Source organism: Streptomyces sp. NPDC026500 (genome assembly GCF_055567635.1).
The window spans coordinates 1-55587 of sequence record NZ_JBVHQB010000010.1; the positions used below are offsets into that span (position 1 = coordinate 1).

At 68.3% G+C, this 55587-nt stretch carries 53 protein-coding genes, 1 tRNA gene and 7 pseudogenes (1 of these 61 only partly in view); 21 read left to right on the forward strand and 40 right to left on the reverse strand.

Annotated features, from left to right (window positions below):
• Positions 1-458: 458 nt before the first annotated feature.
• The 3 genes and pseudogenes from ACZ4N5_RS19400 to ACZ4N5_RS19410 form a co-directional block, all read left to right on the forward strand.
• A pseudogene (locus ACZ4N5_RS19400) lies at positions 459-671 on the forward strand (transposase); the annotation flags it as partial.
• Positions 672-764: 93 nt separating this feature from the next.
• Positions 765-959 (forward strand): hypothetical protein, encoded by a 195-nt coding sequence (locus tag ACZ4N5_RS19405; RefSeq protein ID WP_467758286.1) that lies wholly within the window; start codon positions 765-767, stop codon positions 957-959.
• A 149-nt stretch (positions 960-1108) separates the two neighbouring features.
• Positions 1109-1343, forward strand: a pseudogene (locus tag ACZ4N5_RS19410) (IS5/IS1182 family transposase); the annotation flags it as partial.
• A gap of 73 nt (positions 1344-1416) precedes the next feature.
• On the opposite strand, the gene ACZ4N5_RS19415 reads toward ACZ4N5_RS19410, so the two are convergent.
• Both ACZ4N5_RS19415 and ACZ4N5_RS19420 read right to left on the reverse strand, forming a co-directional pair.
• Entirely contained in the window at positions 1417-1890 is a 474-nt protein-coding gene (locus ACZ4N5_RS19415) for an RICIN domain-containing protein (RefSeq protein WP_467758287.1), read from the reverse strand.
• Positions 1891-2286: 396 nt separating this feature from the next.
• On the reverse strand, positions 2287-2790 hold the full coding sequence (locus ACZ4N5_RS19420; protein WP_467758288.1) for an IS5 family transposase: 504 nt from the start codon (positions 2788-2790) through the stop codon (positions 2287-2289).
• A 1648-nt stretch (positions 2791-4438) separates the two neighbouring features.
• Here ACZ4N5_RS19420 and ACZ4N5_RS19425 point away from each other — a divergent pair.
• A tRNA-OTHER gene (locus tag ACZ4N5_RS19425) sits at positions 4439-4516 on the forward strand.
• A gap of 451 nt (positions 4517-4967) precedes the next feature.
• Here the strand turns inward: ACZ4N5_RS19425 and ACZ4N5_RS19430 are convergent.
• From ACZ4N5_RS19430 to ACZ4N5_RS19445, 4 genes are all read right to left on the reverse strand, one after another.
• Positions 4968-5123, reverse strand: a complete 156-nt coding sequence (locus ACZ4N5_RS19430; protein WP_467758289.1) for a hypothetical protein — start codon at positions 5121-5123, stop codon at positions 4968-4970.
• A 675-nt stretch (positions 5124-5798) separates the two neighbouring features.
• Positions 5799-6626, reverse strand: a complete 828-nt coding sequence (locus ACZ4N5_RS19435) for an MBL fold metallo-hydrolase (protein ID WP_467758290.1) — start codon at positions 6624-6626, stop codon at positions 5799-5801.
• Positions 6627-7901: 1275 nt separating this feature from the next.
• Entirely contained in the window at positions 7902-8324 is a 423-nt protein-coding gene (locus tag ACZ4N5_RS19440; protein WP_467758291.1) for a hypothetical protein, read from the reverse strand.
• Positions 8325-8422: 98 nt separating this feature from the next.
• Entirely contained in the window at positions 8423-10096 is a 1674-nt protein-coding gene (locus tag ACZ4N5_RS19445; protein ID WP_467758292.1) for an alpha-amylase family glycosyl hydrolase, read from the reverse strand.
• 196 nt (positions 10097-10292) lie between these two features.
• Between ACZ4N5_RS19445 and ACZ4N5_RS19450 the strand changes: the two genes are divergently transcribed.
• Entirely contained in the window at positions 10293-11312 is a 1020-nt protein-coding gene (locus ACZ4N5_RS19450) for a class I SAM-dependent methyltransferase (RefSeq protein ID WP_467758293.1), read from the forward strand.
• Between the two features lie 165 nt (positions 11313-11477).
• On the opposite strand, the gene ACZ4N5_RS19455 is transcribed toward ACZ4N5_RS19450, so the two are convergent.
• The gene (locus ACZ4N5_RS19455) at positions 11478-12203 is read right to left on the reverse strand and encodes a GntR family transcriptional regulator (protein WP_467758294.1); all 726 of its coding nucleotides are present in this window, start codon (positions 12201-12203) and stop codon (positions 11478-11480) included.
• An 880-nt stretch (positions 12204-13083) separates the two neighbouring features.
• Between ACZ4N5_RS19455 and ACZ4N5_RS19460 the strand changes: the two genes are divergently transcribed.
• The 5 genes and pseudogenes from ACZ4N5_RS19460 (at position 13084) to ACZ4N5_RS19480 (ending at position 16679) form a co-directional block, all read left to right on the forward strand.
• Positions 13084-13554 (forward strand): VOC family protein, encoded by a 471-nt coding sequence (locus tag ACZ4N5_RS19460; RefSeq protein ID WP_467758295.1) that lies wholly within the window; start codon positions 13084-13086, stop codon positions 13552-13554.
• A gap of 211 nt (positions 13555-13765) precedes the next feature.
• Positions 13766-13974 (forward strand): annotated as a pseudogene (locus tag ACZ4N5_RS19465) (IS5/IS1182 family transposase); the annotation flags it as partial.
• 131 nt (positions 13975-14105) lie between these two features.
• Positions 14106-14816: a VanZ family protein gene (locus ACZ4N5_RS19470; RefSeq protein ID WP_467758296.1), complete on the forward strand. Its 711-nt coding sequence runs from the start codon at positions 14106-14108 to the stop codon at positions 14814-14816.
• Between the two features lie 68 nt (positions 14817-14884).
• Complete coding sequence (locus tag ACZ4N5_RS19475) at positions 14885-15607, forward strand: response regulator transcription factor (RefSeq protein WP_467758297.1); 723 nt, start codon at positions 14885-14887, stop codon at positions 15605-15607.
• Positions 15600-16679, forward strand: a complete 1080-nt coding sequence (locus tag ACZ4N5_RS19480) for a sensor histidine kinase (RefSeq protein ID WP_467758298.1) — start codon at positions 15600-15602, stop codon at positions 16677-16679. Before ACZ4N5_RS19475 ends, ACZ4N5_RS19480 begins: the two co-directional genes overlap by 8 nt.
• Before the next feature lie 268 nt (positions 16680-16947).
• On the opposite strand, the gene ACZ4N5_RS19485 is transcribed toward ACZ4N5_RS19480, so the two are convergent.
• The 11 genes from ACZ4N5_RS19485 to ACZ4N5_RS19535 form a co-directional block, all read right to left on the reverse strand.
• Complete coding sequence (locus ACZ4N5_RS19485; RefSeq protein ID WP_467758299.1) at positions 16948-17730, reverse strand: isocitrate lyase/PEP mutase family protein; 783 nt, start codon at positions 17728-17730, stop codon at positions 16948-16950.
• Positions 17731-17737: 7 nt separating this feature from the next.
• The gene (locus ACZ4N5_RS19490; RefSeq protein ID WP_467758300.1) at positions 17738-18550 is read right to left on the reverse strand and encodes an SDR family NAD(P)-dependent oxidoreductase; all 813 of its coding nucleotides are present in this window, start codon (positions 18548-18550) and stop codon (positions 17738-17740) included.
• A gap of 54 nt (positions 18551-18604) precedes the next feature.
• Positions 18605-18943 (reverse strand): ArsR/SmtB family transcription factor, encoded by a 339-nt coding sequence (locus ACZ4N5_RS19495; protein WP_467758301.1) that lies wholly within the window; start codon positions 18941-18943, stop codon positions 18605-18607.
• Positions 18940-19389 carry an SRPBCC domain-containing protein gene (locus ACZ4N5_RS19500; RefSeq protein ID WP_467758302.1) on the reverse strand — a complete coding sequence of 150 codons (450 nt, stop codon included), beginning with the start codon at positions 19387-19389 and terminating at the stop codon, positions 18940-18942. Before ACZ4N5_RS19500 ends, ACZ4N5_RS19495 begins: the two co-directional genes overlap by 4 nt.
• Positions 19390-19841: 452 nt before the next feature.
• Positions 19842-20147, reverse strand: a complete 306-nt coding sequence (locus ACZ4N5_RS19505) for a DUF1905 domain-containing protein (RefSeq protein ID WP_467758303.1) — start codon at positions 20145-20147, stop codon at positions 19842-19844.
• Between the two features lie 65 nt (positions 20148-20212).
• Positions 20213-20665 carry a hypothetical protein gene (locus ACZ4N5_RS19510; RefSeq protein ID WP_467758304.1) on the reverse strand — a complete coding sequence of 151 codons (453 nt, stop codon included), beginning with the start codon at positions 20663-20665 and terminating at the stop codon, positions 20213-20215.
• A 143-nt stretch (positions 20666-20808) separates the two neighbouring features.
• The gene (locus tag ACZ4N5_RS19515) at positions 20809-21369 is read right to left on the reverse strand and encodes a DUF6817 domain-containing protein (protein ID WP_467758305.1); all 561 of its coding nucleotides are present in this window, start codon (positions 21367-21369) and stop codon (positions 20809-20811) included.
• Between the two features lie 239 nt (positions 21370-21608).
• Positions 21609-22013, reverse strand: a complete 405-nt coding sequence (locus ACZ4N5_RS19520; RefSeq protein WP_467758306.1) for an Imm50 family immunity protein — start codon at positions 22011-22013, stop codon at positions 21609-21611.
• Positions 22003-22545 (reverse strand): Imm50 family immunity protein, encoded by a 543-nt coding sequence (locus ACZ4N5_RS19525; RefSeq protein WP_467758307.1) that lies wholly within the window; start codon positions 22543-22545, stop codon positions 22003-22005. The genes ACZ4N5_RS19520 and ACZ4N5_RS19525 overlap by 11 nt, the downstream gene beginning before the upstream one ends.
• A 3-nt stretch (positions 22546-22548) precedes the next feature.
• Positions 22549-22950, reverse strand: a complete 402-nt coding sequence (locus ACZ4N5_RS19530) for a nuclear transport factor 2 family protein (RefSeq protein WP_467758308.1) — start codon at positions 22948-22950, stop codon at positions 22549-22551.
• A gap of 8 nt (positions 22951-22958) precedes the next feature.
• A complete protein-coding gene (locus tag ACZ4N5_RS19535) occupies positions 22959-23924 on the reverse strand; it encodes an acetylxylan esterase (protein ID WP_467758309.1) in 966 nt (321 codons plus the stop codon).
• A gap of 488 nt (positions 23925-24412) precedes the next feature.
• Here ACZ4N5_RS19535 and ACZ4N5_RS19540 point away from each other — a divergent pair.
• Positions 24413-24532 (forward strand): annotated as a pseudogene (locus ACZ4N5_RS19540) (IS5 family transposase); the annotation flags it as partial.
• Between the two features lie 43 nt (positions 24533-24575).
• Here ACZ4N5_RS19540 and ACZ4N5_RS19545 read toward each other — a convergent pair.
• The 12 genes and pseudogenes from ACZ4N5_RS19545 to ACZ4N5_RS19600 all read right to left on the reverse strand — a co-directional run bounded on the left by ACZ4N5_RS19545 (position 24576) and on the right by ACZ4N5_RS19600 (position 37760).
• Complete coding sequence (locus ACZ4N5_RS19545; protein ID WP_467758310.1) at positions 24576-24941, reverse strand: hypothetical protein; 366 nt, start codon at positions 24939-24941, stop codon at positions 24576-24578.
• Between the two features lie 9 nt (positions 24942-24950).
• A complete protein-coding gene (locus ACZ4N5_RS19550; RefSeq protein ID WP_467758311.1) occupies positions 24951-25424 on the reverse strand; it encodes a hypothetical protein in 474 nt (157 codons plus the stop codon).
• 352 nt (positions 25425-25776) lie between these two features.
• Positions 25777-26166 carry a hypothetical protein gene (locus ACZ4N5_RS19555; protein ID WP_467758312.1) on the reverse strand — a complete coding sequence of 130 codons (390 nt, stop codon included), beginning with the start codon at positions 26164-26166 and terminating at the stop codon, positions 25777-25779.
• 201 nt (positions 26167-26367) lie between these two features.
• Positions 26368-27825 (reverse strand): MFS transporter, encoded by a 1458-nt coding sequence (locus ACZ4N5_RS19560; protein WP_467758313.1) that lies wholly within the window; start codon positions 27823-27825, stop codon positions 26368-26370.
• A gap of 235 nt (positions 27826-28060) precedes the next feature.
• Positions 28061-29197, reverse strand: coding sequence for an alpha/beta fold hydrolase (locus ACZ4N5_RS19565; protein WP_467758314.1), 1137 nt, complete (start codon positions 29195-29197; stop codon positions 28061-28063).
• A 209-nt stretch (positions 29198-29406) separates the two neighbouring features.
• A complete protein-coding gene (locus ACZ4N5_RS19570; RefSeq protein WP_467758315.1) occupies positions 29407-29979 on the reverse strand; it encodes a DUF6529 family protein in 573 nt (190 codons plus the stop codon).
• 37 nt (positions 29980-30016) lie between these two features.
• Entirely contained in the window at positions 30017-30574 is a 558-nt protein-coding gene (locus ACZ4N5_RS19575; RefSeq protein WP_467758316.1) for a COG4315 family predicted lipoprotein, read from the reverse strand.
• A gap of 484 nt (positions 30575-31058) precedes the next feature.
• A complete protein-coding gene (locus ACZ4N5_RS19580; RefSeq protein ID WP_467758317.1) occupies positions 31059-31604 on the reverse strand; it encodes a hypothetical protein in 546 nt (181 codons plus the stop codon).
• Positions 31601-33499: an amidase domain-containing protein gene (locus ACZ4N5_RS19585; RefSeq protein ID WP_467758537.1), complete on the reverse strand. Its 1899-nt coding sequence runs from the start codon at positions 33497-33499 to the stop codon at positions 31601-31603. The genes ACZ4N5_RS19580 and ACZ4N5_RS19585 overlap by 4 nt, the downstream gene beginning before the upstream one ends.
• 297 nt (positions 33500-33796) lie before the next feature.
• Positions 33797-35566 (reverse strand): annotated as a pseudogene (locus ACZ4N5_RS19590) (DNRLRE domain-containing protein); the annotation flags it as partial.
• A gap of 830 nt (positions 35567-36396) precedes the next feature.
• A complete protein-coding gene (locus tag ACZ4N5_RS19595) occupies positions 36397-36846 on the reverse strand; it encodes a spore-associated protein (protein ID WP_467758318.1) in 450 nt (149 codons plus the stop codon).
• Between the two features lie 356 nt (positions 36847-37202).
• Positions 37203-37760: a hypothetical protein gene (locus ACZ4N5_RS19600; protein ID WP_467758319.1), complete on the reverse strand. Its 558-nt coding sequence runs from the start codon at positions 37758-37760 to the stop codon at positions 37203-37205.
• A 482-nt stretch (positions 37761-38242) separates the two neighbouring features.
• Between ACZ4N5_RS19600 and ACZ4N5_RS19605 the strand changes: the two genes are divergently transcribed.
• Together ACZ4N5_RS19605 and dacB are read left to right on the forward strand one after the other, a co-directional pair.
• Complete coding sequence (locus tag ACZ4N5_RS19605) at positions 38243-39094, forward strand: alpha/beta fold hydrolase (protein WP_467758320.1); 852 nt, start codon at positions 38243-38245, stop codon at positions 39092-39094.
• 773 nt (positions 39095-39867) lie between these two features.
• On the forward strand, positions 39868-41397 hold the full coding sequence (gene dacB / locus ACZ4N5_RS19610; RefSeq protein ID WP_467758321.1) for a D-alanyl-D-alanine carboxypeptidase/D-alanyl-D-alanine endopeptidase: 1530 nt from the start codon (positions 39868-39870) through the stop codon (positions 41395-41397).
• A gap of 100 nt (positions 41398-41497) precedes the next feature.
• Here the strand turns inward: dacB and ACZ4N5_RS19615 are convergent.
• The 4 genes and pseudogenes from ACZ4N5_RS19615 to ACZ4N5_RS19630 form a co-directional block, all read right to left on the reverse strand.
• Positions 41498-41596, reverse strand: a pseudogene (locus tag ACZ4N5_RS19615) (transposase); the annotation flags it as partial.
• 111 nt (positions 41597-41707) lie between these two features.
• The gene (locus ACZ4N5_RS19620; protein WP_467758322.1) at positions 41708-42307 is read right to left on the reverse strand and encodes a cation efflux transmembrane domain-containing protein; all 600 of its coding nucleotides are present in this window, start codon (positions 42305-42307) and stop codon (positions 41708-41710) included.
• A 395-nt stretch (positions 42308-42702) separates the two neighbouring features.
• Entirely contained in the window at positions 42703-43083 is a 381-nt protein-coding gene (locus ACZ4N5_RS19625; protein WP_467758323.1) for a hypothetical protein, read from the reverse strand.
• Positions 43084-43254: 171 nt separating this feature from the next.
• Positions 43255-44922: a beta-1,3-glucanase family protein gene (locus tag ACZ4N5_RS19630; RefSeq protein ID WP_467758324.1), complete on the reverse strand. Its 1668-nt coding sequence runs from the start codon at positions 44920-44922 to the stop codon at positions 43255-43257.
• Between the two features lie 339 nt (positions 44923-45261).
• Here ACZ4N5_RS19630 and ACZ4N5_RS19635 point away from each other — a divergent pair, with 339 nt between their 5' ends.
• Positions 45262-45771: a DUF2867 domain-containing protein gene (locus ACZ4N5_RS19635; RefSeq protein ID WP_467758325.1), complete on the forward strand. Its 510-nt coding sequence runs from the start codon at positions 45262-45264 to the stop codon at positions 45769-45771.
• A gap of 279 nt (positions 45772-46050) precedes the next feature.
• A complete protein-coding gene (locus tag ACZ4N5_RS19640; RefSeq protein WP_467758326.1) occupies positions 46051-46485 on the forward strand; it encodes a hypothetical protein in 435 nt (144 codons plus the stop codon).
• A 234-nt stretch (positions 46486-46719) separates the two neighbouring features.
• Here ACZ4N5_RS19640 and ACZ4N5_RS19645 read toward each other — a convergent pair whose 3' ends face one another.
• Complete coding sequence (locus ACZ4N5_RS19645) at positions 46720-47394, reverse strand: Type 1 glutamine amidotransferase-like domain-containing protein (protein WP_467758327.1); 675 nt, start codon at positions 47392-47394, stop codon at positions 46720-46722.
• 603 nt (positions 47395-47997) lie between these two features.
• On the opposite strand from ACZ4N5_RS19645, the pseudogene ACZ4N5_RS19650 reads away from it, so the two are divergent.
• From ACZ4N5_RS19650 to ACZ4N5_RS19660, 3 genes and pseudogenes are all read left to right on the forward strand, one after another.
• Positions 47998-48513 (forward strand): annotated as a pseudogene (locus ACZ4N5_RS19650) (DUF7639 domain-containing protein); the annotation flags it as partial.
• A 254-nt stretch (positions 48514-48767) separates the two neighbouring features.
• Positions 48768-49019, forward strand: coding sequence for a hypothetical protein (locus ACZ4N5_RS19655; RefSeq protein WP_467758538.1), 252 nt, complete (start codon positions 48768-48770; stop codon positions 49017-49019).
• Positions 49020-49063: 44 nt separating this feature from the next.
• Positions 49064-49264, forward strand: coding sequence for a hypothetical protein (locus ACZ4N5_RS19660; protein WP_467758328.1), 201 nt, complete (start codon positions 49064-49066; stop codon positions 49262-49264).
• Positions 49265-49405: 141 nt separating this feature from the next.
• Here ACZ4N5_RS19660 and ACZ4N5_RS19665 read toward each other — a convergent pair whose 3' ends face one another.
• From ACZ4N5_RS19665 to ACZ4N5_RS19680, 4 genes are all read right to left on the reverse strand, one after another.
• Positions 49406-49699 carry a DUF1330 domain-containing protein gene (locus ACZ4N5_RS19665; RefSeq protein ID WP_467758329.1) on the reverse strand — a complete coding sequence of 98 codons (294 nt, stop codon included), beginning with the start codon at positions 49697-49699 and terminating at the stop codon, positions 49406-49408.
• Between the two features lie 112 nt (positions 49700-49811).
• Positions 49812-51266, reverse strand: a complete 1455-nt coding sequence (locus tag ACZ4N5_RS19670) for an MFS transporter (RefSeq protein WP_467758330.1) — start codon at positions 51264-51266, stop codon at positions 49812-49814.
• A gap of 26 nt (positions 51267-51292) precedes the next feature.
• A complete protein-coding gene (locus ACZ4N5_RS19675) occupies positions 51293-51751 on the reverse strand; it encodes a MarR family winged helix-turn-helix transcriptional regulator (RefSeq protein WP_467758331.1) in 459 nt (152 codons plus the stop codon).
• 66 nt (positions 51752-51817) lie between these two features.
• Entirely contained in the window at positions 51818-52126 is a 309-nt protein-coding gene (locus ACZ4N5_RS19680; protein ID WP_467758332.1) for a transposase, read from the reverse strand.
• A gap of 544 nt (positions 52127-52670) precedes the next feature.
• Between ACZ4N5_RS19680 and ACZ4N5_RS19685 the strand changes: the two genes are divergently transcribed.
• The 3 genes from ACZ4N5_RS19685 to ACZ4N5_RS19695 all read left to right on the forward strand — a co-directional run bounded on the left by ACZ4N5_RS19685 (position 52671) and on the right by ACZ4N5_RS19695 (position 55014).
• Positions 52671-53288, forward strand: a complete 618-nt coding sequence (locus ACZ4N5_RS19685) for an RNA polymerase sigma factor (RefSeq protein ID WP_467758333.1) — start codon at positions 52671-52673, stop codon at positions 53286-53288.
• Positions 53285-54337: a CU044_5270 family protein gene (locus ACZ4N5_RS19690; protein WP_467758334.1), complete on the forward strand. Its 1053-nt coding sequence runs from the start codon at positions 53285-53287 to the stop codon at positions 54335-54337. Before ACZ4N5_RS19685 ends, ACZ4N5_RS19690 begins: the two co-directional genes overlap by 4 nt.
• Positions 54338-54591: 254 nt before the next feature.
• Positions 54592-55014 (forward strand): hypothetical protein, encoded by a 423-nt coding sequence (locus ACZ4N5_RS19695; RefSeq protein ID WP_467758335.1) that lies wholly within the window; start codon positions 54592-54594, stop codon positions 55012-55014.
• 300 nt (positions 55015-55314) lie between these two features.
• Here ACZ4N5_RS19695 and ACZ4N5_RS19700 read toward each other — a convergent pair whose 3' ends face one another.
• Positions 55315-55587, reverse strand: partial view of a pullulanase X25 domain-containing protein gene (locus tag ACZ4N5_RS19700; protein ID WP_467758336.1) — the final stretch only. It continues 2286 nt past the right edge of the window; 273 of the gene's 2559 nt are visible here — the last part of the coding sequence; the start codon falls outside the window, past its right edge — the gene reads right to left on this strand; its stop codon occupies positions 55315-55317.

Below are 55587 nucleotides of genomic sequence, written 5' to 3' on the forward strand. Positions count from 1 at the left end.
CGGGTACTTCCTCGGGGCAGGCATCTTCTGGGCTCCTCTCATGAGACCCATCTGACCTGCTGTCACCTTTCCCCGCATCTCGGGGGAACCTCACCCCGTTGTTCCCCACCCGATCTGGTGCGCTTGTGGTGCGGCCGTGATCACCCGTACTCCGGAGCCTGTGCTGTGCCCCGCCAAAACCTGCCATCTCCCCCGGTGTGCGTCGACGATGCCCGTGCCGGACTCAGCACGGAGGGAACCAGGAGGCTCGATCTGACTGAGCTCAATCTGTTCCCAACGCGCTGGCACCGTGCCCTACAACTGCGGAACGGACTGCATACCGCCTGAGTCACGATTTCAAGCGTGTTCCGGCTTGCTGGCGAAGATCAGTCCTTCATTTCCGTAGAACTCGTAACACGATCTTGTGGATGGGTGCTGGTCGGGCGTGACCGGTACGACGATTCCGCCGTTCGTGAGGTGTGGGGAATCGGCCGTGGATCGTGGAGGATGAACTGTGGGAGCTGATCGAGCCGTTGCTGCCGCCGTGGCCGCGGAAGGCTCCCGACCCGAGGCCGGTGGATGACCGGCGGTGCCTGCAGGGCATCCTGTACGTGCTCTGCAACGACGTCAGTTGGCAACTGCTGCCGCTGGAGCTGGGGTTCGGCTCCGGACAGACGTGCTGGCGTCGGCTAGTGCTGTGACCACCAAGGTTCGCCGGGTTGGGTCATTTCGATGGCTCCCAGCGGCAGTACAGTCGGCGTACTACAAGGAGCAGAGGAGCCCCGGTGCGCAAAAGAGCCATCAGGTGGATACAGGCCGTGCTGTTCGGAGTCGTTGTCCTGGCGGTCGGATTCCGTGTCTGGGAGCGGGACCACGGCGGCGCTTCGAGCTCGATCGTGTTCGGACTGATGGCCGCATCGGCACTGTCCATCGGCGTGCTGGAACGCTATCGGGCAAACGCCGCCAAACAGTCTCGGTGACTCACCTCCCAGCCGGATCGGGCCGCCGCTGACAGGGGTCGACCACCCCAGCGGATGCCCCTCTCGCCGCGGCTGCGGGCGCGTCACCGCCCATCCAACCGCCACGACCACAAACCCGGCGAACCTTCGCGGTCACAGCACTAGGTCGGTGGCATGAGGCTGGCGTCTTCGAGACGCTGCACGGCATCCGGCTCGCCGAGTTGCACGCGGCCGACGCCCTGGACTGGACCCGGGCCTGCGTGGATGCCTCCCGCATCCGGGCGAAAGAAAGGGGGCGAGGCGACCGGCCCGTCACCGGTCGACCGCGGGAAGACGGGCAGTAAACACCATCTGATCTGCGACGGGAAGGGCACCCCGTTCAAGGTCATCACCACCGCGGCCAACGGACCGCCTTCCGGCCTCGCGTAAAAGAAGAGCTGCTCGCCCGGCGGCATCTTGAAGCGGTCGGGAGATCCGTTCAGCCGATGGTGAAGCGCTGGTTCTGGGCGCCTCGGTCGCAGCGGGCAGTGCGGTAGTAGCCGTTGTCCTGCTGGTAGAGGCAGCGGCCCGTGCCGACGCTTTGGAGCATGATGGCGCTGCGGGCGGCGGGCTGGACGGTGCGCCACTTCTGGTACGAGCCGCCGTTACAGCGCAGGGGGTAGACGTCGCCCCGGTCATTGCTGTCGAGGCAGCGGCCCCAGAAGTTGTTCTTAAGAGTCGTGCTGGTGTTGAGGCGGCCGTTCCACCGCCACAGGAGGCTGCCGCGTCCGGTGGTGCAGCGGTCGCCCTTGAGGCCGGTTTCGGAGGTCTCGCGCAGGCAGTCACCGTAGCGGTAGTTCGCGAAGCGGCTGGTGGCGGTGGCAGCCGAGGCGGGTGTGGGGGTGAGGAGGGGGAGGGCGAGGCCGGCTGCGGCGATGAGGGCGGCGAAGGCTTTCCGGGTCGGGCGGCGCACTGGGGGTCTCCTTACAGTGGCTTTCAGAGGTACCTCAACAGGATCCCCGAACACCACCGCCTACGCCTGAAGAATGGGGAAGACCCGCTGACGACTCCTGAAGGTCCGAGAGGGGCGGGTCATCGTTCTACGAGCCCGGGAGCTTCTCGACCACGTCCTCGGAGCGGCCCAGTCGGCCCCCACTCCTTCCGCCTTTGTCTCTGCTCGTAGGAGACGACACCGTGCCCTCGGGTGCCGTCGTGGAAGTCCCGATCATGGACGACCTCGCCGCGTTCACGGGCGACTTTGTCCTGGATATCGATCGGGCGTGAGACCTTGTGCACGACGTCACCCAGACGTGGGCGGCCGGCCCTCTGGGTGAGTGGTGTGAGTTGTAGCCAAAAGCTCGTGACACGGTCATGATCGGTGCTTCCTCAGTCGTCTCCAGCAGATGAGGCCGCAGGCCAATGAGACGAAGGCATCGTGGAGTTCGGTTCGGCGTTCCCAGCGGACGGCGAGGCGTTTGAACTGGTGGAGCAGGGCGAAGGTCTGCTCCACGACGTAACGGAGCTTGCCCAGGCCCTTGATGTTCGGGGCGCCCTTGCGGGAGATCACCGGCAGGATCCGGCGCTTGCGCAGCTCCTCGCGGTGAGGGTTGGAGTCGTAGCCCTTGTCCCCGAGCAGCGAATCGGGGCGGCGTCGTGGTCGGCCGGGACGCCCGGCCACCGGCGGGACGCCGTCGAGCAGGGCGAGGGTCTGAGTGACGTCGTTGACGTTCGCCGCGGTGGTGATGACCTTGAGCGGGGTGCCGCGTCCGTCGCAGATCAAGTGATGCTTGCTGCCTGTCTTCCGGCGGTCGACCGGTGACGGACCGGTGTCGGCTCCCCCTTTTTCGCACGGATGTGGGAGCCGTCCACACACGCCCTCGACCAGTCGCGCTGAGGTTTGCTCGGCCTAGCCTGGCGGCCGTGAGCGGCTACTGCCGGTCGGCCACGTGCGGGCCTTAGGTATGCCTGCCCCGATACCTGCGAGTGCCTGGCGAAGTCCCGGGTGCTTCTGGTGCGAGCCGTCCCGCCTGACCTCTGACGACACACACCATTACGTGTCCAGTCTGCAGAAGACTAAGGAAGCAGCCGACGGTCAACCACCAATAGAAGACCGAAAGCAAATGGGCGGAGATCGCATAGTACATGAAAAGCGCGGCAAAAAGGGCGGAAGTGGAAAAATTGAGCGCCAATAGTGGCCAGCCGGAGTCCGTTTTGGCTCTATTGAATTTCTGCCAAGTTGTTCGCGGCATTTCGGTGGGATGTGGGCTAAAGCGCCGCTTAAGTTCACCTATGGAAGATCGCTGCGTCATGGGGGTCATGGAACAGTTGAAGTTAACGTCTGGGCAAGCCTCTGGGTACGGCCGGTCGAGTCTCAATGCCCGAGTCAAGGCAGCCGTGCATCGTGGGCCGATTGAAGCACCGAGTTGCCGACTGGGTGCGGGTTTTACCTCGCTGCCTCATCCTTATCAGGTCAATCGCGGGGTGTTGGCGACGTCGGTTGACGGCCGGTGATCCCTGAGCGGGGGTTCATCGAGGTACGGCGCCAACCGGCGATGTTCGCGCTTGTTGGTGTCAGCCGCTGATGTCAGAAGGCGTCCATGTCCCCTGGGCCTGCGACGCATTTCCCAGTTTCATCCACTACGTAGATGACGTCACGGGCGCTTATGCCCTCTGGGTCCTCCGTCTTGCCGGGTTTGGGGTCAATGAATGGGCAAACCGTCTCCGCTCCTCGGACGACAATCTTGTACGTCACAGGCCACGGACGTTTTTCGACCCACCCATAGTATTGACCGCCACTCTCGCCCGGCGTTCGTTCAGGATCCCCCTGAAGCAGAACACCGCGCTTTCCGCACAGCGGACAACCGACTATGTGTGCATCCCATGCCGACTCATTAACGACCCGCACCGGCAGTCCTTCGTCGTCTGAACTGCCGCACCCCGTAACGGAGATGGCGGTGATGGCCAGCGTGGCCAGAAGTGAAGTGTGCGATCGTTTCGTGCTCCGACAGGACGCAGTATTGGGACTGCCTGGCCTCATGAGGCGCATGCCTCGACTCCCGCGTGATCATGGTTCTGCCTGGATCATCGCAGGTCATAGGCGTGATCAGCAATGGTGCAAGTCCGCTGACCGTCGCTCCGCCCAGTCGGCGCACCTCGATGCGAACCATGGGCGGGACGGTCGCTGAGGTCTGCTCGCCTGGTCAGACGGTCATGCAGGACCGCTGACGGTTTGCTCCGGTCGCGATGGTTGCTGTACCTCGCGGCTCTACGGCAGTGAGGTGCGCGATGTACAACAACGCCATGACGACTCGACCGACACAGGCGATGCAGTGGGCTGAAATGGCGATCGGCCTTGCCGTGGCAGCCACGACTTTCGCTGTGATCGCCTTTCTGACGTCATCGGTAGCCCGGGGCCGCCACGTAGTCCTGGAAGGCGGGGCTTCGGGTTTGCTGATCGCACTGTCCCTCGGCGTCGGCGTCTTCGTGAGCGGCCGGTTCCGGGCGTGGGGACTACGTCGACAGGCGGTGTCTGGTACGCGGTCTTGAAAACCGTCGTGGCAGCGATGCCACCGTGGGTTCAAATCCCACACCCACCGCCAGCAGAAACGGACCCTGACCAGGTAAATCGGTCAGGGTCCGTTTTCGTGCCCAGTGCCCGTGCCCGTGACTCCCCGCTGTTTCCCGACCGAACGGGCACGAGAGGGGCACGTCGGCTGGCGCCCTCTAGGCCTTGGCGGTCAAAAGGACGGCGAGTAGCCCAGCCGCCGCCGCAGCGAAGACTCGCGGCTTCCTCCAGCCCGGTCCCGAAGCCTGGCGGTTCAGCTCCCACAAGAACACCAGACTGGAACCAAGGCCCAGCGTGCTCCGCAGAAGGAAGACGCTGGTGCACAGGGAACCTTCCAGAGACCTTCGAACAGACGGGAAGCTACCCCAGTGGGGTCGCGTGGATGGCACGGGGATCGCATGCAAGCAGGTGAGGCCACTCGCCATCGATCCGTAGCTCTGGCGCTGCGGCTCGGCGTCGGTCGCCGAGATTTGCGTTCGTTGGTGTCAGTCGCTGATGTCACGCCCGCGCTGGGCCTGTCGACGCCGGGTTATCCAGATGCCGTTCAGACTCAGCACTGTTGTTCCTGCGATGGGCCAGCCTATGGAGCCGCCGTCGTGGTGCATCTTGACGCCCACGGCCACCAGAAATGCCCCGCTCATCAAGCCCATCTGGTCGCGGAGTGCGTCCATCCTTCCCGCAGCCTTTGAAAAGTTGACCATGGGCGGATCGTGGCAGGTGAGCGCGCCTCTGACAAGGCTGGTTGGTTTCCTTGGCACTCTTGTGAACCCGGCGGTCGAGTTCCACGATTCCTCAAACCGCCACCCTCCCCGGCTCCCATCCCGTCTGCCGTCGACCCACACACCGTGGAGCGGGCGTGGTTCAGGGCGTCAAGGTGGAGCGCCCTGCTGGACGAACGACCTTGACGCCCTGGGCCCCGTCTGCCCGGCTCTGCCTGGGTCGACGGCAGACGGGATGGGAGCACCCCGCGCACGCCACACTCGGCCGGCACTCGCGAACGGCGCCCCCGCCATCTCGGAGCCTGAGCGCCCCCGCCGGAGGCTCGTTCTGACCGGGGCCGCTCTCTGTGGTGCTCGACTCATAGCCTCCGGGCCCTATCCACACGTGGGCGCGCGTCGGCGTAGCGCGGGCGGAGCGGGCCGAAGGCAGGAGCGGCGCCCGGCGCGGAGCCGGGAGCGCGCCCGGCGGAGCGGAGCGCAGCCGGGGCTTGACGGATGTATGTCAGTTGATGCTTGTCGGTTCCCAGTGGCTCGTCTCGCAGCGTTGGCCGGGTAATCGACGTGCTACGCCGATTCCAGGGGCTTACGCAGCCGAGTTCACGCAAGACCGGTGAGGGGGGCACTGGGCTGCCAGGAGACGGGCAGCACAACGTCGATGCCGTCACGGCGCGCCAGGGGCAGCAGTCGGCTCATGGTGGTGTCGAGGTCGTCGAGCAGGTAGGGCATGGGGCGCAGTGGCTGGTCCAGGCCCAAGAAGAAGTCGTCCCAGTGCACCAGGATGACCCGCCTGGCCCCGGTCGCGGCCACCACCTCGTCCCAGTAGGTCTGAAGGAACTCGGCGGGCTGCTTGCCCAGCATGCCGACGCCCAGGTATACGACGTCGGCGTGATGACCGCGCAGCGCACCGAGCCGGTAGTTGGCGCTGGCGTGCAACAGCACGCGGCCGTAGGGGTGGGTGACGAGCACCGAGTAGGCGGTGCCGGTCTTCCAGGCACCGGCGCGAGCCGGCGGGACCAAGGGCTGGTCAACGGTACCGGGGTAGTGGTCGCCCGGGCTGTGCACGGAGTCCAGGAAGGTCAGCGTGAAGCTGCCGTAGGTCACGGTGCCGCCATCGCCGACCACCCGCAAGGACGACTCGGGGACCCCCAGGCCGCGCCCGATGTTGGCGGTGGACTCCGACCCGACCAGGTCGGCGCCGGTCTCCAGCGCCCAGACCGGTGCGTCGAGGGCGTGGTCGTAGTGGGAATGCGCGCACACCACAGCGGCGAGGTTGTCCACCCGTAGCCGCTCGATGGCGGCACGGACCAGCGCGCGGTTAGGGGCGATCTTGCCCATGCCCACGCGTATCATCCCCGGGCGGGTGACGAACCCGTCGCTGAGCACCGAGGTCTGCCCGTCCGACAGCAGTACTGAACTGGTGCCCAAGAAGTGAGCGCTCAGCCCCTCACGGTGCGCTGCAGTGCGCTGCTGGTAAGGCAGGTAGGGCCGCAAACTCGGGCGGCCGATCGGCACCTTCATACGAGCATCCTCGGACCCCCGGTACAGGAGTGCCAGCTCTGGACCTCGTGTGCCCTCTCACAAACGATCACACAGCCAAGCCGAGCAAGCGGTGTCAAGCATCAAGTGAAGCCACAACGTCAAGCATCAACCGAGACAAGACACGGTCGCGCAAGGCGGGTCTGATGCACGATCGGTGACATCTGAACTGGCTTGCCTTGTAGGGCGGGCGGGAAGGATGTTGCTCTGCCCAAGCCTCATCCCGAAGAGTTCCGCGAGGACGTCGTGCGGGTCGCGAGGAACCGTGGCCCAGCGTGACGCTCGAGCAGGTGGCCACCGGCTTCGACGTCATGCGATGACGCTGTCGAAGTGGATGCGCCGCGCGGACATCGACGACGGGGTGAAACCCCGAACGACTACGCAAGAGAACGCGGAACTGCGGGCCGCGCGTCGGCGGATCAAGCTGCTGGAGCAGGAGAACGAGGCCTGCGTCGTACCGCGGCCTACTTGTCTCCGGCGAATCTGCCGGGAAAAGGGTCTACGCGCTCGTGAAGGAGCCGGACGGGGACGCGGTTCGCGTCACCGTCACGTGCCGGGTGCTCAAGCTCGCCGGACAGCCTTCCTACCGCTGGCTCGACCGGCAAGTGAACCATGAGGAGGCTCACCGCGCGAACGCGTTGTTCGACGCCCATCGGGAGGATCCGGAGTTCGGCTACCGCTTGCTGGCCGATGAGGCACTGGGCGTGGGGTCGGCCATGGCCGACCGGACCTCATCACCGAACATCCCACGACCGAAGGGAAGTTGTACCTGTGCGCGATCAAGGATGTCTTCAGCAAGAGGATCGTGGGCTACTCCATCGACACGCGGACGAAGTCCCGCCTCGCCATCGCAGGCCCTGGACAATGCCGCTGCCCGTCGTGACGGCGTTGCCGGGTGTGTCCTGCACAGCGATCACGGGTCGCGGTTTCGGTCACGGAAGTCCGTCCGGGCGATCGAGCGGCACCGGATGGCCGGATCGATAGGAGGTCGCTCGGCCGGCTGACCCTCGTCGAATGCGAGACCGTCATGACCACACCGGTCCTCCAGGCCGCGTGACCGATCCCGTCACCCAAACCTGCATCAGCCCCGGGTGACCGCTGTTCCCCGTGGCTCCCCGCAGTATCTGGCACGGGTCTGGCACGGGGCACGTTCAGGCGGGTTAGTCAGTCGTGCCGCGAACCTGGCACGCCGATACGGGATCCGAGGTCGGTGGCGGCGGTCAACGAGTGGGCCGCGGTCCTGAGATCGTTCTCCCATGCCGGGAGCTCGTCGAAGCTGATCCATTCGCGGTAGTCCGCTGCGGCGGAGAGGAAATGTGTCTCCTCCGGGGTGCGGGCTGCGACCGTCATCGACAGCCGGTCGGCCACGTCCTTGGGGCTCAGTTCGCCTTTCACGAGACCGAACGCGAGGTTCACGAGGAGGCAGCGGCCGGCTGTCTCCTCATCGGGAAGGGGTATGCCGAGTTCGTGCAGGGCTTGGACGTACAGTTCACGGATCTCGGCGTTGTCGCTCCTGCGTGGCAGGCCGGCCAGTTCGCGCAGGGCAAGGGAGTCACGCCCGTCGACGAGTGCATGAGCAGCGAGCATCGGGAGCTCCGCGGATGGGAGTACTTCCGCCGCATACTGCCAGGCGCTGTGCTGCAACCTGTCCATGCGTCCATCGTGGGAGCAACGAGACGTCCTCGCTAGCCGATTGCTGTTCTGGCCTCGGCTTCTTCTTGCCCTGGGTCTTGCCGGAGATCTTGGTGACCTGTGTTTTCACTGCTCAGAAGCTGTGGGAGTTCGAAGATGCCGTAGCCGAATCCCTGCGCGCTGATGGTGCCTGCGTCGATCCGGATGCCGGTGGCTTCCACCGAGCGGGCGCCCGAGGCGTCGTCGTTGCGGCAACTCACGGGCTCCCGCCGGGGATTGATCACGACCAGATACCGGCCGCCCCGCACGTACACGAACGGATACCCGGCGTGCACCACCTCGACCGAGCCGCCCGGCCCCAGCTCCGGCGTGCTGGTGCGCAACGCGACCAGGCGGCGTACGAGATGCAGGAGCGAGATGTCGTCGGCCAGTTGGGCGGCGACCGTCGGGCGGTCCGGGGAGGGGTCGAGGGGGAGGTAGAGGCGGTCGGCGGGGGCCGTGGAGAAGCCGGCGTTTGGGCTGTCGTCCCACTGCATCGGCGTACGGGAACCCGCGCGGTTGTAGCGCGGTCCCAGCACGCTGCCTTCCTTCTCGGGCAGTCCCGGAACGTAGCGCATGCCGATCTCGTCGCCGTAGTAGATCGCCGGAAGGGTCGGCCAGGTCAGCTGGAAGGCGAAGGCGACGGGCAGTTGACCGGCAGTGCGGGGGCCGCAGTTGAGGCGGGAGAAGTCGTGGTTGGCGGTCGGGAGAGCGACGAACCCGTCCTCGCCGAGCACGGAGACCGCACTGTGCCAGGCTTCCACGAAGGGGCGCGGGGACCCGCGGCCCTCGGCGTCGAAGAAGCAGTCGAGCGGGTCCCAGGCCTCGTTGACGGTGCCCTCGCCGTTGCTCCAGAGCGAGCGCAGGGCGAGCCCGTCGGTGGGGCCGCCGAACTGGAGGAAGAAGTCCGCGTGGAACCCCGCGGGGACGGACACCTCGGGTTCGCCCCACTCCGAGAGCAGTACGGCGTCCGGATGCGCGCGGTCCAGCCAATGGCGCAACTCCGTCCAGATCGCGGCCGTTTCCTTCTTGCCCGGGTCGTCCTTCACGAGCGAGGCGGCCATGTCCACGCGGAAGCCGGACAGGCCGAGGCCCAGCCAGTGGTCCATGACCGTGCGCAGCGCGGCACGGTTGGCGCGCGGGCCCTGCGCGTCGACCGGCCGGCGCCAGGGCTCGGCCGGATGGGCGCGCCCGTAACCGAAGTTGAGGGCGGGCTGGAACGCGAAGAAGTTCGGCAGGTACGCCCCCGGGCGCGTCCCGGGGGAGGGGACGAACCCGACCGGCGAGCCCTCGGGCGCCCAGATGTACCGGTCGTCGGCCGGATCGTCCATCGCGGCCCGGAACCAGGGGTGTTGGTCGGATGTGTGACCCGCCACCAGGTCGAGGAGTACACGGATGCCGCGTCGGCCCGCCTCCTCGACGAGGCGGGCGAGGTCGTCGGACGAGCCGTAACGGGGTGCGACGTCCAGGTAGTCGGCGACGTCGTATCCGGCGTCGCCGAACGGGGACACGAAACACGGGTTGAGCCAGACGGTGTTGACGCCCAGCCATGCGAGGTGGCCGAGACGCTCGGCGATTCCGTCGAAGTCGCCGATGCCGTCGCCGTTCGAGTCGGCGAACGACTGCGGGTAGATCTGGTAGAAGACGGCGTCGGCCAGCCAGGCGGGGGCGGGGCGGAACGAGGTCATGCTCGGGACGATAGATCAGCACACCCGGCATTCGCTGCCCCCACGGGCTGTCGTTCGGCTGCCGTTCGACTCATGGCGTGAACACGGGGTCACCCCGGCCGAGCAGTCACCCTCCTCACCCTCCTCACCCTCCTCACCCTCCTCACCCTCCGCATCCTGCGACCCGATCCGGACAGCAGCCCTTAAGCTCGGCGGGATGTTCTCCCCGCAAGGTCCCACCCTCCGCGAACTGGCCGTGCAGGCCTTCTCGTCGATCGAGCACGGCTACGACTTGCTCGCGCCCAAGTTCGACCACACGCCGTTTCGGACCCCGGACGCGATCCTCGAAGCGGTGGGGCGGGCCCTGGCGCCGATGGGCCCGTTCGACGCGGGGCTCGACCTCTGCTGCGGCACCGGCGCGGGCATGGAGGTCCTGCGGGAGCTGTGCCGGGAGAGCGTCACCGGCGTCGACATCAGCGCGGGCATGCTGACGGTCGGACGCTCGCGGCTCGGCGCCGGCGGGTCACCGTCCTCGGCCGGGACGCGCGATGGTGGGTCGCCGTCCTCGGCCGGGACATGCGACGACGGTTCACCGTCTCGGGCCGGGACGCGCGACGGCGGGTCGCTGTCCTCGGCCGGGACGCGCGACGGCGGGTCGCTGTCCTCGGCCGGGACGTGCGACGAGGGTTCACGGTGCCCGGCCGGCACTTGCGATGGCGGGTCACCGTCCTCGGCGGCGGGGCGCGACGGCGGGTCATCCTCGCCGGTGGCGGGGCCATACGAAGGGGCACCGTCGGTCGCCTGGGTGCGCGGAGATGCCCGCGCCCTCCCCTTCGGGCCCGCGTTCGACCTGGTCGTGAGCTTCGGTGCCTTCGGGCACTTCCTGCCTCGCGAGCTGCCCGGCCTGTTCGCCGGGGTCCACGCCACCCTGCGCCCCGGCGGACGCTTCGCGTTCCCGGTCATGGCTCCGCCGCGGCCCAGCTCGCCCTGGTACTGGGCCCTGCTGGGCTTCGACACGGTGATGCGGGTGCGCAACGCCGTCCGGCGTCCGACTTTCGTCATGTACTACCGCGCGTTCCGGCTCGGAGACGTACAGCGGGAGCTGGCGCGGGCCGGATTCCGGACGGAGCTTCACGCGCTGACCGAGTTCGGCCGTCGACGGGACGGCAGCCCGCGGGCCCGGATGGTCGTGGCCACGCGCGAGGACACCTCGGGAAGGTCCGCCGGCGTCGTATGACGACCGGGTTCCCGGGACCCTCGGCCTGGGCGGACGCCGGTCCACGCCCCCTCGGCGGACGTGCCGGGGGGCGCAGGACCGATGTCCGCGGAGCCCGTCGCCCATCGGGCCCGGATGGACTCCAGCAGACCGGCGTCGAAGGCCCTTGTTCACCGTCCCCGGAGCTCACTTGGCCGCCGGGAGCGTGAACTCATAGACAAGGGCGTCTTGTTGGGCATCGACGGTCAGGTCGGTGATCTCCAGTGGCCGGTCGTACTGGTCGTGTACGCGCCGCGTGACCCGCACCGACTGTGGGAGCCGGGTGATCGCGTCCCGGTGATGCAGGGTCAGACCCGCCTTGCGCATCCAGTCGTAGGCCCGTGACAGCTGCGCCGAGGCATGGCCGTCCGCGCGGTCGCGGTAGCGGGCGAGCTCCTCCACCTCGGTCACCGCGATCGCGGAGAAGGACGTCACGGCCGAGCGCAGCCCGCTGCCGTCGGCGGCGGCCGACTCGTAGCGGTGGACCAACGTCGCCCGCAGCGGGGCGAGTCCGAGGGCCTGGGCGTGTTCCGGTGGGGGAGCCTCCCAGGTCACGGTGGTCCGACGGCACCCGTCGGGTTCGCCGGTGTGCGCTCCGACGGGGAAGTCGAGCGACGGGACGTGCTCGGCGCCGGTGCCGGACAGCGTCGCATGGCTGCCCCGCCGATCGGTGGAGACCAGGCCGTCGCGCCGCAGCATCTGCAACGCCTGCCGTACGGTCTCCCGGCTGACGCCGAACCGGGTGGCCAACTCGCGTTCTCCCGGCAGGCGTTCGCCGGGCGGGATGGTCCCGTCGCGCAGCTCGCCGAGCAGTTGTGCGGCGATCCGCGCGTAGAGCGGTTCGTGGTCGGACGGATGGGTGGTGCGGGCCATGTCCGCGCCTCCTGCGTGGTGACAAAACGTAGCCGTGTGGGCTCAGTGCGCCACCACATCTAGCATTGGTCTAAACCAGCAGGAAAGGGCATCCGGGTACTTCGGCCGATTTCAGCCCGCGCCCCTGGTCAGCACGGGCCGCACCCGGAGCGTGCCGCACAGGGCGTCGACGAGCGCCGACTCCCTTGGGTCGACTGCGATGTGCGGGCCCGCGCGGCTCGTCACACCCCCGGCAAGACCCCGCGTCCGGGTCCACAAGATCGGGAGAGCCGCCGAACCCGCCGTGTCCGAAAGTCCTCGGACCAAGTTTGTACGGGCCGTTGACCCGTCAACCCGGGCTGGAAGGGGCCGTGAGAAAGGCAACGCGCCGCGGCCTCGCCCGCCACCGGGAAACTGCGGGCGAACACCACGCGGCGAGCGGTGTCTGCCGCGCCACCGGCCGAGGAACGGCGAACCGCGAAGCGGTGGACCTTTGACGCCCGACGATCGGCTGTGCAACATCTCCGCGAACGCGGCCCCTTGCGGCCGCCGAACTCGTCCTTGCCCCCGTGATCGGCAGGGCCTGGATTCGTTGGGCGACGAGCTGAAGCGACTGAGCAACCCGCACAGGCCGCATCGCACCGCCCGCTGCGTCCCGCCGGAACGGGCGCGCAACGGGCAAGGTCCCGGCCTGGGAAGAGCACGCGCAGGCACGGCACGTGTGTCGACGGGCGGGCCACCTCCACCGGGAGCCGAAGAAGTGAAGGGCCGGTCTCTCAGCTGTGGCTGTCGACTTCATCAACGCTGCGACTGCGATCCAGCCGAGATCCACCGATGAGTTCCGCCGACTGCGCCGGTCTACCAGGACGTACGCCATCGAGCCACCGACTGGAGACCCACCATGACCATCCCCGCACACCCCGGCCGCATGCTGTTCGTGAACATGCCCGTAGCGGACCTCGAGCGCAGCAAGGCGTTCTTCGCTGGGCTCGGGTTCAGCTTCAACCCGAAGTTCACCGACGAGACCGCCGCCTGCATGCTGGTCGGCGAGCACGCCTTCGTCATGCTGCTCAGCCGCGAGAAGTTCGCGGAGTTCGCGAAACTGCCGCTGGCCGATCCCACCACGCACACACTGGCGCTGTACTGCTTCAGCGTGTCGTCCCGCGATGAGGTCGACACCGTCAGCGCCGCTGCGCTCGCGGCGGGCGGCACCGAGGCGGATGGCGCCGAGGACTACGGCTTCATGTACTCACGCAGCTTCTTCGACCTCGACGGCCACGGCTGGCAGGTCATGTGGATGGACCCGGCGGCGGTGGAGCAGGGCCCCGAGGCGTTCGCAGCCTCCGTGCAGGACGCCGACGCCCCGGCCTGACCCACCGCGTTCCGCACGTGCGCCGTCGCCGTGCGGCCGACTGCCCCAGCGACGACGGCCCTGACCTCATGCACTGTGGATCGTCGGCATCGAGGGCGTGACGCCACTCGCCAGGAAGGTGCGCTCCCTGGCCCGGGCCGGTGAACTCGACCGGACCGCCGTGCTGTTGGCTGTATGCGCTGACCGAGGACGTGCTGGGCCCTTGCGGGCCCGGTATTCGACGAACCTGCAGGTCTTCGTCGAAGCCGACAGCCGCCTTGTGGCGGCCATCGGCCGTCCGCTGCCCGGCACGCGCCACGACTGCCGGGCGTTCATTGAATCCGGCGTTGACCGGGCCTGTCGCGGAGCTCTCCGAGCAGCGCCGAGGGCGGCTGCCGGGGCACCGGTGCGCTCCTTCAGCACCTGCAGAAGCCGGGCCGGCGCGATCAACTGCGGCGGGGCAATCTCACTGCCGGCTTGCGCCAGTTCCTTGATGCCGGGGATTCCATGTATCGCGGGCGTATGGAAAATCGCATACGCCGCCGCAACGGTCTTCCGTCTCCAATGGGGGCATGAACCGCAACGCATCCCCGTCAGCACCTCCCCGCCGCACGCGCGGGACCGTGCTTCTCGGCCTGGCGATCCTCGGCGTGGCGAGCGCCGCGTTCGTCGTGCGGCGGCCGCTCATGATGTCCGCTCCCATGTGCATGGCCGGGCGGTGGCATGGCTGCTTCGACACGTTCAACGGTGTGGTGCTCATGACGTTGGTCGCGCTGCCGTTGGCCGCGCTGGTGGTGTGGGCTCTGGCGCGCGTTCGGCGTGCCGCCGGCGCGACACCGGAGTGGGCGTCGCGCAAGTCGCTGGCCGAGGTGGGCATGGTCCTCGGGACGGTGCCGTTCCTGTGGCTGACCATGATGCCGGGCGCCGGGCCGGGCACCGCTCCGCGTCGGGTGAGCCTGGTACCGCTGCGGGACCTGGTCACGATGGGGCCGCTCGGGATCGTCGGCAACCTGCTGGTCTTCGCGTCGCTGGGGTTCTTCGCCCCGATGCGGTTCGCGGCGCTGGCGTCCGTACCGCGGATCCTGGCGCTCGGGGCGGGCTGCTCGGTCCTGGTCGAAACCGCACAGTACGTCCTGTGGCTGGACAGGGTGTCCTCCGTGGACGACGTACTGGTCAACGCAGCCGGTGCCGTGCTGGCCGCGCTGGCGTCGCGCCGCTGGTGGCGTACTGCGGCGCAAGGGCCGTCGGACCAGCCTCGCCCCACTCTGGCACCGGCAGGCTGAGTCGCGTGTCCGTCGTACACACGTCCTTGCATACGTCGGCGATATGTTGTGCTGCTTAGGCTTCGGACATGCGCGTACTGATCGTGGAGGACGAGCCCTACCTGGCGGAAGCCGTCCGTGACGGTCTGCGGCTGGAGGCGATCGCCGCCGACATCGCCGGCGACGGCGACTCGGCCCTGGAACTGCTCAGCGTCAACTCCTACGATCTCGCGGTCCTCGACCGTGACATCCCGGGCCCCTCCGGCGACGAGGTCGCCCGGCGCATCGTCGCCTCCGGCAGCGGCATCCCCATCCCCATCCTCATGCTCACCGCTGCCGACCGGATCGACGACAAGGCCTCAGGGTTCGAGCTCGGCGCCGACGACTACCTCACCAAACCGTTCGAGCTGCGGGAACTCGTCATGCGGCTGCGGGCGCTCGACCGCAGGCGCGCGCACGCCCGTCCCCCGGTCAGGGAGATCGCGGGCATCCGACTGGACCCCTTCCGTCGGGAGGTCTTCCGCGACGGACGCTACGTCGCGCTCACCCGGAAGCAGTTCGCCGTGCTGGAAGTCCTCGTCGCCGCCGAGGGCGGGGTCGTCAGCGCCGAAGAGCTGCTGGAACGGGCCTGGGACGAGAACGCCGACCCTCTCACCAACGCCGTGCGCATCACCGTCTCCGCACTGCGCAAACGGCTCGGCGAACCTTGGATCATCGCCACGCTGCCCGGCGTCGGCTACCGGATCGACACCGGCATGGACACCATCGCCCCCGGTACGGACACCACCGACCCCGGTAGTACGCATGCGTAGACGCCCTGGGCTCAGTGCCCGACTGAAACTCACCCTCAGCTATGCCGGATTCCTCGCCGTCGCCGGCGCTCTCCTGCTGGCCGTGGTGTGGGTCTTCCTGCTGCGCTACGTACCTGACAACTCCCGGGGCCTCCTCGGGATCTCGCCCAACCGCTACCTCCTTGTGCACACCTTCGCCCCGCCCGCGGCCGTGGCGATGGTCTGCCTGCTCGTGTTCGGTCTCCTGGGGGGATGGGTTCTCGCGGGCCGGATGCTCGCACCGCTCACCCAGATCACGGACGCGGCCCGGATGGCCGGGAACGGGTCCCTGTCCCACCGGATCCGTATGAAGGGCCGCCAGGACGAATTCCGTGAACTCTCCGACGTGTTCGACTCGATGCTCGAACAACTCGAGTCCCACGTGGAGGAGCAGCAGAGGTTCGCCGCGAACGCCTCCCACGAACTGCGCACCCCGCTGGCGATCCCGAGGACGCTCCTCGACGTCGCCCGCAAGGACCCCACGCGGGACCGGGGTGAACTCATCGAACGCCTGTACGCGGTCAACGCGCGGGCGATCGACCTCACCGAGGCCCTGCTGCTGCTCAGCCGCGGCGACCGCAGGAACTTCACCCGTGAGCCCGTCGACCTCTCCCTCATCGCCGAAGAAGCCGCCGAAACGCTGCTTCCCCTCGCCGAACAGCGCGGGATCGCACTCGACGTCACCGGCGGGGCGGCCCGGACCAGCGGCTCCGCGGAGCTCCTGCTGCGGATGGTGACGAACCTCGTCCAGAACGCCGTCGTCCACAACCTCCCCGCCGGCGGCACCGTGACGGTTCACACCGAGACGCACGGCGACACGAGCGTGCTGCGGGTCGAGAACACGGGCCGCCGGCTCCCACCGGAACTGGTACCGACCCTCACCGAACCCTTCCAGCGCGGAACGGAACGCGTACGCACCGACGAGCACGTCGGCGTCGGCCTCGGGCTGGCCATCGTGCACAGCATCGTCCGCGCTCACGACGGGACCCTCGACCTCGTTCCCCGACTCGACGGCGGTCTCCTCGTCACTGTCCGGCTTCCCGGCATGCCGTAGGCGTCGGCCCCGAGCGGGGCCCCTTGACGACCTCGTGCATGGTCGGCGGGCGGGCGTCGCCTCTCATATGGCCCAGGCCCAGGGCCAGGTTCAGGCCCAGGTTCAGGTCCGGGTCAGGCCCAGGTTCAGGCTCCGACCGCGATGTTCCGCGCGCCGATCGACATGCCCGAGCGGACCGTGCGCCGCCGTCGGCAAGCGCGCCCGGTTCGGTCGGCAAGTGAACGGGTTGTGGTCCGCCGCCCCGGACCGTGACTGTCGAGCCGGTCCGTCACTTCCGTGCCCCGAAGAGAGGCTGGAGATCGGTGAGCAGGTGGTCGAGTGCGCTGCGGTACAGCTGGGGCCCCACGGAGACCCGTGCCACACCGAGTGCCCGAAGCTCGTCCAGCGACCCGCGTTTCAGCGAAAGACCAGCGTTCACAGGCGCGCCGACCTCGGTGACGATGGCCCGGAGGTCGTCCGGCCCGGCTCCGGGAGGGAACACACAATCGGCGCCGGCGGACCAGTACGCCTCAGCCCTGCGGATCGCATCGGCACGCTTCTGCTGCTCGGCCAGAGGCGAGGTGGGGAAGAAGGAATCGATCCGGGCATTGATGACCAGTGGCACCCCGATACGGTCGGCGGTCGCGCGCATCCGCGCGATGTAGGCGGCGCGGACATCGACGTCGGTCAGGCCGCCGTTGGCGTGATCACTGTCCTCGATGTTGCAGCCGACGACTCCGATCCCGCTCAGCAGTTCGACCAGCTCCTCCGGCGCCATCCCGTAGCCGGCCTCGGCGTCGACGGTGACCGGCACATCGACCGAGGCCGCGATGCGCCTGGCGACGAACATCATTTCCTCGCTCGGGGCACCCTCGCCGTCGTCGTAGCCCAGAGCGGCGGCGATGGCGTTGCTCGCGGTCGCGACCACCGGGAAGCCTGCGTCGACGACGGCGCGGGCGCTGCCGACGTCCCAGGTGTTCGGCAGCACCAGCGGATCGCCCGGAACGTGCAGGGAACGGAGCAGCTTGGCCCTCTCGGCCTGATCTGACAAAGCGTCGGCCTGATCTGACATTGCGGCCTCAGTCGACAAGTGCGCCGGCGGACAGGTTGGCGATGGTTCCGGTCATGGCTCCAGCTCGATCTGAAGCCAGGAACGCCGCCGTCTCCGCGATTTCGGAGAGCGTAGGCAGCCTCTTCAGCAGCGTCCCCTGCACCATCCCTCCGCCTTCGAGCATTTCCTGGACCGACTGCCCGCCCGCTGCCGCCATTTGCTTGAAGAGGTCCTTGGTGTAGGAACCCGCCGCCGGCGCATCGACGACAGCGTGTGGACGGATGCAGATCACCCGGATGTTGCTGGGTGCCAGTTCCGCGGCCAGAACCCGCGAGAAGGCCTCCTTGCCGGCCGCGCTCACGCTGTGCCCCAAGATGCCGCCTACAGCCAGTTTGGAACCCGGCTCGGACAACGTCAGGATGACGCCGGGACGTTCGCCACCCATGTGCTGTGCCACAGCCTTGCTCGTGATGAACAGCGTCCGCAGAAAGCCGTCGATCGGCCGCATGAACTCCTCCAGCGAGAGGTCCGCCAGCACAGTCCCCTGGTCGTGCATGACACTCACGGCGTTGAGGGCGATGTCGATGCTGCCGGCCGTCGCCGCGACGGCTTCGGCGTGCTTTTCGACCGCGGGTTGATCGAGGACGTCGACTTGAGCCGTCTCGACCGTTCCGCCCGTGGCGGCGATGTCACGCGCCACGGCGTCGAGCTTCGCCTGCGTGCGCCCGGCGATGAAGACCCTCGCGCCTTCCCGGGCGAATACCCGTGCGATCGCGCCGCCGATGGCGCCCCCGCCTCCATAGATCACGGCGTTCTTGCCGCCAAGCAGCAATGCACTCATGTGAGTCCTCCGAAGGTGATGGGTCGCCAGAGATCTCTTCCGGCGGCCTGTTGGTCAGTCGTGTTTCTCGCGCTGGATCTGTTCTGCGATGCGCTTGATGCGGTTCAGTCGCGCATCCCAGCGATTGCCCACTTCATTCAGCTGCCGGACGGCGCGGGTGAGCTGCGCCTCGTCGACTTCGTAGCGCCGCTCGCGGCCCATCGGTATCGCGTGCACGAGGCCGGCGCGATCGAGGACGCCCAGGTGCTTGGTGACCGCCTGGCGTGAGATCGGGAGACGATCGCTCAGGCTGGTCGGCGTACCGACGCCTTCCGTGAGCAGCAGGTCGAGCAGGCGGCGCCTGGTCGGGTCGCCGATCGCCGACCAGAGTTCGTCGTCGAAGGCGACGGTCATCGCGCCACCACGGAAGGGGCGTAGTTCCGCAGTCTGGGCAGGAACATGTCCCAGCCGCGCTCGTGGTCGTGGAAGGCCTCCTCGAGCACTGCGGCTTCCCAGCCCTTCTCCCGCCAGCCGCTCTCGGTCAGGCGCAGAATCGTGCCGTCACCGGAGGGCTCGAGCTCGAAGGTGACCATGAGGGAGTTGTCCGCGTCGGGCAGCTGACCTTCAGGGGCGACCCAGCGGAACGTGAACCTGTGGGGCGGATCCACGTCGACCACCGTGATCGCTTCGACCGCGGCGCGGTCGCCCCACACCAGTTCCCCGACCGCTCCCGGCGTGGACTCGAACGACGCGTCGTCGGACCACCACATCCTGATGTGCTCGGGACGACTCACCACATCGAACACGATCTCCGGTGTCGCGTCGATGCGGATCTCGCGTTCCAGCTTTCCGAACTCCACCAGGACCTCCAATAAGCAACCATCGGTTGCGTATGACTCTAGTGGTCGCGTCGGCGATCCGCAACCTTGTGTTGCGTAATGGCCGTGAGGGCGGCGCAGACGAGATTCGGCCACGTCTGCCGCGAGCGGGTGCGGGTGACGGGGCGGCGGCCGTGCCGCGGTGCGGATCGCTCGGGCGCGACGCCAGTACGTGCTCAGCGGTTCGGTCCGCCTTCGAGAGGGTCAAGTGCCGGGGGACGCGGGCGGACCGTACTCACGGCTGTCAGCGGGCACCGCGGACATGGACATGTCTCCACGCCATGGCAATGAAGGACGGTGAACACGCCATGGCATGGGTCATCAAGCCGCGTTCAGCGACTCCACCCGGTCATTGGTGCGTGACACCTCGATCGCGACCCGGTCGTCCTGGCCGCCGGACCGTGGACCCTGGTGATCCGAACTCAGCACACGCCCTAGCGGGGTTGGGGTTCGTGGAGACGGACGGTCATGCTCACCGTCACGTCGTCCCCTGCCGAGAGGCCGCTCGGCTTGCGCACCGCGACCTTGAGCGGCAGCAGGTAACCGCTGTCCTTGGGGAAGAGCGACGTCTGGAAGGCGACCTCGCCGATCCGGGCCTCGACCGGGATCACGCCCCAGCCGTACGTGGCCATCGCGGCCACCTCACGGATGTCGGAGGACTCCTCGTCCGGCACACGAACGAAGTAGTACGGCGACGGTCCGCGCCATTCGATCACCTGGCCGGAAAAGACAAATTCCATGAGGCAGGTTCCTTCCTCGATGGCGGCCAAGATACGCGATCGACCCGCGACGGTCTCCGGTCTTCTCACCCCTCGACGAAGCAGGCGTACGGCGCCACCGAGACTGCCTCCGAGACCGCGCGTTCGTCGTCATCGTCGGCTTCGGGGTCGAGGTCACCGGCCCACCGCGAGCCCATGGACCACACGGAGAATCCGGCGTGGAAGTCGTGGCCGATGCCTGAAGGCGTGCTCGAGTAGCCCAGGGCGTGGAGGTCCGCGACGACGTCATCGAGAAAGCGATGGGTCAATTGGACCCCGTCGTAGTGCACTTCGGCAGGGCCGCCTTCACCGCTGGAGTGGATCTCTACGAGTTCGACCGTCTCGTCAGGGGCGTAGGTGATCACCAGCATGGGTGTGGTGGCGTAGGCGGCCCGCTGTCCGCCGGGGCCGTGACACGGCGGACCGATGCGCTCTTCGATCTGCGAACGCCGGTCACCGAACCTGACCGTGTCGACGCCGAGCCCCTGAACGATCTCCATGTCGGCCATCCTGCCGGCGGCAGGCCGCAGAGGACTCACGGCCTGGAGAAGTAGGCAGTTCCTCGGACGCTCGGCAGGGACGGGACTTTGACTTCAGCCTGCGCATGAGCGGCACCTGCCTTGTCAGGAGCTGAGGCGTCGGCTCAGTCCTGCGGAGTCGCGGCAAGCACCGCGCGGCAGTCCGACCAGGCCGGCCGGCTCAGCAGGGGCTGGAATCGGGTGAACAGAGCGAGGAGTTCGGCTCCCCACTTCTCGCGGAACACGGAGACAGTACGGGCAAGGTCGAGTTCGTTGGCGGCGGACAGCTCGGCGAAGTCCCGTCGAAGATGCGGCTCCGGAGTGTGGAGATGACCGGTGAACCGATTCCGAAAGGCGCCGTCGGCATTCGCGAGCGTCGGATACGTGGCCCTGCGGTCACATGACGCGTAGAGATAGACGATGGCTTCAGCCTCGGCACCGATCACCTCCGCAAGTTCGGCGCGGCTGTCGGGAGACAGCAAGGCGGTGGGGAAGCCGTCGGTGCCGTAGAAGGCGTGACACAGACCCGCGAGCTGGAGGGCGGGACGGGCGTCCCATACAGCGAGTTGCCCCTGGACGCGCTGGAGGTGGGCGTCGAGAGTGCCGCCCGGATGAGCGATGTCGGCGGCACCGAGTTCGCGCAGGAGGGCGACGGCCCGGTCGGCAGGGGAAGGGGAAGCGGGCACGGGCGGTGTCCTTCCGTCTCATGAGGTCGGCACCCGTCCACGCCTTCGCCAGCGGTCCGGACCCGGGAAAACACTTGGACGGGTCGTCGCCTGGACCCTGCACTGATCATCGTGGGCCTCATAACTCCGGTCAATCCTATGGACTTCTAGCACTGTCCAAGCTGTAGCTTGGGGCTGACGGAGCTGCCGGTCTCTCTGTCGGCCGCGTTCCAGGCGGCCGTGGTCGGACGTATGCGATTTCAGAGGCTGTCCGAGGCGAGATACGCGTGCGTCCTGGCCAGCCGAGCCGTGGAAGCGCGGAATGCGATTCCCGACTCGGGCGACCCGAGGACGACCTCAAAGAGTTCCTCGCGGACGGTCATGTCGATGTTTCCGGCGGCAGTGGCGTCCCAACCGGTGACCCGGAGTGCTTTCACTCCTCGGAAGACGAGGTGGAACTCGAAGGTGTTGAATCCCCTCTCGTGCCATTCCGCAGGGGCGTTCACCGGGAGGATCCGTGTGTCGAAGCCCAGGGTCACCGAGTTCTCACGTTCGTCAATGTGCACGTAGAACGGATCGCATGAGCCGGCCGAAGGCGGGGTGCCGTCGTACAGGTCCCCCAAATATCCGGGGGACGCCAGGAGGCGCGACCAGTCAGCGCTCATAGAACGTCCTGTCCTCGGTACCGGGAAGAGAGCTGTGCCGTCGGGCGTCGACCCTGCTCATGAACAGATGGACCCCGTCGTCGCGTCCGTTCTCCTCGATCCTGAACGCACTCAGGTGGCCGACGCGCACGGACTCAGTGCAGGCGAAGTCCAGCGACAGTCCGCTGCCTCTGACCGTCACCCGCATACGTCGCTCCCTTCCGCACGGAACCATCTCGACGCTGCCCACGGCCGGTGGAGTCCAGTCAGTGAGGGATATTTCATCCACTGCCAGGAACTGGAATTGGCACTGCACCGTGTCCAGGCCCGCGTCGGTCCATTCCTGCGGCGCCGTCTCGGGGTAAGAAGGCAGGTCGACGCGCAGTGTCACCGTAGGCCCACGCCAATTCAGATTGATCGATCGAATCCGAATGCCGATCAGGTCCGGGACGTAGCCGTAGAGTGACCGCAACGGCTCCGGATTCACGAGGAATCGCTCGACAGCCACCGTGTCAGTGCTCCTCTCGATGCGCTCGCCGTAATAGGACGACACCGTCTATGCCCCCTGCCAGGGGAGAGCGGGTACGTACGCTGAGGTGTCGTGCCAGTAGTCCCGGGTCTCCACGGCGAGACCCGTCGCGTCGAAGCGGACGAAGACGCAGCCCGCGAGGGTCGACGGACGTCCGTCCTCCTCCGCGAGGACGCGGAACTCGGCGACCGCGCGGCCGTCCTGGCCGACCACGGGGTCGGAGAAGCGGACATCGATCGTGGTTTCGGACGCGAAGGACCAGCGGAGGTACGCGGCCAGCTCGTCCCGGCCACGGTGGGGCTCCCGGAACGGCATGGAGCGGTGGACGCACGTGTCCGAGTACAGCTCCAGGATCGCCTCGACGTCATGGGCCGCCCAGGCCCGCTCCCACACCTGTACGAAGCGTCGTGCCGCTGTGGTCGTGTCCATCGCGGGCCTCAGACGCGGGCGGGCAGCCAGCGCAGCTGCGCGGCCTGCTGGTAGGGGCCGCCGCCCTCGTGGTCGTTGAAGTCGTACACCTCGATCTGCTTCTCCTCGTTCGCCCAGGCGTTGAAGGCGGCGAAGACCGTCGACGGGGGGCAGGTCTGGTCCTCCAGCGCCGCCGAGAACAGGGCGGGAGCCCGGCCGCGCGCGGCGAAGTGCACCCCGTCGAAGTAGGAGAGGGTGCGCTGCACCTGTTCGGTGCGGCCGCGGTGGGTCTTCAGGTAGTTGCCGATCTCCCGGTAGGGAGCGCGGTCCGTGAGCACCGTGGCGCGCGGGAAATCGCACAGGAACGGCACGTCGGGGGCGACCGCCGCCAGGTCGGGCACCAGACCGCCGACCGCGATGGTGATGCCGCCGCCCTGGCTCCCGCCGAGCGCCGCGACGCGCGCCGCGTCGACCAGCGGATGCGAGCGGGCCGCCTCCACGGCGCGCACCGCGTCCGTGAACAGCCGCCGGTAGTAGTAGGTTTCGGGGTCCTCGATCCCTCGCGTCATGAAACCGGGGAAGGCGGGCGCGCTGCCCACCGGGTCAGGGGTGTCGCCGCCGCCCCAGCCGCTCGCCTGGCCGCGCGTGTCCATCACGAAGTGCGCGAAGCCGGCCGAGGCCCACAACAGATGCGTGTGCGGGAGCCCGCGGCCGCCGCCGTATCCGATGAATTCGACGACGGTGGGCAGCGGTGAGTTCGCCCAGGCCGGCACGGTCAGCCAGCCCTTGACCGGATGCCCGCCGAACCCGGCGAACGTGACGTCGTGGACCGTGACGGTCTTCAACAGGGTCTCGACCGGCTCGAAGCGGGCGGAGAGGTCGTGCTCACGGGCTTCCTTGAGGGTCTTGGCCCAGAAGGTGTCGAAGTCCTCGGGTTCGACGGACGCGCTCCGGTAGGTGCGGAGTTCGTCGAGAGGGAGGTCGAACAGGGCCATCAAGGACCACCTTTCGGCATGCGGTGCGGATGATCACACGGTACGTCCGCCCTCGGGGGCCCGCCACGGCCGCGCCGAGAACGAAAGACGTTCTCGGCGCCGCCGTCCCGCAGTCCGCTTCCTCTCCACGCAGTCGCCAGGTTCGTTCTCCCGTGCGCGGGCCCCGGCTCATGGGTGCCCGTCAGGCCGTGCGCCGGGTCCAATCCGGTTCCGTGCGCGCCCTGTCGCGCTCCCACCGGGCCAGCCGACGGCGCCCCAGGGCCCGGCGGACGCAGAGGTGCGCGACGAACACGACGAAGACAGCGCCTGTGGCGGTGAAGGCGCCCATGGCCAGGGCGTGTTGATCTTGTCGCGCGGAAGGGCTTGAAGGGCCAGTACTCCGAGGGCGAGACAGTGCTTCCCGTACCTCGGGCAGAGGCCGTGCTGTCCCGCCCGGCGGATGCCGAGTGCCCGGATCCGCGGGTCTGGCCGGCTGCCAGTGAACTCGCCGCGACTACGAGACCCTTCCCGCCCGCTCCGAAGCCATGATCCACCCGGCCATGACAAACCTGATGGCCCGTCGCCTCAGCAGCGCGGTGACGATCTCCGGGCGGGACCCGAAACCGAATCAACCACCGATTCCGGAAGGAAACATCGAGAGAACGCGACCTCTTACGAGAGTCTCCTGCCCACGGCCGCCGTGGCAGCCTCGTGGTCCTTGCACCGCCACCACTCGTCGATGTTCGCCGAGATGATCAGTGCCGCAGTGCGGAGATCCGCCTCCTGCGCACCTTCACCCAAGAGGTTCCTGGCGTCCTCGTCAAAGTCCAGGCTCAGTAGCCAGCGCTGCGGCTCGTTGTCCGGCGGAGCCACCGACACCTCGACTTCGAGGAAGGCTCGTTCGACCTCAACTGCCCCTTCGATGAACGTGCGTTGCGTCAACCGCAACTGTTCGACATGGATCGGTACGGCGTACGTCGACTCGTACTCGCGGAGCAGATCACACAGCTGGGCCCGCGTGTCAGGCGTGAGGATCATGGTGCTCCATCAACAGGCAGGACGTCGCGGTTCGGCGGACGAGGCGCGGCTGGAGCCGGGTGCGTCATCCATAGAGTAGGCCGTGATGATGCCCTGCGGGTTGATCCTGGGCGTGCGCCCGTAGGCGTTCGGGTTGTCCAGCACCCCGAAGTACTTGCTGCACGGGGGCATGGCCTCCATGTAGTAGTGCCAACGGCCGCCGGGAATCGGCACCACGGTGCCGCGCCAGATGGCGTGGCTGACCTTTCTGTCGAAGTCGGTGCTCCAACGGCCGCGGTGCACCAGGTGGCGGTATCCCCAGGTGTTCGAGCCGCACCGAAGCGGGATGACGAGTGGACCCTGGTAGTACTTCTTCACGATGTGCGCTGCCGACTGCCCGGCGCACGGATCGGCCGCTGATGCGGAATTCGCGCTGCCGACGACAAGCGAACTGACCGCGGCCAGCACCGCGGCAACAGCTGCGGCTCGCTGAGCAAGTCCCATGCCGATCTACCCCCAGTTCAAATGTGACGCCCCGAGGCAGCCGGACTGGTCAGGTTCCGGTATCGGAGCGCGATCGGAGACGACACGACGTTCTCGCACGCATGTGCCAACAGGCAAGCGAATTAAGGGCCGTTATGAGTCCCCTTCCTCGGATAGAGGGCTGAATCAGCACATCTGAAGGCAACCGTCCAGGTGACAGTCCGGTGGACGGCGTTCGGGATGACCACGGCCCCGGCACGCTCGGTCAGGGTGCGCCAGAACGCGGAACGGTCCGACTCACCGAGCGGCGGATGCCGGTGGTGACGAAGTACGTCTCCCGCGGTCAAAGGACCGCGAAGCCCGCCTCCGTGACTCAGCGGAGCCAGGGAGTGAGCTCGTGTGCGAGTACGGCATATGCGGGGTCTGCGGGGAGCCAGAGGAGTTTGTGCTGGGTCCCGTCCTGCATGCGCACCGTGAGCCGGTCGGCGGTGATGCCGCGGCGGAGGTGGGCGGAGGCGATGCCGGCCAGAGGGATCACTTTGTTGGTCCGGTGCTCCGCTCGGATCTGCGCGGTTGCGGCCGCAGTCACGTCGGCCTCCGGCAACGGCACGACCACCGTTGGCCCCTTGCTGTTCGCGAGGGTGTCGGTGAACCCGAGCCGTCGGCGGACCAAGGAGGAAGGGAGAAGCCACAGCTCCCCATGGATCCAGTCGCCCCACCCGGTCGTGCAGCTCCGTGTCAGCAGTCTCGCCCGTCCGTCCATCGCGCCACCGTAGTTCGTGCCTCATCCACGCGCCACAAGGTGAGTCGGGCTTCCAGGGACTGCTGCGAGCCGCGCTCCCCGTCCTCGGGCCGGACGGTGGGCAATTGGCTCCTCATGCCGGGGCGTCCTTAGTGTGCCCCGCCACCAGGGGGGCGGACAGGACCGGCGTGGCCGTCATCGGCGCCGTTCAGTCCGGCAGGCTCACGGCACGCTGACCTGTGAGCCGGTGTGGACGCCCTCCGTGTCGTTTGCTGTGCCCGGGGCGTGTGCCGGGAGGTGTCGTACGGCTGGAACACAGAGCAGCGCGAGGGCGGCGGGGACCGCGAGGACTGTCATTGCGTAGAGGGTGGGTCGCACACCGAGGGAGTCGGAGACCGGGCCGGCCAGCGCAAGACCCAGGGGCATGAGTCCGGTCGACAGCAGGTAGTCGTATGAACTCACGCGGGACAGGGCGGCTTCGGGCACGTGTGTCTGCAGCGCGGTCTCCCACAGCACGAAGAAGAGGGAGACGCCGACACCGGTGACCGCTTCGAGGACCGCGATCACGGCGAGTGAGGTGCCGGATCCGATGATGATCGCCTGGCAGGAGCCCACGGCGAGCCCTGCGGCGGCGAGGGCCATGGGACGTGGGACCTTCAGCCGGTAGGCGCACACGTCTCCGACAACGGAGCCGATACCGAAACCTGCGGTCACCGTCGACCAACTTGCCGCACCGCCCCACTCCCGTTCGGCCAGGACAGGTCCCAGCACGAACACCGACGGCAGCACGACGACGTGATAGACCGCTATGGCGGCCATGCCCGACCACACCCACGTCCGGCTGCGCACCTGCACCCAACCGGCGCGCACTTCCTCCAGGAACGTTCCCCCGGCGGTGGGCTCCGCCGTCTCAGATGCCGTACTACGAGGTCTCAGCCCGGCCAGGAACGCGGCACTGACTGCGAAGGTCAATGCGTCCAGGGCCAGAGCGCCGCCGGGGCCGAGCAACGCGACCACGCCGCCGGCCAGGGCCGGACCGAGCACCAGCGCGGACGACTGGGTGAACCCCCGCAGGGCGTTCGCCTCCCGCAACCGGTCAGGCCCGACGAGCAGCGGCAACAGCCCCGTGGAAGCGGGCATGAAGAACGCGTCTGCCGTGCCGAACACCAGCATCAGCAGCACAAGATGCGAAATCCTGGCAGTACCGGTCACCAGCAGTACGGCAATGAGCCCCTGCCCAGCACACCGCACCACGTCAGAGACCAGCATGACGCGGTGCCGCCGGAAACGGTCCGCCCACACACCACCCACCAGGGCGAACAGCAGCATGGGAAACAGCCCGGAGGCCGCCACCAGCCCGACGTCGGAAGCGGACCCGCCGACCGACAGCACGGCAAAGGGGACGGCCACGAACGAAACACGGTCGCCCAGCACCGACAGCGACTGCCCGACGAACAGGCGGGTGAACTGCGGCTCATCACGCAGCACGCCGGGAATCAAGAACTTCACTTGGTGGCCGATCACGGGCAGGAGGACAGGATGCCGAGCAAGGATGCGAAGCGCCCGATGGTAATACGGCCCGTCCTTGCCAGGCACCTGAATTTCTCCAGGTCGCAGACTGTTCCAGGATTCCCCGCAAGGCGCAGGTGCGTGCGGACGATGAAGCGCTCCCGCGATCATCGGCGAGGACCTCTGCGATGACTTCTCCACCAGGCCGGTGCTGACGCCCTGAACCCGCGGAATCGGCGCTCTGAACCCGCGGAACGGGCTCAGAGCGCTTCAGTTGGCCACGGCCGCCCGTGTATGTGGAGTTGGAGCGCGACTGACCGCATGCCCGACCGTGATCTTGGCTCCTGGAGGAACTACAAGCTGCCGAAGGTAGACCCCGCGCACCCGGGCTGGTTTGCGGGGGTTGCTATGGCGCTGGGCTGATGTTGCCGGCCTCGTCCATTTCGAAGGTGCCATTGGTCTTGCCGTCGACCGCGGTCTGCATGAGCCAGTGTTTCGACAGGTTGTGCAGGTTCTTGTGCTGCTCTTCCCAAGGCATGGAGTGGCCGGCGCACTTCACCGTAACCAGGAGCTTGTGAGACCCGGTGATGGCGGCGTAGAGCGCGGGGACGTGGAAGTCGAGCGCTTTGTTGGAGCTGGGTGGTGTGGTGTTGGCCGTCTTGTCGTGCTCGCCGTGCACGATCAGCACGGGCACGTTTCCGCCGAGGACAGCTCCCTGCCCTGCAGTGGTGTTGTTCCAGCCCCACGTCACGAAGTTCCGGAATCTGCTGACGCCCGCAGGCTTTCCGGACGGCAGGATCGGTCCCCAGGTACGGCCGATCGGATCGTTGTCCATGAGGGCGCTCCACACGACGTCGACCATGTCGGCCTCGCGCTGATTCGCGCATTTCACCTCCGCGGTCCAGGCATTTTCGAAACCCGTGCGCGTGAGCACGTGAGTCGGGAAGCCGGGTGCCGGCAGGGTCGGCGGGTTCGAGGGGCCCAGCGGCGGGAAGATCGGCGCGAGTAGGAACAGGCTCTCCACCTTCCCCGGGTTCTTGATCGCGTACGGTCCCATGGCGAACGCGGCCGCCGACCAGCCGATGAAAGCCACCTTCGAGACGTTGCGCGTGCTCCGGATGTAGTCGACCACGGTGCTGAGCTCGTCCTGGTCGCTCTGGGAGTTGGTCAGTACGAAGGGATAGCTCGGGGTGCGCGGGCCCGACAGCGGGGGAGTGACGGCGGCCTGCTGGCCAGGATTGACGTTGCACGGGTCTTCCATCCGCGGACGCGGCGACTGACCCGAGCCCTGGAGGTCCATCATGAAGACGTCGTACCCAGCCTGGGCGAGGGCCTTGGCCCACCCGTACGAGGTGTGCTGGAGATCGTAGCCCGCCAGCACGGGAACACTCCTGCCATGCAGCATGAGGACGGCCTTGCGGTTCGCAGGGGGACCGGGGGCCGTGCCGTCATGCTCTCGCACGAAGAGTTCGACCTTCTGGCCCGCCGTTGCGGGGACGGTCGAGGTGTGAGGGACTGCGTGGTCGGTCGTGGTGATGGCCATGAAGGGGTCCCTTCTGTCGCCGAGGCGAGACGGTGGTCTCTGTACACCCCCACAGTCCGTGAGGCGCGCGCTCCATGCCACAGCAGGGCCGCCGTCTGACGCACCGGACGGACAGTGCGGCGCCGGCCTTCCGAGCACCGCGACCGGCGGCGTCCGGAGCTGGTCGACCGCCTGGGGTCACGTGGATCCGGACTTCAACCGCAACCTTCTTACAGTCCGGGAGCATCGAATCCGTTGAGGGCCCACAGCGCGCCGGTGTACCACAGCAGTCCGATGGCGCAGACGAGGACGCTGCCGGCGACCGGCAGCATCCAGCCCGGCAGGCGACGGCTGTGCACCACGAGCACCTTGGCGACGAATGCGCCGTACAGCGCGCAGCCGGCAATGGAGTGCAGGAGGACTCGCGTGCTCGTGGTCTCCACGCCGTAAGTGCGGACGCAGTGGTACGCGATGGGCAGAGACAGCAGGAAGGCGACCCACCCCAGCACTCGGTGTCCGGTACGCACGGGGCGAGGCGCGGCCGCGAGGCCGGGGAGGCGGTGGTACATCCACAAAGCCAGCAGGAGCTGGACGAGCGCGAGGCCGAACAGGGCGCTGCCCAGGCGGGCCTTGAGGTCGATCGCGTCGGTGCCGTGGGCGCCGAACAGTCCCATCGCGTACTGGGGGCTGTGATGACGCCCGATCACCCAGATCGCCACCGCCACGGCCACGGCGGCACTCAGCACCAGCGCAACCGCGCCCGCGGCGGAGCGCCGTCCGGGAGTACGGTGCTCTTCGGTCATCGTCGCGTCCGCTGTCCGGTCATGGACACGGTGCGGGTCAGCTCAGATCCACTTTTTGGCCGCTGACGTTGAGCACGTACCAGGCGGCGCCGAACTGGTTGAGGCCCTGGCCGTTGGTGTCACCCGGCTTGGTGTCTCCGGCGTACCCGTAGAGCGGATGCCCGTTATAGGTGACCTGCATCTTGCCGTCGGACCGCTTCGTCGTGCCCAGCAGTGCGGACTTGGCCGAGCCGCCCGCCGTCGGGTTACCGGACGTCAGCAGCGGCGGCCAGGCCGCGGCGCACGTACCGTCGCAGGTCGACTGCGTCGACTTGTCCGCCTCGAACAGGTACAGGGTGTTGCCCTTCGCGTCGACCAGGATCGTGCCGAGTTTGCCTGCCGTGGCGGTGTTGACCGCGGCCTGCGCGCCGGCCGAGGTGCTGCTCGCCGGTGCGGACGGGCTCTGGGCGTAGCCGGACGCGCTGCTCTTGGCCTCGTTCGACGGCGTGGCCGACGAGGACGACGAACCACCACCGCTGGAGCAGCCACTGGTGCCGACGGTGAGCACTGCAACGGCAGCGGTCCATGCAACAACAGTCAGGCGGGTGCGCCTCATCACAGCTCCACAGCATCGGTAGTGCCCAGGACGGCTGACCGGAGCACTGGATCCATGCTCCCCGCAACTCCCGGCCCTCCGTGCTCCACGGCGCCGCAGCACCTGGAGATTTCGCTCAGATGGACGCCCCGACCCGCCCGACCGCCCCTCTTTGCGGCGATCCTGCCGTTCGACGTCACCCGAAACCGAAAACCTCAGTGGGCGAACGGGCCGGGTCCGGGCCCGGCCCCGGTCGCGGAACCACGCAGCCGCCCCCGCCAGCACCGCCGCCCCCAGCCCGTACAGGGGCAGCCACAGAGTCGTCGTGGACGCCAGGCACTCGGCAACGGTCTTGCCGGCCTGGGCCTGCTGCGCGAACGCCAGGGCAACACCGTCACTGCCTGCCAGGTTCCCCAGCGCGGCCTTCACCCGGCCGGCGGTCCCGGACACGCCACGGCGCCCTGCGCGGTACGGATGCGAGGGCGCCGTGGCGGCACGGGGCAGGTCAGCGGGTGCGGGAGGATCCTGAGCCGCCCGGGGTTCGCGGTGCCCAGGTCGGCTCTGCCGTGGCCTCCTTCATGGACGGTTCGTCCATGAGGACGTGCCAGCCGTCGTCACCGGCGTTCCCGTCGAGGCGCACGCTGATCTCCTTCGTCTGCCCGGTGTCCTGGAAGTACAGGACGACGGTCTGACGCTCGGAGCCTTCGTCGTAGAAGTCGGCCGTGACCTTCCCGCCCGCTCCCTTTCCGAATGCCTTGATCCAGTTGTCGGCCGTGCTGCGCGCGGCGTCCTTGCCGCCGTCACCGGTGGCCAGTGCCGCGAGCCCGTCGGCGGAATCGTCCGCGATCCGCCAGACGAGCTGTTGCGTGACGCCGAGCGAGCCGGTGGAGGGGTAGCCGAGCACGTGCAGGGGTTCATGGCCGGCGTAGTCCTTGGCGTAGCGGGTGTCCGCCGTGTCGTCCGTGGACGAGCACCCGGTCAGCGCCGCGAACAGCACACCGGCTGCCAGCGCTCCGGTCATCGGGCCCCGCGCCGCGGTCCCTGCCCTCATTTGGCACTCCTGGGTCGGATGATCAGCACTCGTTGTATCGGGTTGCTGGTGCCGCGGTAACGCGCCAGCACGTCGTCGAGCGTGGTGTGGTTCTTGATGCCGTGCTGGGAGAGCCCCAGATGTCCCTGCACCTTGGAGGTCACCACCGCGGCGTGGTTGTAGCGCCGTTCCTTCTTCCATTTGAAGAAGACGATGTCGCCCAGCTGGGCGTTGTACGTCTTGGAGACGCGGGTCGCGGGACGGTGGCCGGAGAAGTGACGGCGCAGGTTGTCGGCGCCCGACCAGGTGTAGCTCTTGTTCTTGACCGAACCGAAGAGGTAGTACTGCTGCCACCACGCGCCGTCCGTCTTGCGGCCGCCCCACCGGAACTTCATGCCACCACCGTGGTACAGGGCCTTGGAGACGAAGTTGGTGCAGTCCTGGGAGTACTCCCAGCCGATGCCGGTGTGGTTGTAGGCCCAGTTGGCGGTGCCGTGGCCGTTGACCGACCTGGCGCTGAGGGCCTTGGGCCCGGGCGCGAGGCGGGTCTCGTCGGGGAAGCCGTTCTCACCCAGCTCGATCGAGCCGGGGTCGTCCGAGGTGTCGTCCGAGTCCTCCGCGGAGGTGGTCTCCACCTGGGACTGCGCGGCCGCTGTCGCGGACAGCGTCTGCCCGGCGTCGACGTCGTCGGCTTCGCTGTCCAGGACCGCGGTGTCCTCGGTCAGGGTGAAGGTGAACCGCTTGTCGGCGCTGCCCTTCGTCGGTTCGTCGCCGCCGTCGCCGTGCAGGGTCATCGACTCCGTCACGGTGGCCCGGACGACGACCTGGTCCGCCGTGGCCCCCTTGCCGACCAGGACGTCCGTCATCTGCGCCGACGCTCCCGCGTAGCTCTGGCCGTTGTCGGTGAGTGCCTGCCGGTTGTCGACGAGGTTCGGCTCCTGCGCGCCGAGCAGCCCGGCGAAGACCTGGCCGTGCGGTGCGTCGGCGACCGCGTCGGCCGCGGAGAGGCTGCCGCCCGTCAGGACCTTGCCGCGGGCGGCCAGATACTCCTGCACACCCTCGCGGTACTTCGCGGCCCCTCCCGGGACCGCCGCGCCCTGTGCCGGTGCCGAGCGTGTCACAGGTCCGCCGCCCACGACGTTGTTCACACGCACCGAGACGCGGTACGAGACCGAGTTGTCGAGCTTGTCGAACACGGCCCGCGGTGCGGTGGTCTCCTGCTCGGCCACGACGACGCCGTCGGCCTTTTCGACCTTCACGGCATAGCCGAGGTCACCGGCCGCACCCGGGTCCAGCGGCGGGTTCCATGTCGCCAGCAGGCCCGAGTCGCCGGGGACCGTCACCACGTCGGTGACCGCTCCGGGCGTCGTGGGGGGCAGGTACCGGATCGTCAGCCGCGGCCGCGTGTTCGCGTCGGACGCGGTGAGCGAGTGGTACACGGCGCCACTCGAGTCGGCCGGGACCGTCAGCGCGAAGCCCTGGTTCTCGCCTCGTTCGGTCCAGGACTGCACCAGTGGGCCGAAGTCCACCTCCGGCAGCGGCGTGCCGGAGGCGTAGTCGTCGGTTCCGGCCGCGTCGAGGAGTTCCCCGCCACTCTGGGATGGTGTCCAGGCGGACGACAGCTCGTACGCGCCCGGCTGCTGTGCGGCACAGTCGGCCGTGCAGTCGGAGCGGGTGAGCGACAGTGTGGCCGAGGTGACGCGGGCGCCCTTGGGCAGGCCGGAGAGGTCCGCCTTGAAACGGGTCGCCCACGAGTGCCCGCCGACCGGCCCGAGCCGCAGTTCCCCGTCGGGCGCAGTGGGGCAGGGCGTGGTGGTGCAATCGGTCGCGGCGGATATCTGGTCGAGGGCGTCGTCGGCGAGGGTGAGCGTTGTGCTGTCGGGCGGTGTGGGCAGCGGCTTCTCGCGCACCTTCATGGTCTGCTGGGCCGACCACGGCGAACAGCCCACGCTCGTGCAGGTGCGGGCGGTCCAGCGGTAGGCGGCGCCGTCGGCGAGCACCCGCTCGGGAAGCCGCAGGGCGGCTCGTCGGCCGCTGTCCGTCCACACCGGCGCGAGGTTCAGGCCGGGTACCGCGTTGCCGGCCGAGTCCTTCACCGCGAACTCGGCACTGACCCTGCCCTGCGCCGGATCCGTGACGACCGCGGAGATGATCGGCGTCAGGGTCTGCTCGGCCCCGGTCTGCAGATCCCGGGGCGTGTCCGGAAGCGCGGCGACACTGAAGGTGGTCCAGGCCGACCACTCCGTGTTGTAGTGCGTGCCGTCGTAGGGCGACGTGCGGAACCGGTAGGTCCTGCCGTGCCGCAGCATGCCGGCGGGGACGGCGACCTCGGCGGGGGTGCCGCTCGCCACGTACTTGGACACCAGTACGTCACCGACCTGGGTGTTGGTCGCGGCGTCGAAGATCTGGAAGGTGCCGTTGACCTGGTCGCCGTCCGGGTCGGTGAACGTGTCGCGCAGGGTCGGTTCGGTCGCGTCGACGCGCCAGGTTCCCGTCCGGTCCTGGGTGAACGGCGGGCCGGCCTGCTGTTGGGTGCCGGTGCGCGGCCGGTAGTTGTAGTTCACGGTGAGTCGGGGCGGATTGGCCGCGGCGTTCGCGGAGTTGACCCGCTTCCACTGGGCGACGACATCCTCGTCGGCGGCCCGCAGTCCCATGGTGCCGCGCGTGGCCTTGGCGGCGGCCCAGCTCTGCACCAGTGAGGTCGCATCCGCGTTGATCCACCCGTCGGGTGCCGAGGAGCAGGCGGAGTTGCCACGGGTCTCCGTGGAGGTGGCCGCCCGGGAGTTCCACGCGGGCTGGGACGTCCAGCGGGTGGTGGTCGAGGAGGCTCCGGTGGACCACACCTCCCACGGGGACGCCTTGCATTCGGTGTTGCCCGAGTGGAAGTTCCACAGGCTGAGCCTGGCACTGCTCACCAGGGCGTTCGCGATCGGCGCGGTGTTCCAGGTGAGGAACGAACGCGCCGTGCGCGGGGTGCCGTCGGAGTTCTTCGTCCCCGGGTTCCCCAGGTCCAGTTCGGTGTCGGTGGACAGGTCGCCGGTCTCGCCCTGCTGGACGTAGGTGTCCATGACGTTCGACAGCGCGGACGTGGAGGGGTCCACCGTCACCGGGTACTTGGTCTTCGGGTCGGCGAGGAACTTCGCGTCCGGTGTCACCACGAGGTCGACGGACGACCCGTCGCGGACGACCTTCATGACTGCCGGCACGGTGCGCGTGTGCTCACCGGAGACCTCGTCGACCGTGGCGTCCCACATCACCGGCGCCGGCATGACCGCCGTCTTCTCGCTGCGCCGGTCGGTCAGCAGCACACTGCCGTCGGATCGTTGGGTCACCGTGAGACCGCGGGCCTTCAGCGGCAGTGTGTAGCTGTAGGAGTCGCCCGCCGGTCGTCGTTTGATCTCCACGAACTGTTCGAAGCCGGTCCGGGTGGCCTCGACGACCACATCGGCGCCCGGCAGCGCGTTCTCGTACTCGGCCCGGTTGCCCTTGAGCGCGGGGGCCGGCAGATCACCCTTCCACTGAAGGGTGATCTGCCCGTCCCCCTCGCCCAGCGTCACCAGGTCGGAAGTGCGGGCCGAATGGGCCCGCACCGCCCGCGGGCCCGCTACGGACGCGCGCCGAACGGCGGCGCCCGTACTGCGCCCGGCCAGTCTCAGCCCCTGCGGGTGAGCCCTGGACTCGACCACCCCGTCGGCGCCCCGGGTCAGGTTCACGTCCACCGCGCGCCAGGCCCGCGCGTCCTGGTCGTAGAAACGGATGGGACCTGCGGACACCTCGGTGGTCAGCGAGCCGTCCTCGTTCACCCAGGTCGTGGAGGTCTCCGTGCGCTCGGAGAGCGCCTCGACCCTGTTCCCCGACCTCCGCGCGGCGGCGCGCGCGGCGGGGATGTCCACCGCCTGGGTCACCTCGGCAGCTGCAACCCCAGCTGCTCGTACGGGAGTTGCCGCCACCACGTCGGCACTCTGCAGCACCGTGATGGACAGGGCCACAACGACCCCACCCGCCAACCAGCGCGAGGGTCCCCCGGACCCCCGCCATCCGCGCCGCAGCACGGATTCACGCCTCGTCATGCTTCCTCGGACTCTGTCGAACACCGCGCGAACACGGCATGAGGTACTAATTTCCGCCCCTGAGGATGTTCGGCATGGCCACGACGTTCCTGGAATCGGGGGCAGGGTGCACCATTTGGGGGTGTGCCCTGTCACATCGGGCCGACGGTACGAATCGCCAACTGGCCGACCTGGCCCGAGGCTTCGGTGTCGACATCGTCGGCTGACCTCTCGCCGACACTCCGCGGCACAACGTTCTGCGCTCCTGACGGCGAGCGCTGCCCACGGACCCCGCGGCCGTCCCTTCATTGCCCATGGAAACGACACACCGACTTCCAGCGGCGCCTGGCCCGCCTGCGCGAGACCAACCAACGCCCGCCCCGGCCTCATTGACCGCCTCGACCGCAGCGATCTCCTGTAGGCCCGCCCGGTCCGGGCGACGTCGATGCCGACCTCGCAGACCGGGTCGGGCTTGATGGGCGTGACGTCCAGGGTCCTGCCGATTCCCATCCGGCGCAGAACGACCGGCCTGTCAGGGGATGTTGGCCCGGAGCCCGGGTCAGCAAGACCTGGGTCCTCCCTGTGGCGGGGGCTGGGGCATGGGCTCGCTCCGGCAGAGCTCGGTGAGTCCGCCGGAGCGAGTCGGGCCAGTGCGTTCCCGCGCGGTGATCGGTCGTGGGCGCCGGCCCGATGACCGTCGGCTCTCTGCACCCGGGTGAGGGGAGAGGGCGGCGCGGGAGCGTGTGGCAGGGAGGAGCGGCGGGTCAGCGGGTGAAGGTGACCCGGTGCTCCTTGAAGGCGGCGCAGTTGGAGCCGGTCACCTGGGTGTACACGTTGCTGATCTGGCCGCCCCAGTCGACGCAGTGGCCCTTGCCGTACACGTAGGCCGGTCCCGCGTACGAGGTGTACTGCCCGTAGTCCTGGGCGCCCTCGTCGGTGTCGGGGACGTAGATCCATGTGGACATGTCCACGGCGGTGCCCGGGTTCTTGCGGATGGTCGCGACGCAGTTCTCGCCGTTCGAGGAGTTGTACGTCAGGTAGACGGTGCCCAGGGAGCCGACGGGAGCGGAGTTCACGGTCTTGTAGGCGCTTCCGCAGACCTTCTGCGGGGTGGTGTTGGGTGCGGCCGAGGCCGGCGCCGCCAGAGCGGTCGTGACCCCCACCGCCAGGGCGGCGAAGGAGGCGGCCGTCAGAACGGAACGGTTTAATCTCATATTTCCCCCTTGTGATCTTTGGAGACGGTTGCTCCTGCCTTATGTGACCCGCGGGACATCGGAACGGTTGTGCATCGGCCGCAAAAGAAGTGCGGCCTGTACGGCCGCCGTACAGGGGCGGTCAACTGATCTGCTTTTCCACGGGCTACGGCAGACGTCCCCGCCCCTACACCTCCCTGCGTTGCTCCGCCTGCGGATGGATCGACAAGAACTCGGGCAAGAGAGGCCGAGTTCGTCTGCTCCTTCTGCGGCTTCACCTGCAACGCAGCAATCGACGTCGCGGCAGGACAGGGCCGGATTCCCCGCCCCCGACGATCGGCCGGGGCCGGAGGAGACGGTCGGTGCGTATGTTCAGGTCAGCAGCCGCTGTGCCTGGGGGTGAACTCCATGCGGGCGTGCCGGTTCGTGCCGATGGCCGCGGCGTAGGTCGTTTTGCTGACCTGGTACCAGACGTCGTCCTGCTTTGCGTCGCCGCGAACGTTGTCCAGGCTGACGCACCACCGCTCCGGCCGGACGACGCGCCTGTAGGTCTCCGTTCCGCTGCGGACCTGCTTGCAGGTCTTGGACTGCTCGGTGGAGTACCAGGTGCGGGTGCGCCGCTTGGTGCCCGAACCCGTGCTGGTCGTGTGTTTGACCCGCCTCGTGGTCGTGCTGCATTTCCTGGTCATGTGCGGCCGCGTGGCCCGGATGGTCTTGGCGGCGAGGTGGCGGACCTCGTCCCGGAGGCCGAAGACGGTCGCGTCCGTCGTGGTGGCTGTGTCCGGCTGGGGCTCCTTGGCACCGCCCCCGCTGCCCTGGCCGACGTTGACCGAGTGGTCCGTGCCCTCGTCGTGGACGTCACCCCCGCTGCTGCACGCGCCGAGCCCCGCTATCAGAACTGCCGTCACTGCGGCGGTCACAAGTCGCTTGAACATGTCTTCCTTTGCGATCAACGGCCCGCAGCGTAACGGATCACAGGCCGAAGCCGAACAAATGGCCGGACGGCGCCTGTACCCCAATGACTTCATGGGGGTACAGCTGTGGATCACGCCACGCCCCCAGGAGCCTCCCCGACGGCGGACTCAAGAACCTCCATGCCTCCGTTCTCGCCGCCGTCTCGCCCTGGTCCTTCAGGCCCGCGTCCATCAACTTCCGTGCGGCCGCGGCGAGCTCGTCGGCGAGGGCGGAAAAGTGCCTGCTATCGGTCTTGAGCAGGGCGCTTACATTCGGGCATATGCCCGGGGCTAAGGCGTGTCCCCTTGATCACTGGCTCGTTGTTCTGCGGACGGGCCGTCGGGCCCGGCCCCACTCTGCTTTCCAGTACGACGCCGGAGCCTGACGTTGCGGGACTCTCACCGCGCGCGTCGAGCCGGTGCCGTTGGCAGGCAGGGGGGATTCAGCTGCCGGAGAGGAAGTCATGAACGACAAGCGCGATCAGTTCGCGGATCTGACGACGGTGAGGATGTGCTTCCGCGACGAGGGGGACCCGGAAGGGGAGCCGCTGCTGCTGATCATGGGACTCAGCTCGCAGCTGATCCACTGGCCGCAGGAGATCGTCGACGCGCTCGGCGAGCGGGGCTACCGGGTGATCCGACCCGACAACCGTGACAGCGGTCTGACGGAATGGAAGACCACACCGAGCCAGTACTACCTGAGGGCGCTTGCGCGTGACACGGTCGAACTCCTCGACCATCTCGGCATCGAGCAGGCGCACGTCGTCGGCGCCTCGATGGGCGGGATGATCGCCCAGCTGCTCGCGATCGAGCACACGGATCGGGTGCTCAGCCTGTGCTCGATCATGAGCACGCCGCACATCAGCATCGGCATGGCCGACGGCAATGTGCTGGAGGAGCTGACCAAACCGCTGCCGCCCGGTCGAGAGGACGCGATCAAGCAGATCGCCGGCCTGTACGCGACCATCGGCTCGAAGACCCATGCGGACAGCGAGCGCGAGCGCCGCCTCGCGCTGGCGACGCAGGCATACGACCGCGCGCAGCACCCCGAGGGTGGAGCGCGCCAGGTGACCGCGGCCTTGATCGCGCCTGACCGCACGAAAAGCCTCAAGCAGTTGAGGCTCCCGGCGCTGGTGGTCCACGGTGGCGAAGATCCGCTGATCAAAATCGCCGGCGGCGAGGCCACCCACGCCGCGATCGCCGACTCCACCTACCTCCCGCTCGATGCAATGGGCCACGACCTGCCCGTGCCGTTCCACGACCAGATCGTCGCGAGCATCGCCAAGAACGCCGCGCGGGTGACAAGCCGCTTCTGATCCTCAAGCCTTGGCAGGACGCCGCCCCATGGGCTTCTTCCTCGCCACCAGGACGCGGTCCGGGCCGAGTTGCCGATTCGGCACTCGGCCCGGACCCGGCCTGTCGGGAGGCATCCGGCACCCGGTCGAAGGCCTGCTGCCCGGCATCCGCCGAGCCCAGCCGGACGTCCCACCTTGGTCAGCGAAGTGCTCCAGGACCCAGCACCGCCTTTCGCGGCGTTGACGCCGCTGCCTCATCACCTCTCATCACCGAGACGAGAACGACGGCACAGTGATGACCACGGCGTATCTGATCGCCGCCGACGGCTGGGAAGTCGACCTGATGCTGTGGGCGGACGCCGGCTGCCGAATGCGGACCGTGCCCCCCGGCAGCGACTCGCCCTGACCGGGTGAAGAACCTCGACGAGGCCGGTGATCGGCACCGGCGGCAACCACCCAGCGCCACGCCCACCCGCGGCCTTGTGCAACACCCCTCGGGTCTGTTGCACGAGCGGCTCACTATGTGCGGACTCCCGGTGTCGTCGGCTCGGCGATCGGCCGACCGGATGAAGTTGTCCCACGCGCTGTCGGCACGGCGCCGAGCAGCGGAACGTGCGCGGTTCATGTTCTTACGATGCCGCCAGGAGCGCCCGGGCGAGCTGGGCCCGTGCGAGTCGGCCCCGTGCGATGCGGGCTTCTTCGACTCGGCTTCTTCGACTCCAGAAATGGCGGAATGCATGAGACCGATGATCTGTGGCCGGCTCAGGACCTGGGCGGCCGCTGGTGCGACATTCGTGTTTCTGGCGGGGGCGGCAGCCGCCGGCACCCCGGCGGCGGCACACGACGACGACCTCGGGCCCGCCATCGAGGCGATCATGCACAAGCCCGGTTACGAGCACGCGCAGTGGGGCGTGCTGGAGACGGACCCGGAGACCGGCCGGGTGATCCACTCCCAGTTCGCGAACCAGTTCTTCGTCCCCGGCTCGACGGTCAAGCTGGTCACCATCTCGACCGCGTGGCACACCCTCGGCCCGAATCACCGTTTCACCACCCCCGTGATGGCGACCGGCACCCGCACCGGGTCGACGCTGCACGGGAACCTGGCGCTGGTCGCCCAGGGCGACCTGACCATGGGCGGACGCACCAAGCCCGACGGATCGGTGGACTACACCGACATCGACCACACCGAGGCCGAACTCCCCGGCGCGACCCTCACCCCTGAGAACCCGCTCGCCGGCATCAACCAGATCGCCCGGCAGATTCGGGACGCCGGCATCACCAGGGTCGACGGCAACGTCATCATCGACCCCCGTCTGTTCCACCTCCCGGCGCTGAACCCGCAACCCACCCCGCTGATCCTCAACGACAACCTGATCGACCTGCTGACGACCCCGACCACGCCCGGGCGGCAGGCAAAGTTGTTCTGGCGCCCGCAGGTCTCGCCGTACCACGTCACCTCCAGCGTCCGGACTGTCTCCAGCGGCGGGACCACCTCCGTCAACGTGACCACCTCGCCCGACGGCACCCAGATCCACCTCTCCGGCACCATCGCCGCCGGTTCGCAGCCGCTGCTGCGGGTCTCCAACATCCAGGACCCGAACGCCTTCGGCCGCACCGCGCTGATCGAGGCCCTCGCCCGCGCCGGAGTCACCGTCACCGCGCCGCCCACCGGCCGCAACCCGCAGAACCAGCTGCCCGCCTCCTACCGCCACGACCCCCGCCTCGCCGCGTACGTCTCCCCGCCGTACAGCCAGTACGCCAAGCTGATCCTCAAGGTCAGCCACAACCTCGGCGCCAATCTGGCCCTGTGCAACATGGCCGTCGCACGCGGCAGCAAGAACTGCTTCGACGCGTTCCCGATCGAGCACGACTTCCTCACCAACGTCGCGGACGTCGACCCGAAGCAGTTCCAGCTCGCCGACGGGCGCGGCGGCGTGCCGGCCGAGCGGGTCACCCCGAACGGCCTCGTCGAGCTCCTCACCTACTGGCTGCACACCCCCGACGCCAAGGCCTTCCGCAAGCTGCTCCCGATCCTCGGCGTCGACGGCTCGAACGGGATCTCCTGCACCACGAACTGCCCGGCCAAGGGCAAGGTCTTCGCCAAGCCCGGCACGATTCTCGGTGAAGACGAGCTGAACCAGCAGCTCGCGGCCTCAGCCCAGAACGAGGCCGGCTACCTGAAGACCGACGACGGCCGCGTGTTGACCTTCTTCGTCGGCGTCAACGGCGCCTCCAGCCCCGACCTCCAGAGTTTCCTGAGCATCTTCAACGACGTCAACCAGATCACCGCCCTCCTCCAGGAGCAGGCCTCGGCACACAAGTAGCGCGCCGCCCGAACTCCGGACTGCTCTGACCTCAGTTGTGGGCACGGGTCCGCACTGCCTGCCCGTGCCCACAGCTGCCCGTGCCCTCGGCTGCCGGTGATCAGTCCGGCCGCTTCTGGTGTGCGATGTAGTTCTTGACCACCTGGAGCGGCGCACCGCCGCATGAGCCGGCGAAGTACGAGGGCGACCAGAACCGGCCGTGCATGACTGAGATTGACGAGCACTGACACCGGTGCTCCACGGATGGGGGCTTTCTCAAGTGCGTGACCATGGCCGGCTGTTGAGGGGAAGGCCCGATCTGGTCGTCTGCTCAGTGGTCGCCGGTGAAGGACTCGCGGACCTCGCGGAGTGCGTAGTAGACCAGCACATAGCCGGCGGCCGGGTCGGCCCACCACCAACCGGCGGCGGTGTTGAGGGTCAGGCCGAGCAGAACGGCGGTGGCCAGCAGGCCGTCGATCAGCGTGACGCGGCCCTCGGTTTTGAGTACCGGGTTGTCCAGGGCGGTGCCGGTGCGGGCCTTGCCTGCGGCGAGGGCGAACATCACGAGGGCGGTGACCGCGGTCCAGACGATGCCCAGCGGCGAATGGTCCGGGTGGAAGCCGCTGGCCAGCGCCCAGGTCGACTGCACCAGCAGGTAGAGGGCCAGTGCTGCGAACCCGGCACCGATCAGCCGCAGCGCGCGTCGCCGGCGGGCTTCGCCGGTGCCGGACAGCTCCCAGATCACTACCGTCGAGGCACCGATCTCAATGAGGGAGTCCAGGCCGAATCCGGCCAGCGCCACCGACCGGGCGGAGACGGCCGCGACGGCCAGGACCAAGATGCCGACGATGTTCCAGGCCAGTGTGATGAATTCCAGAGTGAAGCCCCGGCGGAGCAGGGCATCGCGGGAGATCTCATGCGCAGCGGTCACGCCCCGATTCTCTCCGGCCTTCCCGCGCGACCAGCGGCGACCCCGGCCCGGTGCGACATCCCGTCCGGTCCGGCATCACGGCGGATCGCCGTATACAGATCGGCCTTGAACTTCGGTGGCGCCGGCGCCCCTCGCCCGGAGCACTCCCAGAGTGCCACCGCAAGCACCCAAGTGGTGTCAGAACTCGGCGACATCACTCTCACCGACATGGGGCGCTGTCGGCGCGTCGGTCGATACCCGGTGTTCGTACGTACTCGCCGGTCGCGGTGTTCGGGCTGCCAGGTCACGCACGTGCCGCTGCCGAAGGAGATCTGGCCGCGTCGGGCGGATGCGGCCGAGGTGATCGGGGCCGGGTTGGAGACGGCGGCCCTGAGGATGGGCACCCAGAGGTGCGGCTACCCTGCGGAGCCGTCGAGGGGGACCGGCTGTCCTGCGGCGTCCCGGGACAGTAGGTCGACCGCGGTCTCCCGGCGGACCATCAGCCGCGCCCGGCCGTCGGCGACGGCGACCACGGCCGGACGCGGCTGCAGGTTGTAGTTGCTGGCCATCACGTGGTGGTAGGCCCCGGTCGCCGGGACGGTGAGCAGGTCGCCGACGCGGATGTCGTCCGGCAGCGCGAAGTCCGGGACGACGATGTCGCCGCTCTCGCAGTGCTTGCCGCAGACGACGGTGTGTCGGGGTGTGCCGGTCAGCTGGCGGTTATGCAGGCCTGGTCGGCTTGCCGGCGGCTCAAGCCGCGGGAGTGTCTGATCAACGGCGGGTCCGCTGATCAACACCCTGGCTGATGGCCTGTCGATCCGACAGCGGTGCAACTGCCCTGGTGGGGTGGTTGCACCGCTGTCGGCGGACCGTGTAGCGGCCGGGCCACGGCGCGAGACCGTCGCCCCGGTCGCATCTGTCCGCCCACAGTGCTGTGCCCGTGGCGCCTGCTGTTGCGGCGCCGGTGGTCAGCTGGTGAAGGTGAACCAGTTGATGTTGGTGAAGTCCGAACTGCTGCCCGAGAAGACCAGGTAGACGTCGTGGACTCCGGTGGCGGAGGCGGCCATGTTCGTGGGAATGGTCTGCCAGTTCTGCCAGCCGCCGTTGTTGGCGAAGTCGATCTCGGCGATCTTCGTGCCGCTGGTGCTGTCGAGCCGCACCTGGATGGCACCGCTGACACCGGCGGCCGCGCCCGACGCCAGCCGGGCCTTGAACTGGTTCGGGGAGGCCGAACCGAAGTCGACGGAGGAGAACTTCAGCCAGTCGCCGTTCGAGATGTAGCCCACGTCGCTGCCGCCACCGGTGTCGGAGCAGCTCTCGGTGGTGGTCCCGCTCTGCGCCGAGTAGGACTCCGCCTGGATGGTGCTGTACGCGCTGACGGTGCCCGAGCCGCCCCCCGAGCCTCCGCCGGAGCCGCTGCCGGCGCCGAGGGTGATGCTCCACGAGGTGGGCGCCCCGTCCTGGAGGTGCCCGTCGACGGGGGCCGCGCCGGTGGGGCCGACGTCGTCGTAGGGGAAGGCGTAGCCGATGGTGGCGTACTTGTGGACGAGTCGTGCGTAGTGGTTGGTGATCGAGTCCTGGTAGTACAGCGACGGTGTCACGCCGTCGGGGTTGTTGTTCCCGCCCGAGACCAGGAGCGAGCTGCGGTTGAGCGCGGCGGCGAGCCGGGCGGCGATCGCCCCGCGGGCGTCCCCGCCGGAGTTGTAGAGGGGACCGGACGCGCAGCCGAAGATGTCGACGGCGCTCGGCTTGGTGAACGGCACGCCGTTGGTGTTGAGACCGGAGAACACGATGGCGTTGCCGGAGACGGTGCCGGTGTACGAACCGATGCTGCCCTGGCCGTTGATGGTCAGCGGGGTGGAGGTGTAGTGGCTCCAGACCCGGTTCAGGTAGTCGTCCCAGTAGTTGCCGAAGCCCACAGGCGAGTGCGCGGGCGCCATGACGCGCAGCACCGCACCGGAGGAGTCGGTGACCACCAGCCTGTCCCAGGGGGCTCCGTCGGAGGCGTGCTGTGACTGAAGGCCGGAGGCGATGGAGGTGAGGGCGCCGGCGGGCAGCGGACTGACCGACTGGTTGCCCCCGCTGCCTGTGCTGGCCATCGAGATCGGCAGCGCGACCATGTCGACGTAGGAGATGTTGGCGTAGAGGTTGGCGCTGTTGAAGGTGAACTCGCAGAACGTCCAGTTGGTGGCCCAGTTCGGGTCGGAGCTCACCAGGGCGGGCTGCACCACTCCGGGCGGGGAGCCCGGGTTGACGAAGAACTGGAGCTTCTGCCCGACCGAGAACCAGACACGGCCGCCGATGATGTAGTCGGTCAGGGTGACGGTCTTGGCGGCCGAACCGGAGGGGCCCAGCGCGATGGAGTAGTCGGCGATGGGGGTCACCGGGGACGACGGGTTGGGCAGCCGGTTCAGGGCGCCGTTCGCCGATACGAAGACCGGCCAGCCGCTGCTGTCGGTGCCGGATATGTAGGCGTAGACGGTGTCCTGGCCGGAGTTGTTCGCCAGTTTCACGGGGAGTGAGACTCCCGCGGCCGCCGCTGTGGACGTCAGCGGCGAAAGTGGGGAGAACGGGCTCAGGGCAGCCGTACCGCTGATGGCACCGGCCGCGGTCAGGAAGGAACGTCGGGAAACCACAGGGGCCCTCCCGGAGGGAGTGATGGTCCGTCAACAACGTGACGGGCGGGGGGAGTTGGTTCGTGTGCGGTTCTGCGCGGGGGTGACGTTATTGGACTGGACCAATACAGTCAAGGTTGCGGAACCATTTCCTCCAGGTAACGGCGTCCGCACCTCGTCAGGAACCCCGCGCCTGAAGTCCACGCGGTCGGGGTGCGGCCAGGCGGTGTTCGATGTGCCGGTACCGCGCCCCCATCCGCTAGATCAAGGACTGAACGGGGAACGATCGGTAGGGTCGGCAACCGCGTCGTGGCCAGGCGCAGGAGTCGTGGCCATGCGCACGAGGGGACGGGACGAACCATGGGGCACAGGACAGGAACGCGCGTACGCAGGAGCGTCGCACCCGTCGTGGACGCGGCGGTGGCGAGCCTCGGCGGCTGCGATCACGTGGACGCGGTCGCGGTGGACCTGGCCCCGGGGACCAGTGCCGCGGACTTCGCCCGGACGGTACTGGCAGGGACACCGGAATGGGTGCACGGGCTGCTGACCGTACGGGACAAGCTGATGTCGCCGTTCGGGCTGCATGTCCAGCAGCGAGTCGCCCCCGACGAGATCCGGGTCGAACCCGGTGCGCGGCTGGGCCCCTTCCGGGTCCTCACGGTCTCCGACGACGAGGTACTCGCCGGCGACAACGACAAGCACCTGGATTTTCGCACCTCCTTCGCCGTACGGGAGGGGGCCGCAGGCCTGGAGGGCGTCTGCACCACGGTCGTGCGCTACCACCGGCGGGCCGGACACCTGTACTTCAGGGTCATCCAGCCGTTCCACAACCTCATCATCCCGAGGGTCGTCGCCCGCGCCCGCTCATAGCCGGCCGGCACGGATCCAGGTCGGCGGGGAACACTGCCCGGGGAGGGTGTGCTGGGGTACGGGATCTGCCGGACGGAGGCGGTGGCCCGGATCGGACTCAAGCCGGGTGATCCGGTGTTCGTCAGGTGTCGAGTCCCTGTTCACCGCGACGGAGGACCGTGCCTGGCCGTTCAACATCGCCCATTCCCGCCCGCGTGGTCCAGCTCACCGCTCGATATCACCTGATCCGATCCGACAGCACCCCTGAAGGACGCTGCCCCGGACTGGCACGATTCAGCCATGGGAAACATGTACGACTACTACGCGGCCACCGACGACACGCAAGCCCTCGCGCTGTTCGAAGACGACAGCATGGTCGACCCATTCGGCACGCTCGGCCTCAAAGGGGCAGACCCCTACCTGATCCTCGGAACCGTCGAAGCCCACCTGACGGGAGTATCCGAGGAGCAAGTGGAAGCCGACCCCCGCTTCTGCGAACTGCTCAACGACCCCGAGCACGACGGGCCCTGGCTCGTCTCGCTCACAGACACCCTTCGTGACGCCCTCGCAGCGGCCACCCCGGAGCGCCTGCTGGAAACCGCCACCGCATGGACCCACGCGGAGGACGGTGGCGGGGAGGACCCAGGGCTCATGGCTGACTTCCTGGCACGCCTCGGCGAACTCGCCCGCGACGCCGGGCCGCGACGAAGCCTGTACTGCGGCATGTCCCTGTAGCGAGCGGCACATTGGGAACAAGTTCGGCGGCATCAATACCGCCACAGTGATCAGGGACTCGACACCTCATGGTCACCCGGAGATCGCGCGCTGCCTCCGTCCGATCCCGGTCCACGAACTCAAGAACCGCACCGGCTATCTGAACCAGTACCAAACCGGACGGATCCCCTGAACGACTCCGCCCTGCTCCCTTCCCCGGCGCGGCGAGTTCGAGGACGGGAAGGTCGTCGACGTTCATGATGCCGGGTTGAGCAGTTTCCAGTGCCCCTCGGAGACAACCTCGACGCCGCCGTCGGTCACCTTGATGGCGGTCTGAGCGTCGATGGCGTACGCGGGACCCATTATGTCGGCGGCCCACCGTTCCGCCTCGGCCATGGTGTTCCCCGGACAATCCGGGCTGTCGAGGTGCGGGAAGATGGAGAAATCGACGACTCCCAGCGTGCTGTCGTCACCGGTGGGCGGCTCCCAGTCGACGAAGTTCTCCCCGATGCGGGGAGTCAGCACCATGCTCCCGGCGCTGAGCCCTACGTAGACCGTGTCGCGCAGCGACGGGAAGAGGTCGGCCAGTCCGGACTCCCGCATCCAGTGGCACAGGTACAGCGCGTCGCCGCCGTTCACCAGCAGGGCGTCTGCCTCTCGGACCCAGGAGACCCAGCGTTCCTTGTCGATGCTGGGCAGTCCGGTGAGTTCCAGCACGCCCACCGACTTCCACCCCAACTCGGTCATGGGACTTGGGGACCGTCCGCTGATGAAACGCCATGGCCCGCTCGGATCCCCGTACTTGCCCCCGTACCCTGCGGTGGGGATGCAGAGGGCGCCGGCCTCGGCGATCGGTTTGCCCAGGAGATCGACCAGCGCCGCCAGGATGCTTGCGTTCTTGACACCGGAGTCGGTTAGGAGAAGCTTCATCACGCCCCCACGCTGATTGCATAATGAAAGTAATTGAGCGACGTTAACATCGCTGCGTCCTACGGGCCTGGACTGTCTCGGTACGCATAGTGTCCGAGGAGGCCGCCCCACGGCTCGCCAACTGGGTCACCGCCGATGGGCGTTCCCTTGAAATAGCCTCATCGAACGGCCGCCGTCATCTCACCGTGTGCGCGGGCGGGGTTCACCTCCTTCTCAAAAGAGACCCGCTTGGGAGGGCGGACGGGTGGAGCGGACGTTGCCGGGCATCGGGTGCCCTCGCCGGTGTCGCGCGTCGCTGCCGCGCCACCGACGGTGTGGCGGGCTGCCGTACGGGCATCAGCCAGTAGCACCCGGCCCTTTGCCGAGCCGTCTTCGGTCGCTGCCCACTCAGCGCGGCCATGGACGTGCCGGCCGCCGCCGTCAGCACCCTTGAGAAGCCGATGAGGGACCTTCGCTCGGTAAACTGCCCAGCTACGTCAACCGCTTTACACCTCAGTCTCCGGCCGGGCAGGACGCAGCGACCAAGAGAGTCCCTTGGCACTCCCATGATCGTCTCCCAGGCGGTAGCGTGCGCCCATGACTTGGCGGGGACCGACGTATCGGATGGTGGATGGAGAGAGGATCGATGGGGCCTGGTGCCACGTCTGGCGGCGGTACCCACCAGATAGTGAGTACTACGTCGACGACTTGATTGTCTTCGCGGACGGAGCGATCACCTGCGGAGGCCGTACGGACCTGGCCGGCCTCGGGAAGATGCTGGCAACGGGCCGACTGGCGGTGACCAACCCTGATATTCCACCGCTTCCCGACGAACCCTCGAAGTGGGCCTCTCGTTGCGGCGAACCGCTGACACCAGAAGGATTTCTTCTGGACGTCTCTGACCGCATCGAAGCGCTCAACGAGCGACCAACTGCCGGGCAACGTTGCAGGGATGCGATCCGACGCTTTCAGCAGGAGCCGTCCGAGTCCAACCGAGCACTTCTCCGAGCTGCGTATCTGGCGGTTCCACCGCATCTTCGGATTTATGTCCTCGGAGACATGGACCGCCAGGACCGTCCCTTGCGGATCCTTCTCACGAACATTGGTGAGACCGTCGATGACGATGGCCCCGTAGCGACAGCGGAGATGCATCAGGACGTCCTGGACTACTTCAACCGTGGAGATCAGGGGGTCCAGAGCGAGCGGGAGCGGCGAGCCATCCAGCATTCCGACGACCCTTCAGAACCCGGCCGGCCGGCTCTCGTCTCGCACGAAACCGTCTACCCGCAGGGCCGGCCCGAGGAACCGGGTCTGTTCGTGCTCCGCAACGACTTCCCGGCGCCAATCGTGTTCATGACCTGGGTGGCCAGGCAACGCACAGGAGTGACTGGTCAATCGTTCGCCTCGCGGTCATGGCAGGGCTCCTTCGTGCGAAGTTCACCCAGCACCCCGAACTCGCCCAGGTCCTCGTTTCCACAGGGGATGCCAGGATCAGCTACACCGGTTTCTCGGACTCACCCTTCTGGAGAGACGTCCCCGACAGCCGAGGGCGAAACTGGATGGGACGACTGCTTGATCTGACCCGCTCCGAGCTCGTTGCCCAGCAATTGCTCCGGTCTGAGAACCCCAGTGTGCTGAACAACTAGGAAACTGCTGCCTGGTGGGAGTGCTCGACTGAGCTTGTTCCGCTTTGACGGAGACCATTGGGTGTGGTGGTCAGGCGGTCGTTGAGTACGGCGACAGCATCGCCAAGCGGTACGCGCAGTTGACCGTCTTCGGGATCGACCTGAAGGACATGAAGAACAGCTCGTGGCCGCTGGACATGGCATACACACATCTGGAGATGGTCCAGGGCGGCCGATACGCACCGAACGGAGGTGCGGACGCCTAACGGTCCACCGCCCACCCGGTCGCCGCCCACCCGGTCACCGCCCGCCCCGCTCGCATCCCGCACTCCGCTCACACCGCCCTGCCGACGGAGGCCGCGCTGTCCGGACAGGAGCGCGTCTCCTCGCCGACGCAGCCTCGATCGTCAGTCGAGGCCTTCGATGATGCGGAAGTCGCGCTCGACGCCGTCAGCAAGTGCGGCCAGCGCCTCCTGGTAGGCCGCACTCGCACGTGCGGCGACCGCCTGTTCGAAGCTGTCGAACTCGATCAGGACGGTGCGCTCGGCGATTCCGGCGTCGTGTGCGACGACCCGGCTGCCGCGGGAGAGCAGCCGCCCGCCCGCGGCCTTGACGGCTGGACGAGCCAGCTTGTCGTAGGCAGCCACCTTCTCGGGGTCCGCAATGGTGCGGTAGACGCTGACCCAGTAGCCCTTGGCCACGGTACCTCCTGTGTTCGGAATTGTTGCTCAGAAGCATGCTCAGATCCATGGCCGGCGCGCTGTGGGTCAGCGAGCCGACGGAGACGGCGTCGAAGTCGGACGGCTTCGATCCTCAGCTTCCGGTTCGACTCGACCGGCCCAGGCCCGGCACACCGACTGGGGCTGTGATCGGATTGGTCTCGGGTGAGCGTCGGCGGGCGAGGGCGAGGCCGGCCATCGTCGTGATCGCCATCGCGGCGACGCCGACCAGCGCCGCGGTCGTGTAGGCGTCGTCGTTCGGGAAGAGGCGGCCCGTGGCGGTGCCGGCGGCCAGGACCAGACCGCCGATGGCGCTGCCCAGGGAGTACCCGACGCTGCGGACGACGTAGTTGAAGCTCATGGCGCTCGACGTCTCGCTCTCGGGGGTGACGGCCAGGATGACGCCGGGCATGGCGGCCGAGAAGCTGCCGACGCCGAAGCCCAGCACGCCCATGGCCGCGAGCAGTTCGGCCAGGTTGGACCGGGCGGTGGCGAACAGGACGAACCCGCCGCCGACGATGGCGGCGCTGCCGGCCAGGAGCAGGGGGCCGTCGATCCGTTCGCGGACCCGCGGCGTGAGCTTGCCGGCGACGAACCCCAGCACAGAGAACGGGATGAGGACCAGCCCCGCCACGAAGGTGGTCAGTCCGAAGCCGTAGCCGGCGCTGTGCGGCGTCTGCGCGTAGCGGGTGATGAGCGTGAGCAGGAGGTACATGCCGCTCCCGCCGACGAACATGGCGATGTTCGCCCCGGCGACCGCCGGGTGCCGTACCGCCCGGACGTCGACCAGGGGCGTCTTGGTTCGCAGTTCGGAAACGGTCCAGAGGCAGAGCAGGAGTACGGCGGCGACGGCAAGGGTCACCGCCACGGCGAGGTGTCGGCTCCACAGGTTCCTCTCGCCGGCCAGGAACAGGACGAGGAGCAGTCCACCCGCCAGGACGAGCGCACCGGCCACGTTCACGTGAGCGGAGCGGCCCTCGGGAGCTGCGGGCATGGAGCGCCACGCGGTCACGAAGGCGATGGCGGTGACGAGCAGGCCGAGGCCGTAGGCGGCCCGCAGTCCGCCGAACTCGGCGAGCAGCGCGGCCAGCGGGTAGCCGACGCCGGCTCCGATGATGGAGACCACTGAGATCAGGGCGATCGTGGCCGCGCTGCGCTCCTCGGGAAGATGGTCGCGGGCCACGCCCATCATCAGCGCCGTGAGACCGAGTCCGACGCCTTGGGCCGCTCTGCCCACGAGCAGCCAGGCGAACGGCAGCGGCAGCACGGTGAGCACGCTGCCGACGACGACGATCGCCAGCGTGGCGAGAATCGTGGCCCGCCGGTGCGGACCGGCTCCGAGCCGGCCGAGGACGGGTGTGGCGACGGCGCCGCTGAGCAGGGCGATGGTCAGCGTCCACTGGGCGCTGTCGAGGGAGACGTGGAACGTGGTCGCCACGCTGGTGATGAGCGGCGTCCCGAGGCTGGCGACCGCCGCCACGACCAGGGCGATGAACATCAGGGCGGGGACCAGCAGACGTGCCTCGGAACGTATCAGGGCAGTGCTCATGGGCTGGTCATGAGCCTGGGCCGCGGTCACCGGTCCGACTCCTCTCGGGCGTGGCCTTCGAGCTCCGCCAGATGCAGCAGCGCCGGAAGGGCTGCTGCCAAGGCCTCGACCTCGTCACCGCTGAGTTCGTCGATCAACCGCGCGTACGCGTCGACGCCCGCCTGGCGTCGCGTCCGGACGTACGACGCGCCGGCCTCGGTCAGGCACACCAGCGTGACCCGCTTGTCGGACGGATCACCCTTCCGCACGACCAGCCCGGATTCCTCCATCACCCGGACCAGGACGGTCATCGCGGGCTGGGTGACGCCCTCGGCCACCGCCAGATCGGTGATCCGTCGCGGGCCGGTCTTGTCCAGGGTGGCCAAGGTGGCGGCGGACGTCAGGCTCATGTCGCGGGGAAGGCGTCTCACGGCCCTGGTGGCCAGACCGTAGAGGGCTGACCCGATGGCATCGGAAGCGCCGTGCGCGGCGTCTCGGCGACTCATGCCTGAAGCATAGCAGCTTTATATGAATCCTTTATGTATCTCGATCAGGGTTCGGCGATACTTGACTTACAACGCGTTCGCGTAAAGATGAACGGCGTCGGTTTTGATCGCCCTGCTGATCCCTTCGGAGGCGGCGTTGGTGACGCCGGTCGTGATCGCGGCGAGGATCTGCGGCCACCACGTGCTGACGTGCGGCAGCGAGTCGCGCACCGCGGCTTTGAACACGGTGCACATGTCGATCGCGACCACCTGGACCCCGGCCCGCCACTGGCGAGTCTGGGCGCCGATCCACGCCGACACACTCGCCGCGGTGCGGCCCTCGACCTGCCCCCGCAGCCCGGCACCGCCGGCCAGGTCAACCAGCCGACATGCCACCGGTCGGCGACGACTTCCCAGATCTCACCGCCGTCGGGCGCCTCGACCAGGCGGAACTTCGCCTTCCCGCGTCGGGTCTCGTCGATCCCCAGGTGCGTCACCGGCGCCGTGTCCTTCGGCAGCGCAGCCGCGGCCGTGAACGCGGTGTTCGCCACCGGCCACGACACCTCGAAGTCGCGCGCGGCCTGCACCACCGTCCGTCCGCGGTCGGCGACCGCTTCCCCGACCGAGGTACGCAGCCGCGACGCCAACCGCGACCGCGGTGGGATCGACGGCAGCGCCTCGGTGAACGTCTTGCGCCGGCACTGCTCGTTGACGACCCGACGGGCGTGGGCGTCCCCCGGGATGGTGCCCGGACGAGCCCCGGGCGCTGGGCACCGTGCCGATCGGTATCTACGGAGGAGTGGCACGTAAGGACGGCTGAGCGGCAGCGGCCCTGTTCGCTGCGGGCACCCATCGCATTCAGGGTGTGACGCACGCCACGGGAACTTCGGGCGGGGCATGGAGAGTACCGAGTGTGAGTCATAAAGAACCAGCGGAGTCCATGCGTGCGCGCATACGGGCGGGGGACCGGGCGGCGTTCGCCGAGCTCTACGACCAGTACGCGCGGGCGGTCTACAACCATGCCCTGCGGCTGACGGGCAACTGGTCACAGGCCGAGGAGGTCATGTCCGAGACCTTCCTTGCCGCCTGGCGCGGCCGGGAGCGGCTGGAGTCGGACGGCGGATCGCCGGCGCCCTGGCTGCTCGGCATCGCCACGCACAAGGCGCACAACGCCAACCGGAGTCTGCGCCGGCGGCTCGCCTTCCTCGCACGCAGTCCGCAGTCGCGTCCAGTGGAGGACTTCGCGGAGGAGGCGGCAGGGCGGATCGACGACGCCCGCCGGCTCGCTCTGGTCCACGAGGCGCTGGGCCGGTTGCGTCGCCAGGAGCGCGAGGTGTTCGCCCTGTGCGTGTCGGCCGGGCTCGACTACCGGCAGGCCGCGGAGACGCTCGGCGTCCCCGTCGGCACCGTGCGGTCGAGGCTGTCGCGCGCCCGGGCCCGGCTCGCCCGGCTCAGTTCCGGGCAGGGCAGCGGAAAGACGGAACCTCCCGGTCCCCGCGGAGAGATGGAGAGTGAGGCCGCGTTCGCGGCCCTGTTCCTGAAGGAGGAGACCCGATGAACGCCGACGGTCGACGGACCGAGGAAGCGCTGGAGTTGCTGTCCGCGCCGGCCGAATGGGACCTCCGACCGGGACGACACCTCCACTACAAGGACGTCCTGATGCAGCAGATCGACCAAGACCTCGGCCACGCTCCCGCCGCCGCGGCCCCGGCACCGCGCCGCCGGCTGACGCGTCCCGCCATCCTGGTGCCCCTCGCCTCGATGGCGCTGGCCGGAGCGCTGGCCGTCACCCTCACCGGCACTGGCAGCGGCCACGGCTCCGCGCCGACGGACCGGGCGGCCACCGGCAGCGCCCGCGCCCAGAGCGCCTCCGTCACCCTCCACCGGATCGCCGTCGCCGCCATGGCCAGTGACGTCACGCCGGTCAGGGACGACCAGTTCGTGTACGTCAGGAGCCTGACCGTGTCGAACAAGGGCAGGTTCGAAGGGCCCGTGAAACTCGGAGCCCCGCATACGGTGGAGACCTGGACCTCGCAGGACCCCAGGCCCCTCAAGACCACCGGCTGGATGCGCGAGTCCGGCAAGGACGCCGTGATGCCCGGTGAGACGATCCCCATCGAGTCCACCGACGCGGTCCCGGCGGGGATCGACCACCCCACGTACACGTGGCTGTCCTCGTTGCCGACCGACCCCGACGCCCTGCTCGCCCTGCTGCGCCGCGAAGTCCGCGTGTCCGACGGCGAGTCCAGGGAGCAGGCCGTCTTCTCCCTGATCGGCGATCTGCTGAGCCAGACGCTCATGCCGCCGCAGAACACCGCCGCGCTGTACAGGGCGGCCGCGAAGATACCGGGCGTCAAGGAGATCCCGGACGCCGTCGACGTGGCCGGCCGACACGGGATCGCCATCACACGCGAGGACGCCTCCTCCGCCACGCGCGACGAATGGATCTTCGACAAGCGCAGTCTCGCGTTCCTCGGCGCGCGCGGCTTCATCACCCACGACAAGCAGAAGGGCATCACGACCGACACGCTGATGGGCAGCACAGCCGTGCTGCGGCGCGCCGTCGTCGACCAGCACGGCGAGAAGGCCGCAGGGGCCGACAGCTGATCAGCAGGGGGCGACGCGCGGGGGCTCTGCCGGCCCACCCGAGTTCGCCCCCTACCTGCCGGGGTTCGCGAGGGGCGTGCAGGCTGCCGACCGGTTTGCCCGGCGTGCTCGCGCCGCCTGTGGGCCGCCCGTCGTGCGGCTGTTGCGCAGGCGAAGGTCGGCGAGGGCTTCGATCGTGTCGGGGCCGACGGTGAGGGTGGGATGATCCTGTCCTCTCCGGTACTCCTGGCGACGCCACGTTCACCGGATCGCCGGTGACCGACGAGAAAGACGAAGGATCGATGACGCTGAACGTGGGCCAACGGGTGCGGCTGGCGGCGGATCTCCGGTTGGCCGGGTCGGTGACCCCAGCCGGGGAGCCCCCGGAGGAGACGGGTGCCTTCGCAGCCTCTCTGGTCCTGGCGGCAGGCATCGAGGGCACTGTCGAGCGTGTGGACGAGCATCACCGGCAGCAGAGCCACGAGGTGCGTGAGTACCTGCGCCTCAAGTCGCTCCTCGACGACTTCGGCCACCAGATGCCGTCGGAGAGCAGAAAGCAACTGGAGGAGCAGGTGGGGGACTTGGAAGAGCAGTGGGTCGCCTACCAGCGACGGGTGCTCCGCGTCACGGTCCGCGTCCGGCTCGACAACGGATTCGTCCTCGACGATGTCCCCGAGGAGGCTTTCGCCTTGGCCTGATCATGTGCTCCGACCAAGGTGCACGTGATCACGACGAAGGCCGTGAAGGCGAGTCTGCTGTTGAAGCCGTTGCAGGGGACGATGCCGCGACCTGCGATGGTCCCGCGGGGACCAGCGGAGCGGACACGATCCCCGGACGAAAGCAGCTCGGCCACTGCCGCGAGCAGGTGGCGGTCCTCACCTGATGGTGACCGCCTGGTGCCGCTGGTGGCTCTCACCGCGGTGTCCGGGTTGAGAGGCACCCCGAGGGGTGCCTCTCGCCGGTCGGTCTGACCGTGCTGTTCGAGACCCGCGGTGTTGTCAGTTCTTCTTGAAGACCGTCACCGCCAGGCTCGCGCAGGCGTTGTCGCTCGCGGCGACGGCGCCGGTGGTGTCGAGCACCTTCGTCCAGGTCCCCGGCGGCAGCGCCACGTTGTAGGTGCTGCCGGTGGGGTTGTCGACGACGACGGTGTCGTAGGTCGTGGGCGCGGCGGGGTTCGAGCTGAAGCGGCCGATCACCACCGAGCCGTCGACGGTCGCGGACACCTGGTTGTGCACCGCGCCCCAGGTGGTGAGGCGCAGGGCCGCGCCGGC

Excerpts from the sequence above, each read along its gene's own strand:
- ACZ4N5_RS19430 (WP_467758289.1), bottom strand. The coding sequence starts at position 5,123 with ATGAGCGGGGCATTTCTGGTGGCCGTGGGCGTCAAGATGCACCACGAC.
- ACZ4N5_RS19440 (WP_467758291.1), bottom strand. The coding sequence starts at position 8,324 with ATGCTCGCTGCTCATGCACTCGTCGACGGGCGTGACTCCCTTGCCCTG.
- ACZ4N5_RS19445 (WP_467758292.1), bottom strand. The coding sequence starts at position 10,096 with ATGACCTCGTTCCGCCCCGCCCCCGCCTGGCTGGCCGACGCCGTCTTC.
- ACZ4N5_RS19450 (WP_467758293.1), top strand. The coding sequence starts at position 10,293 with ATGTTCTCCCCGCAAGGTCCCACCCTCCGCGAACTGGCCGTGCAGGCC.
- ACZ4N5_RS19455 (WP_467758294.1), bottom strand. The coding sequence starts at position 12,203 with ATGGCCCGCACCACCCATCCGTCCGACCACGAACCGCTCTACGCGCGG.
- ACZ4N5_RS19460 (WP_467758295.1), top strand. The coding sequence starts at position 13,084 with ATGACCATCCCCGCACACCCCGGCCGCATGCTGTTCGTGAACATGCCC.
- ACZ4N5_RS19470 (WP_467758296.1), top strand. The coding sequence starts at position 14,106 with ATGAACCGCAACGCATCCCCGTCAGCACCTCCCCGCCGCACGCGCGGG.
- ACZ4N5_RS19475 (WP_467758297.1), top strand. The coding sequence starts at position 14,885 with ATGCGCGTACTGATCGTGGAGGACGAGCCCTACCTGGCGGAAGCCGTC.
- ACZ4N5_RS19480 (WP_467758298.1), top strand. The coding sequence starts at position 15,600 with ATGCGTAGACGCCCTGGGCTCAGTGCCCGACTGAAACTCACCCTCAGC.
- ACZ4N5_RS19485 (WP_467758299.1), bottom strand. The coding sequence starts at position 17,730 with ATGTCAGATCAGGCCGACGCTTTGTCAGATCAGGCCGAGAGGGCCAAG.
- ACZ4N5_RS19490 (WP_467758300.1), bottom strand. The coding sequence starts at position 18,550 with ATGAGTGCATTGCTGCTTGGCGGCAAGAACGCCGTGATCTATGGAGGC.
- ACZ4N5_RS19495 (WP_467758301.1), bottom strand. The coding sequence starts at position 18,943 with ATGACCGTCGCCTTCGACGACGAACTCTGGTCGGCGATCGGCGACCCG.
- ACZ4N5_RS19505 (WP_467758303.1), bottom strand. The coding sequence starts at position 20,147 with ATGGAATTTGTCTTTTCCGGCCAGGTGATCGAATGGCGCGGACCGTCG.
- ACZ4N5_RS19510 (WP_467758304.1), bottom strand. The coding sequence starts at position 20,665 with ATGGAGATCGTTCAGGGGCTCGGCGTCGACACGGTCAGGTTCGGTGAC.
- ACZ4N5_RS19520 (WP_467758306.1), bottom strand. The coding sequence starts at position 22,013 with ATGAGCGCTGACTGGTCGCGCCTCCTGGCGTCCCCCGGATATTTGGGG.
- ACZ4N5_RS19530 (WP_467758308.1), bottom strand. The coding sequence starts at position 22,950 with ATGGACACGACCACAGCGGCACGACGCTTCGTACAGGTGTGGGAGCGG.
- ACZ4N5_RS19535 (WP_467758309.1), bottom strand. The coding sequence starts at position 23,924 with ATGGCCCTGTTCGACCTCCCTCTCGACGAACTCCGCACCTACCGGAGC.
- ACZ4N5_RS19545 (WP_467758310.1), bottom strand. The coding sequence starts at position 24,941 with ATGATCCTCACGCCTGACACGCGGGCCCAGCTGTGTGATCTGCTCCGC.
- ACZ4N5_RS19550 (WP_467758311.1), bottom strand. The coding sequence starts at position 25,424 with ATGGGACTTGCTCAGCGAGCCGCAGCTGTTGCCGCGGTGCTGGCCGCG.
- ACZ4N5_RS19555 (WP_467758312.1), bottom strand. The coding sequence starts at position 26,166 with ATGGACGGACGGGCGAGACTGCTGACACGGAGCTGCACGACCGGGTGG.
- ACZ4N5_RS19560 (WP_467758313.1), bottom strand. The coding sequence starts at position 27,825 with ATGATCGCGGGAGCGCTTCATCGTCCGCACGCACCTGCGCCTTGCGGG.
- ACZ4N5_RS19565 (WP_467758314.1), bottom strand. The coding sequence starts at position 29,197 with ATGGCCATCACCACGACCGACCACGCAGTCCCTCACACCTCGACCGTC.
- ACZ4N5_RS19570 (WP_467758315.1), bottom strand. The coding sequence starts at position 29,979 with ATGACCGAAGAGCACCGTACTCCCGGACGGCGCTCCGCCGCGGGCGCG.
- ACZ4N5_RS19575 (WP_467758316.1), bottom strand. The coding sequence starts at position 30,574 with ATGAGGCGCACCCGCCTGACTGTTGTTGCATGGACCGCTGCCGTTGCA.
- ACZ4N5_RS19580 (WP_467758317.1), bottom strand. The coding sequence starts at position 31,604 with ATGAGGGCAGGGACCGCGGCGCGGGGCCCGATGACCGGAGCGCTGGCA.
- ACZ4N5_RS19585 (WP_467758537.1), bottom strand. The coding sequence starts at position 33,499 with ATGAAGGTGCGCGAGAAGCCGCTGCCCACACCGCCCGACAGCACAACG.
- ACZ4N5_RS19595 (WP_467758318.1), bottom strand. The coding sequence starts at position 36,846 with ATGAGATTAAACCGTTCCGTTCTGACGGCCGCCTCCTTCGCCGCCCTG.
- ACZ4N5_RS19600 (WP_467758319.1), bottom strand. The coding sequence starts at position 37,760 with ATGTTCAAGCGACTTGTGACCGCCGCAGTGACGGCAGTTCTGATAGCG.
- ACZ4N5_RS19605 (WP_467758320.1), top strand. The coding sequence starts at position 38,243 with ATGAACGACAAGCGCGATCAGTTCGCGGATCTGACGACGGTGAGGATG.
- ACZ4N5_RS19635 (WP_467758325.1), top strand. The coding sequence starts at position 45,262 with ATGGGGCACAGGACAGGAACGCGCGTACGCAGGAGCGTCGCACCCGTC.
- ACZ4N5_RS19640 (WP_467758326.1), top strand. The coding sequence starts at position 46,051 with ATGGGAAACATGTACGACTACTACGCGGCCACCGACGACACGCAAGCC.
- ACZ4N5_RS19645 (WP_467758327.1), bottom strand. The coding sequence starts at position 47,394 with ATGAAGCTTCTCCTAACCGACTCCGGTGTCAAGAACGCAAGCATCCTG.
- ACZ4N5_RS19670 (WP_467758330.1), bottom strand. The coding sequence starts at position 51,266 with ATGAGCACTGCCCTGATACGTTCCGAGGCACGTCTGCTGGTCCCCGCC.
- ACZ4N5_RS19675 (WP_467758331.1), bottom strand. The coding sequence starts at position 51,751 with ATGAGTCGCCGAGACGCCGCGCACGGCGCTTCCGATGCCATCGGGTCA.
- ACZ4N5_RS19685 (WP_467758333.1), top strand. The coding sequence starts at position 52,671 with ATGCGTGCGCGCATACGGGCGGGGGACCGGGCGGCGTTCGCCGAGCTC.
- ACZ4N5_RS19690 (WP_467758334.1), top strand. The coding sequence starts at position 53,285 with ATGAACGCCGACGGTCGACGGACCGAGGAAGCGCTGGAGTTGCTGTCC.